Genomic DNA, 57,671 nt, shown 5'->3' on the forward strand with positions numbered 1-57,671 from the left:
CGCTTTCCAGGTTCCCGCTCTCGCGGTTTCCTTTCCGGCGAATCCGACTTTATCAGAAGTTCTGAGTCGGATTTCCCGCCCGGTCCGGGACACCTGTGTCCGATGCGTGAAGCACCGGGGTTCCCAACTGGGCGGAGCCGTAAACGTACTGGAGCGGGGCGCCCCGATGCAAATCGAGGCGCCCCGCTCCAGGGCAGGCACCGACGAGGTGTCAGACCTCCACGACGACCGGGAGGATCATCGGCCTGCGGCGATACGTGTCCGAGACCCACTTGCCGAGGGTGCGGCGGATGAGCTGCTGCAGCTGGTGGGGCTCCACGACGCCGTCCTGGGCGGACCGCTCCAGTGTCTCCGTGATCTTCGGGAGGACGGCGGCGAAGGCCGAGTCCTCGATGCCGGAGCCACGGGCCTGGACGTGCGGGCCACCGGTGATCTTGCCGGTGGAGGCGTCGACGACCACGAAGACCGAGATGATGCCCTCGTCGCCGAGGATCTTGCGGTCCTTCAGGGCCGGCTCACCGACGTCGCCGACGGAGAGGCCGTCGACGTAGACGTAACCGGCCTGGACCTTGCCGGAGATCTTGGCCTTGCCTTCGATCAGGTCCACTGCCACGCCGTCCTCGGCGATGACGATCCGGTCGTGCGGGACGCCCGTAAGCGCTCCCAGTTCGGCGTTGGCCCGCAGGTGGCGCCACTCGCCGTGCACCGGCATCAGGTTCTTCGGACGGCAGATGTTGTAGAAGTACAGCAGCTCGCCCGCGGACGCGTGGCCGGATACATGCACCTTGGCGTTGCCCTTGTGGACGACGTTGGCGCCCCAACGGGTCAGGCCGTTGATCACGCGGTAGACCGCGTTCTCGTTTCCGGGGATGAGGGACGAGGCCAGGATGACCGTGTCGCCCTCGACGATGCGGATCTGGTGGTCGCGGTTGGCCATCCTGGACAGCGCAGCCATCGGCTCGCCCTGGGAACCCGTGCAGACCAGGACCACCTCGTCGTCCGGAAGGTCGTCGAGCGTCCTGACGTCCACGACCAGTCCCGCCGGGACCTTCAGATAGCCCAGGTCACGAGCGATGCCCATGTTGCGGACCATGGATCGGCCGACGAAGGCGACCTTGCGGCCGTACTCGTGCGCAGCGTCCAGAATCTGCTGGATGCGGTGGACATGGCTGGCGAAACTCGCCACGATGATCCGCCTGCGGGCGCCGGCGAAGACCTGGCGCAACACATTGGAGATGTCGCGCTCGTGCGGCGTGAAGCCCGGGACCTCGGCGTTCGTGGAGTCGGTGAGGAGGAGGTCGATGCCCTCCTCGCTCAGCCGGGCGAACGCGTGCAGGTCGGTGAGACGGTTGTCCAGCGGGAGCTGGTCCATCTTGAAGTCGCCCGTGTGGACGACCATGCCGGCGGGCGTGCGGATGGCGACGGCCAGGGCGTCCGGGATGGAGTGGTTGACCGCGATGAACTCGCAGTCGAAGGGGCCGACGCGCTCGCGGTGCCCCTCCGCGACCTCCAGGGTGTACGGGCGGATCCGGTGCTCCTGGAGCTTGGCCTCGATGAGGGCGAGGGTCAGCTTGGAGCCGATCAGCGGGATGTCCGGCTTCTCGCGGAGCAGGAAGGGCACGCCGCCGATGTGGTCCTCGTGGCCGTGCGTGAGGACGATGCCCTCGATGTCGTCGAGGCGGTCCCTGATGGACGAGAAGTCCGGCAGGATCAGGTCGATTCCGGGCTGCTCCTCCTCGGGGAAGAGCACTCCGCAGTCGACGATCAGCAGGCGACCGCCGTACTCGAAGACCGTCATGTTTCGGCCGATCTCACCGAGGCCGCCGAGCGGGGTGACTCGCAGGCCGCCCTCGGGGAGCGGAGGGGGCGGGCCGAGTTCGGGATGCGGATGACTCAAAAGACTCTCCTCACCACACACGCCACGTACCGGTCGGGCACGTGGCGCGCATGACGTTCGTGCAGAAGCAGTTGTCGTTGTGGGGCGCGGGCACCGGTGGCCCGCTTGGGGATTGCTCTTCAGTTGTCGTCTTCGGTTGTCGTCTTCAGTTGTGAAGCTCGGGTGGTGCCCAGAGTGGTGCCAAGTCTGTTGTCAGAGCTGTACCCCGCCGGCAGCAAGATCGATCTTGAGCTGGGCGATCTCCTCGGGCGAGCATTCGATCATGGGGGCGCGCAGGGGGCCGGCGGGCAGTCCCTGGAGGGCGAGTGCGGCCTTGGTGGTCATGACGCCCTGGGTGCGGAACATACCGGTGTAGACCGGGAGCAGCTTCTGGTGGATCTCGGTGGCCTTGACGACGTCGCCCGAGGTGTACGCGTCGACGAGAGCGCGCAGGTCGGGGGTGACCAGGTGGCCGACGACCGAGACGAAGCCGACCGCGCCCACGGAGAGCAGGGGCAGGTTCAGCATGTCGTCGCCGGAGTACCAGGCGAGGCCGGAGCGGGCGATGGCCCAGCTGGCGCGGCCGAGGTCGCCCTTGGCGTCCTTGTTGGCGACGATCCGGGGGTGCTCGGCGAGGCGGACGAGCGTGTCCGTGTTGATCGGGACACCGCTGCGGCCGGGGATGTCGTAGAGCATCACGGGCAGGCCGGTGGCGTCGGCGACGGCCGTGAAGTGCCGGTACAGAGCCTCCTGCGGGGGCTTGTTGTAGTACGGGGTGACGACCAGAAGGCCATGTGCGCCCACCCGCTCGGCCTCGCGGGCCAGCTCCATGCTGTGGTGGGTGTCGTTGGTGCCGACGCCGGCGACGACGTGTGCGCGGTCGCCGACCGCCTCCAGTACCGCTCGTACGAGGTCCGATTTCTCCGCGTCGCTGGTGGTGGGGGACTCGCCGGTGGTGCCGTTGATGATCAGGCCGTCGTTGCCTGCGTCCACCAGGTGGGCGGCGAGCCGCTGCGCGCCGTCGAGGTCGAGTGCGCCATCCGCCGTGAAGGGCGTGACCATGGCGGTGAGAACCCGCCCGAAGGGGGTCTGCGGAGTGGAGGTCGGAGCCATGGGTAACACGCTACTCGGTGCTCAGTACGTGGTCTGCCCTTGGGGTGCCGGAAAAGTCAGGACAAATGCGGATCCCGGCACTGCCTGCTCGGGGGTTCAAGCAGTGCCGGGTCCGTTTGATCAGGCTAGATGAACTTCACCAAACGCCGCAATACGGACACTTCGCGAGGCTGATCCGTACGTCTGTACCTGGTGTGGGAACAGGGCTTCGTTACGGGGCGACCCGCCCGTTCGCGTTGAAGGCGGCGTAGGTGAGCGGCATGAGCCTGGCCCACTCGGCCTCCATCTTCTCGCCGACCATCTCGATCTCCCGCTGCGGGAAGGACGGAACCTTGGCCAGCTCGTGCTGGGTGCGCAGGCCGAGGAAGTGCATCAGGGAGCGGGCGTTGCAGGTGGCGTACATCGAAGAGAAGAGGCCGACGGGGAGGGCCGAACGGGCGACTTCGCGGGCCACCCCCTCGGCGAGCAGCTTCTGGTAGGCGGCGTAGGCGTGCTCGTACGACTCCTCGAGGGTGCTGCGCACGGTCTCGTGCTGGGCCGGCGTCCCCTCGACGAAGACGTACTTGCCGGGACGGCCTTCCTGCACGAGCTTGCGGGAGGCGTCGGGCACGTAGAAGACCGGCTGGAGCTCCCTGTAGCGACCCGACTCCTCGTTGTACGACCAGCCGACCCGGTGCCGCATGAACTCGCGGAAGACGAAGATCGGGGCACTGATGAAGAACGTCATCGAGTTGTGCTCGAACGGGCTGCCATGCCGGTCGCGCATGAGGTAGTTGATCAGGCCCTTGGAGCGCTCGGGGTCCTTCTTGAGCTCGTCCAGCGACTGCTCACCGAGAGTCGAGACGCGCGCGGCGAACAGCACGTCGGCGTCCGAAGCGCTGGCCTTCACCAGCTCGACGGTGACGTCACTACGGAGGGTGAGCGGCTCGGGGGTGGTCACGAGGGTCCTTCCCATCACTTCTTCAGGTTCGGGCCCACTGTACGGGGGACCACTGACAGAGCCGAGCCGGCCGTCCCACCGAGGACTTTTTCCGACATGGGCACTTTTTGCGATACTCGCTCGTCTGCATCAATGAGCCCCAATCGTTCGATCTTCGGTTCGACCGCCGAAAGGAGCGCAACCCGCGATGTTCCTCAGCGATGTCACTCCCCCGCCCCCGCAGCGGGCTTCCGCCGGCCAGCGGGCCGGGCACTGGCTGCTGGGCCTCGCCGTCGTCGCGGGACTCATAGGTGCCGTGGTCATCGGCAGGCCGGCCCTGGCCACCCCCTCCAGCACGCCGGTCCAGCAGTCCCAGGCGTCCCAGTCGGCTCAGGGTCACTGACCCTTCCGGCCGCCCAAGGGTGGTGAGCGGGTACGGGGGCGGATAGCCTCACCGGGCACAGCCACGCGAGGTTTTGAGTGAGGACCAGCCGTGCCCCTGCCTTTCCTGACGGCCGACCGTACCTTCGAGGCGGGATCCGAAGTTCCGCTGCCGTACGACGACCGGGACCGCTGGCGGCGCCCCTACCGTCCCGGGCCCTGGCGGGTCGGCGGAGCGGCCCTGGGGCTGCTGCTCTCCTCGTTCGTGCTGTTCGCCGCGGTCGCCATCGCCCTGACGGGCTCGGTGTCCGCCGCCGGCGTGGTCCTCGCCGTAGCGCTGGTGGTCATCGCGGCTGCGCTGCGGCTGCTGCGCATGGGCGTGTGGGTGAGCGCGCTCGGGCTGCGCCAGGTGGGCTTCCTGGCGACGCGCACGGTGCGCTGGTCGCGGGTGGTCTCGGTGCGCACGGTGCAGCAGCCGGTGCGCTGGGTGGGGCTGCCGCGCACCGTGCAGGGGCAGGCCTTGGTGGCGGTCCGCAAGGACCGGGCCCCCGAGGACACGCCACCGCTGCTGACCACGCACGGCCTTGATTTCCTGAGCCGCCCCGCGGCCTTCGACCGAGCGGCGGACGCAGTGGAGGCGTGGGCCGCGGAGTTCGTGCGCCGCTGACCGCCGCAGACATGCGGAAGGGGTCGGTCCGCGGTGTTGCGGACCGACCCCTTTCCGTCGGGTACGGCTCAGGCCCGGACGGGTTTTCCGTCGTGCAGGGCGATGGCTCGCTGCATCGCCTTGCGGGCGCGCGGGGTGTCCCGGGCGTCGTGGTAAGCGACGGCGAGGCGGAACCAGCAGCGCCAGTCGTCCGGGGCCGACTCCGTCTCGGCCTTGCGCCGGGCGAAGACCTCGTCGGCCGAGTCGCGGTCGATCCGGCCGTCGGGGGTACGCCTGAGTTCGTCCACGGGCAGGCCGCCCTCGGCGTCGAGTTCGGCGGCGAGCTGGTTGGCCCTGCGGACGAACTCGGTGTTCTTCCACAGGAACCACAGGCCGATCACGGGCAGGATGAGCACCGCGACCCCGAAGGTGACGGTGACGGGTGTGCCGGACTGGATGAGCATGACGCCGCGGCTGCCGACCAGGACGAAGTAGAAGACCAGGGCGGCGGCCGTGACGAGGTAAGTGATCTTCGCGCGCATGTTCCGCAAGGCCCCTGCTCAGCCCAGGTCCAGGAAGTGCTCCAGGCCGAAGGTCAGGCCCGGGGCGGACACCACACGGCGGACGCCGAGCAGGATGCCCGGCATGAAGCTGCTGTGGTGCAGGGAGTCATGGCGGATCGTCAGGGTCTCGCCCTCACCACCGAGCAGGACCTCCTGGTGGGCGAGGAGACCGCGCAGCCGGACCGCGTGGACCGGGACGCCGTCGACGTTCGCCCCGCGGGCGCCGTCCAGCGCGGTCACGGTGGCGTCCGGCGCCGCAGCAGTGCCGGCGGCCCGGCGGGCCTCGGCGATGAGCTGGGCCGTGCGCATGGCCGTGCCGCTCGGGGCGTCCACCTTGTTCGGGTGGTGCAGCTCCACCACTTCGACCGACTCGAAGTACGGCGCGGCGATCTGCGCGAACTTCATGGTGAGCACGGCCCCGATGGAGAAGTTCGGCGCGATGAGCACCCCGGTCTCCGGGGACTGGGCGAGCCAGCCCCGCAGCTGCGCGAGGCGCTCCTCGGTCCAGCCCGTGGTACCGACGACGGCGTGGATGCCGTGGCGCACGCAGAAGTCGAGGTTGCCCATGACCGAGGCAGGGGTGGTCAGCTCGACGGCGACCTGGGCACCGGTCTCCGCCAGCGTCTCCAGCTTGTCACCCCGGCCGAGAGCGGCGACCAGCTCCATGTCCCCCGCGGCCTCGACCGCCTTGACCGCCTCGGACCCGATCCGGCCCTTGGCGCCGAGGATCGCCACGCGCAGCTTGCTCATCTCTTGCTTCCTTACCGAAGACAGGTGTTACCGAAGACGGGTGTCAGGCGACAGCGTCGTGCAGCCGTGCAGCCTGCTTGTCCTTCAGCGGGCCGATGACCGACAGCGACGGGCGCTGTCCCAGGATGTCGCGGGCGACCGCCCGGACCTCGTCCGGGGTGACCGCGGCGATCCGGGCCAGCATGTCGTCGACGGACATCTGCTCGCCCCAGCACAGCTCGCTCTTGCCGATACGGTTCATCAGCGCGCCGGTGTCCTCCAGGCCCAGGACCGTGGAGCCCTGGAGCTGGCCGATGGCGCGGCCTATCTCCTCGTCGGACAGGCCGTTGCGGGCGACGTGGTCCAGTTCGTCCCGGCAGATCCTGAGCACGTCGTGCACCTGGCTCGGGCGGCAACCGGCGTACACACCGAACAGGCCGCAGTCGGCGAAGCCCGAGGTGTACGAGTACACGCTGTAGGCGAGGCCGCGCTTCTCCCGGACCTCCTGGAAGAGCCGGGAGGACATGCCACCGCCGAGGGCGGTGTTGAGCACGCCCATGGCCCAGCGGCGCTCGTCGGTACGGGCGAGGCCGGGCATGCCGAGGACGACATGCGCCTGCTCGGTCTTGCGGCCGAGGAGTTCGACCTTGCCGGCCGTGCGGATCGTACGGCTGCCCTCGCGGGGGCCGACGGGTACCGCGTCCGGGCTCCGGAATGCCTCCGCCTTCTCGAAGGCCGCACGGACCTGGCGTACGACCTTGTTGTGGTCGATGTTGCCGGCACAGGCGACCACGAGGTGGGTCGGGTCGTAGTGCTTGCGGTAGAAGCGGCGGATGCGGTCCGCGGTCAGGGCGTTGACCGTGTCGACCGTGCCGAGGACCGGGCGGCCGAGGGGGCTGTCACCGAACATGGTGTACGCGAACAGGTCGTGCACGCAGTCGCCCGGATCGTCCTCGGTCATGGCGATCTCTTCGAGGATCGCGCCGCGCTCGACGTCGACGTCCTCCTCGAGGATCAGTGAGCCGGTCAGCATGTCGCAGACGACGTCGATGGCGAGCGGCAGGTCGGTGTCGAGCACGCGCGCGTAGTAGCACGTGTACTCCTTCGCCGTGAACGCGTTCATCTCGCCGCCGACGGCGTCGAGCGCGGCGGAGATGTCCAGCGCGGAGCGACGGGAGGTGCCCTTGAAGAGGAGGTGTTCCAGGTAGTGCGTGGCGCCGTTGAGCGCGGGGGTCTCGTCGCGGGATCCTACGTGCGCCCAGATACCGAAGGTGGCGGACCGCACGGAGGGCAGGGTCTCGGTGACGACGCGCAGGCCACCCGGGAGGGTGGTCCTGCGGACGGTACCGATGCCGCCGGTGCCCTTGATGAGCGTTTGGGTACGGGCGACGGCCCGCGCCTCCGAAGAGGTGCGGGCCGTCGCCTTGGAGCTACGGGACGTCACTGCTCGGCGTCGTCCTTCTGGTTCTCGTCGGAGCCTTCCTCGCCCTCGATCACCGGAACGAGGGAGAGCTTGCCGCGGGAGTCGATCTCGGCGATCTCGACCTGGACCTTCTGGCCCACACCGAGGACGTCCTCGACGTTCTCCACGCGCTTGCCGCCGGCCAGCTTGCGGATCTGCGAGATGTGCAGCAGACCGTCCTTGCCGGGCAGCAGGGAGACGAACGCACCGAAGGTGGTCGTCTTCACGACCGTACCGAGGTAGCGCTCGCCGACCTCGGGCATCGTCGGGTTGGCGATGCCGTTGATCGTGGTGCGGGCGGCCTCGGCGGACGGGCCGTCGGCGGCACCGATGTAGATCGTGCCGTCGTCCTCGATCGTGATCTCGGCGCCCGTGTCCTCCTGGATCTGGTTGATCATCTTGCCCTTGGGGCCGATGACCTCACCGATCTTGTCGACCGGGATCTTGACGGTGATGATCCGCGGGGCGTGCGGGCTCATCTCGTCGGGCCGGTCGATGGCCTCCATCATCACTTCGAGGATGTGCAGGCGGGCGTCGCGGGCCTGCTTGAGGGCCGCGGCCAGGACGGAGGCCGGGATGCCGTCCAGCTTGGTGTCGAGCTGGAGGGCGGTCACGAATTCCTTCGTGCCGGCGACCTTGAAGTCCATGTCGCCGAAGGCGTCCTCCGCACCGAGGATGTCGGTGAGGGTGACGTAGTGCGTCTCGCCGTCGATCTCCTGGGAGATCAGGCCCATGGCGATACCGGCGACCGGGGCCTTCAGGGGCACACCGGCGTTCAGCAGCGACATGGTGGAGGCGCAGACCGAGCCCATGGACGTCGAGCCGTTGGAGCCGAGGGCCTCGGACACCTGGCGGATCGCGTAGGGGAACTCCTCGCGCGTGGGCAGCACCGGCACGAGCGCGCGCTCGGCGAGTGCGCCGTGGCCGATCTCGCGGCGCTTCGGGGAGCCGACGCGGCCGGTCTCACCGGTGGAGTACGGCGGGAAGTTGTAGTTGTGCATGTAGCGCTTGCGGGTCACCGGGGAGAGGGTGTCCAGCTGCTGCTCCATGCGGAGCATGTTGAGGGTGGTGACGCCCAGGATCTGGGTCTCGCCACGCTCGAACAGCGCGGAACCGTGCACCCGCGGGATGGCCTCGACCTCGGCGGCCAGCGTGCGGATGTCGGTGACACCGCGGCCGTCGATGCGCTTCTTCTCCTTGATCACGCGCTCGCGGACCAGCTGCTTGGTGAGCGAGCGGTACGCGGCGGAGATCTCCTTCTCGCGGCCCTCGAACTCCGGCAGGAGCTTCTCGGCGGCCAGGCCCTTGACGCGGTCCAGCTCGGCCTCGCGCTCCTGCTTGCCGGCGATGGTGAGCGCCTGGGCCAGCTCGGGCTTGACGGCGGCCGTCAGGGCCTCCAGGACGTCGTCCTGGTAGTCCAGGAAGATCGGGAACTCGCCGACCGGCTTGGCGGCCTTGGCGGCGAGGTCCGACTGCGCCTTGCACAGGACCTTGATGAACGGCTTTGCGGCGTCCAGACCGGCGGCGACGACCTCCTCGGTCGGAGCCTCGGCGCCGCCCTCGACCAGCTTGATGGTCTTCTCGGTGGCCTCCGCCTCGACCATCATGATCGCGATGTCGCCGTCCTCGAGGACACGGCCGGCGACGACCATGTCGAAGACGGCGTCCTCGAGCTCGGTGTGCGTCGGGAACGCCACCCACTGGCCGCGGATCAGCGCGACGCGGACGCCGCCGATCGGGCCGGAGAAGGGAAGACCGGCCAGCTGCGTGGACGCGGAGGCGGCGTTGATCGCGACGACGTCGTACAGGTGGTCGGGGTTGAGCGCCATGACCGTGGCGACGACCTGGATCTCGTTGCGCAGGCCCTTCTTGAAGGAGGGGCGCAGCGGGCGGTCGATGAGGCGGCAGGTGAGGATCGCGTCCTCGCTCGGCCGGCCCTCACGGCGGAAGAAGCTGCCGGGGATCTTGCCGGCGGCGTACATCCGCTCCTCGACGTCCACCGTGAGCGGGAAGAAGTCGAGCTGGTCCTTGGGGTTCTTGGAGGCGGTGGTGGCCGACAGCACCATGGTGTCGTCGTCCAGGTACGCCACGGCGGAACCGGCGGCCTGCTTGGCCAGGCGGCCCGTCTCGAAGCGGATGGTACGGGTGCCGAAGGCGCCGTTGTCGATGACGGCCTCGGCGTAGTGGGTCTCGTTCTCCACTAGCGTTTTCTCCTCGTCTTCGTCCCCTGGCTGCCCGTGTGGCAGGGGGACGGTCATGGAGAGGCGCGCCGTTGTGCGGGCCGGTCTTCGATCGAAGCACCCGGGGCTCGCTTCCCCCCGGGGGCCACTACCGAGGACCGGCGGCGGCGAGGTGCGCATCTCCTCGTTCTGTGTCGTGCGTATTGCGTTGTGCTACCACACTACAAAGCAGGTGTGATACTCCGCACGTCCCCGCACGTACGGCAAAGGGAGCGGCCCCCGATCTTCTCGGGAACCGCTCCCTTCACGGCGTCTTACTTGGCGCCCGCGGCACCGCGGCGGATGCCGAGGCGGTCGACCAGCGTACGGAAGCGCTGGATGTCCTTCTTCGCCAGGTACTGCAGCAGGCGACGGCGCTGACCGACCAGGATCAGCAGACCGCGGCGGGAGTGGTGGTCGTGCTTGTGGGTCTTGAGGTGCTCCGTCAGGTCGGAGATCCGACGGGAGAGCAGAGCGACCTGGACCTCGGGGGAGCCGGTGTCACCCTCCTTGGTACCGAACTCGGAGATGATCTGCTTCTTCGTGGCGGCGTCGAGCGACACGCGTACTCCTCAATAGTCTGTGAGTGCCACCGAGTGCCCCCGGTCTACTTCTCGGGGGTGCTTCCGTGACTCGGGAGGCGGGGATCCGCTGGGCGCGGTTTCCAGGGGGTCCTCGAGACCTGTCCGAAAACGCGTACACAAACGGCCGTCACCCAGGGTACCAGGCCCTTGCGGGCGCCTTTGCCCGGTCTTCGGATCCGCACGGCGGCGGCGGTAGGGGCCACTAGGGTGGGCGCTTCGGACGGTTCGTACGTCGGGAATTCGTACGTCGGGAAGGGGTCGCTGCGCGATGGCGGAGACGGCGGAGGAGATCAGGGCACGCAAGGACCGCGAGCGCGACGAGCTGTACGCGCTCGACATCTCGGACGTCGAGTGGCACTGCGCGCCGGGCACGGAGGAGCACGAGGAGCGGGTCGAGATCGCCTATCTCCCGGAAGGCGCGGTGGCGATGCGCTCCTCCCTGGACCCGGACACCGTGCTGCGGTACACGGAGGCGGAGTGGCGGGCGTTCGTGCTGGGTGCGCGGGACGGGGAGTTCGACCTGAAGCCGATGGCCCACAACGGGGGCCTCGACCCGCAGTGAGCTGTGACCGGGCCCCGGCTCCGTGTGTGCGGAGCCGGGGCCCGGTCGTATCCGGCGGTCAGCTGGTCATCGACCGTGCCGTCGCGTACACGTCGAAGACGGCAAGGGTCAGCGGGATCAGTGTCAGCAGCACGAAGCCCTCGCAGATCTCCAGGAAGCGGCCCCAGAAGGGGGTCAGGCCGCCGCGCGGCAGGATCAGGCCGAGCGCGGTGACGAGGGCGCCGGCCACGGCGATGACGGCGATCAGCCAGATGGTCCGGATGTCCAGGTCGGTACGGTCGCCGGCCCGCGCCGCGTGCATCACGCCGTGCGGCGGGTTGAGGGCGAGACCGAGACCCAGCAGGACCAGGGAGGCAAGGCCCGCGGCCAGGACCGGGGCGACCTGGGCGGTGTAGCGGAAGAGGTGGGCGCGCATCAGCATCGCGATGCCGGTCGCGAGTGCGAGGAGCTGGGCCCAGATGCCGTCGGAGAAGCCCAGCACCGCCGAGGCGCCGATGGCGAGGAGCGCGCAGCCGCCGACCAGGCCGACGAGGAGTTCGTGGCCGCGCCGGGCCTGGGCCTCGACGCGTTCGGTGTCCACGGGTTCCTGCACGGTGGTCTCGGTGCCGTAGGCGGAGCGGGTGGGGGTGCCGCTGCTGGGGTTCTCGAAGCCGATCGGCAGCCGGGCGAAGCGCATCGACATGCCGGGCAGGAAGGCGAGGGCGCCGACCACGATCGGGGCGCACACACTGGCCATCTCTGTCGGGGCCCAGTCGGTGAGGGTCCCGACGAAGACCACGACCAGGGCGACGGCCGAGGCGAGGACGAAGGCCACGAAGGGGCCGTCGCCGTGCGGCGAGCACAGGGCGAGGATCAGGGCGGCGACGAGCACGGCCGCGCAGGCCAGCAGGAACTGCAGCCTGCCGATGCCCTCCCCGCCGTGCAACGGCAGCAGTCCGCTGCCCGCGACGCCCACGTTGGGCAGGGCGCCGAGGCCGAGGGCTACGGCCGAGCCACGGTCGTCGTAGACACGGGCGCGGACCGCGGAGAGCACGACCAGCAGCACGCCGGTGACGGCGGCGAGGATGCCGGCCAGGCCGTGCATGTCGTGGCGCGGATCGGCGGTCCAGGCGACGAACGCGAGCAGCGCGGGCAGCACGCCGCCGCCGACGAGACCCGCGGCCCTGGTCAGTTCGCCGCTCCACAGCTTGTGCTGCTTGGTGACGGCGGCGGCGACCGCCTCGGCGACGTCGTCGAAGACGGCCGGCGGCAGGGACTGCGCGAAGGGGCGCAGGGTGAGGAGTTCACCGTCGAGAATGCGCTGGGCGGCGAAGGAGCGGGCACTGTCCAGCACGGTGCCGTCGGTACGGACGAGGTGGTAGCCGACCGGGGCGCCCGCCTCGGGGCTCTGCTGGGACAGCCGGAGGATCTCCGGGTAGAGGTCGGCGACCGGAACGTCGTCGGGCAGTGCCACGTCGATACGGCTGTCCGGCGCGACGATGGTCACCCGGCAGAAACCCAGTCCCGTAACGGCTCCCGAAGGGGCTCCCGTCCCGGGTCCGCCGGTGGCGGCGGCCGTCATGCTCACCTGCTGCTCCCCCTCAGTGTTGGTGGTGCGTCTGTCTCGGTGGTTGTGCGTCTGTCTCGGTGGTGGTGCGTGCGTCTTGTCGATGCGTGCGTCTTGTCGGTGGGTGCGACCTGTTGGCGATGGTGCGTCCGTGCGGTGAAGGTTCCGTGCCGTTTCGCCCCGCACCCTGCGCAACGGCGCTGACACGGCCGCCGTACGGCCGGATTCCGGGGCGTTCCGACCCCGGCGTCGGGTGAATTGCCCTGGTATTTCCGGCCTGTTCGGCGTGTGCTCACGCGAACATTCGGCACCCTACCCCTCACCCGGGTGTCGTGGACTCAGTAGGATCACGCGGCGGCCTGCGCTCGCCGGACACGGGGCGGTGGGCGGAAAGCCTGGGTCGGGCAAGGGAATTGGTGAGCAGTGAGCCAGATTGTCGTCAAGCGGCCCCCTCGGGCGCTGCCGTCCGAAGTGCCCACGGAAGAGGTCGTCGTGCAGCCGCCGCCCGAGCTGCCGCGGGGGCACCAGGAGAGCGTGCTGATGCAGCTCCTGCCCACGCTGGGCATGGGCGGCTCGGTGGTCTTCTTCTTCACGAACGGGCAGCCGTTCATGAAGATCATGGGCATGATCATGATCGCATCGACGGTGGCGATGTCCATCGCGATGGTGGTCCGCTTCCGCCGCGGCTCGCAGGGCCAGCTCGCGGACATGCGCCGCGACTACCTCAGCTACCTGTCGCAGACCCGCAAGTCCGCCGTACGGACGGCGAAGGCGCAGCGTGACGCGCAGTACTACCTGCACCCCTCACCCGAACAGCTGTGGGCGCTCGTCGCCGAGGGCAGCCGGGTGTGGGAACGACGGCCCGGCGACGAGGACTTCGCGCACGTACGGATCGGCCTGGGCCCGCAGCCGCTGGCGACTCCGCTGATCGCCCCCGAGACGGGTCCGGTCGAGCAGTTGGAGCCGCTGACGGCGGGCGCGATGCAGCGTTTCCTCGCCGCGCACGGCACGATCGGCGATCTGCCCATGGCCGTGTCGCTGCGCGCCTTCTACCACGTCACCCTCAGCGGTGAACCGCAGTCCGTACGCGCCTCGGCCCGTGCCCTGGTCGGCTCCCTCGCCTCGCTGCACTCCCCCCAGGACCTGGTCGTCGCCGTGGCCGCCGGCCGGGAGGCGCTGCCGCACTGGGACTGGGCGAAGTGGCTGCCGCACGTGCAGGCGCCCGGTGCGCTGGACGGGGCCGGCACCCGCCGGCTGATCGGCGCCGACACCCGCGAGCTGGAGGACCTGCTGGCCTCCCGGCTGGTCGGCCGCCCGCGCTTCCACCCCGGCGCGGCCCCGCTGCTGGACGAGCCGCACATCGTGATCGTCCTCGACCAGTTGTCTCTGCTGCCCGAGTCGGTGCTCGCCAACCCGGAGGGACTGCAGGGCGTGACGATCGTCGAGGTCGTGCCGGGCGAACTCACCGGCGCCGGCGGCGACCTGTCCGTCGTCGTCCAGCCGGGCGCGCTGCGCCTGGACTCCGGGGACGGCATGGTCTACGAGGGCACTCCGGACGCCCTGTCCTACGAGTCGGCGGAGGCGCTGGCGCGGCAACTGGCGCCGCTGCGCATGGCCTCGGGCGGTGACGACGACGAACCGCTGCTCGCCAACCTGGAGTTCACGGACCTGCTGGGTCTGGGCGACGCGGCATCCGTCGACACCAAGCGCACCTGGCGCCCGCGTGCGCTCGCGGAACGGCTGCGGGTGCCGATCGGTGTCGGCGAGGACGGCCGTCCCGTGATGCTGGACCTGAAGGAGGCCGCCCAGGAGGGCATGGGCCCGCACGGCCTGTGCGTCGGCGCGACCGGTTCCGGCAAGTCGGAGCTGCTGCGCACCCTGGTGCTGGGCCTGGCGGTCACGCACTCCTCCGAGACCCTGAACTTCGTCCTCGCCGACTTCAAGGGCGGCGCGACCTTCGCGGGCATGGCGCAGATGCCGCACGTGGCGGCGGTCATCACCAACCTCGCGGACGACCTGACCCTGGTCGACCGCATGGGCGACTCGATCCGCGGCGAACTCAACCGCCGCCAGGAGCTGCTGCGCGACGCGGGCAACTACGCGAACATCCACGACTACGAGAAGGCGCGCGCGGCCGGCGCCCCCCTGCAGCCGATCCCCTCCCTGGTGCTGGTGATCGACGAGTTCAGCGAACTGCTGACGGCGAAGCCGGACTTCATCGAGATGTTCGTGCAGATCGGCCGTATCGGCCGTTCGCTGGGCGTGCATCTGCTGCTGGCCTCGCAGCGCCTGGAGGAGGGCCGGCTGCGCGGCCTGGAGACGTACCTCTCGTACCGCATCGGTCTGCGCACCTTCTCCGCGGCGGAGTCCCGCGCCGCCCTCGGCGTCCCCGACGCCTACGAACTGCCGAACGTCCCCGGTTCCGGCTTCCTGAAGTTCGGCACGGACGAAATGGTCCGCTTCAAGGCCGCGTACGTCTCCGGCGTGTACCGCTCGGGAGCGCAGCGCGCCGCCCTGGACGGCGGCCCGCTGCCGGTGGACCGGCGCCCGGTGCTCTTCACGGCGACGGAGGTGCCGGTGCAGTACGCCGCCGTGCCGCGCCAGCGCACGGCGGCCGCACCGGAGGTGGACGACGCCCTGGCCGACACGGTCCTCGACGTGATCGTGCGCCGGCTGGAGGCCCAGGGCCCGGCGGCGCACCAGGTATGGCTGCCGCCGCTGGAGAGCCCCCCGTCGCTGGACGCCCTGCTGCCCGGCCTCACGGCGGTGCAGGGCCGCGGCCTCACCCAGCCGGGCTACGAGGGCGCCGGCCGCCTGGTGATCCCCGCGGGCCTGGTCGACAAGCCGTACGAGCAGCGCCGCGATCGCCTGATGCTCGACTTCTCCGGTGCGGCCGGCCACATGCAGATCATCGGCGGCCCCCAGTCCGGCAAGTCGACGCTGCTGCGCTCGATCATCTCCTCCTTCGCCCTCACCCACACCCCGTACGAGGTGCAGTTCTACGGCCTCGACTTCGGTGGCGGCGGCATGGCCGCGGTGGCCGACCTGCCGCACGTCGGCGGCATCGCCTCCCGCCTGGACCCCGAACGCGTGCGCCGCACGGTCTCCGAGGTGTACGGCGTGATGACCCGCCGCGAGGAGTACTTCCGCACGGCCGGCATCGCCTCGATCGCCGACTACCGCGCCCGCCGCGCCCGCGGCGACATCTCCGTGACCGAGCAGCCCTTCGGCGACGTCTTCCTGGTCGTCGACGGCTGGGGCAACTTCCGCACGGACTACGAGGGCCTGGAGTCGGCGGTCCTGGACATCGCCGCCCGCGGCCTCGGCTACGGCATCCACGTGATCATCACGGCGTCCCGCTCGATGGAGGTGCGGGCGAACCTGAAGGACCACCTCATGAACCGCCTGGAGCTGCGCCTGGGCGACGTCATGGACTCCGAGATCGACCGCAAGGTGGCGGTGAACGTCCCCGCCGGCGTCCCCGGCCGCGGTCTGTCCCCGCAGAAGCTGCACTTCATGGCGGCGGTGCCGCGCATCGACGGCCTCACCTCGGACACCGACCTGGCGGAGGCCACGGCCGCCCTGACCACCGAGGTCGTACGGCACTGGCAGGCTCCCGGCGCGCCCACGGTCCGCCTGCTGCCGCGCCAGCTGGAGGCCGTCCAGCTGCCGCCGGGCGACCGCTTCCCGAAGCGGGGCGTGGCCTTCGCGCTGGACGAGGACAACCTGGAGCCGGTGTTCGTCGACTTCGAGCAGGACCCGTTCTTCCTGATCTTCGGCGAGAGCGAGTCCGGCAAGTCCAACCTGCTGCGGCTGCTGATCAAGCAGCTGACCCTGCGGTACGCGGGCGACCAGGCGAAGTTCTTCGTGGTCGACAACCGCCGTTCCCTGCTGGACATCACACCGCCCTCGCACCTGGCCGAATACATCCCGATGTCCAGCCAGATGGACCACCACATGACAGCGCTGGCCGACCTGATGCAGCGCCGCACGCCGACCGCCGACGTCACCGCACAGCAGCTGCGGGAGCGGAGCTGGTGGCGGGGCCCGGAGGTGTTCGTGGTCATCGACGACTACGACCTCGTCTCCACGTCCAGCGGCAACCCGCTCAGCGGCCTGACCGAACTCCTCCCCTTCGCCCGCGACGTCGGCGTCCGCTTCATCATCGCCCGCTCCTCCGCGGGCGCGGGCCGCGCAGCGTACGAGCCGTTCGTCCAGCGCATGAAGGAACTCGGCGCCCAGGGCATCGTCCTGGCCGGCGACCCTGCGGAGGGCGACGTCCTGGGCGGGGTCCGACCACGGGCGATGCCCGCGGGGCGGGGCGTCTTCGTGTCGCGGAAGCGGGGGAAGCCGTTGGTCCAGACGGGGTTGGTGGATGTGGAGTACTGACGGACATCACGCGGCTGACGGCCTGACACGCTCCCGCCCTCCGGGCGGGTGACAGGACACGGGGAGGACTCGCACATGGCATGGGACGAGTGGGAACAACTGAAGGCCGACGCTGCGAAGAACCGGTCGACGCACATGCAGCTGAATCATGTGGTCCCGGACGGCGGGGGTGGAGGCGGCGAAGGCTCGCGCGGTGACCTCACCGTGCACCAGAAGGATCTCGCCGCCATCGGCTCCGCGGCACACGAGCTGTTCGTGGACTTCGGCCACTACGGCGACCACGCCCGCATCTCCTCCATGAAGGCGGCCGGAGGGCTCAGCAGCGAGGGCTTCGCGCTCGGCGCCGCCCTCGATCACGTCGCCGAGCACTGGGTCGACCAGGTGCAGACCCTTCTGGACGCCTGCGCCCACATCTCCAACCACCTGCGGTACACCAAGAACCAGCACGCTGCCGACGAGTCCTACATCGCGGGCACGCTCAGCAGCATCTCCCAGCTGGACAAGGGCTTCGACGAGCGGACGGACAGCTGACGGCCATGGATCTCGACGCACTGCGCCACGGCAACTTCTCGCAGCTCGGTGAGGCCGTCACCGACTGGGAGGAGATGACCAAGAAGCTCGCCACGCTGAAAGAGGATGCCGAACGCAATCTCAAGGCCCGCGCCGATACGGCGAACTGGGCTGGCGTCAACGCACAGGTGAGTCGCGAATTCATCAGCAAGACCGCACAGGAGTTCGCGGACGCCCATACGCAGGCGGATTCGATCACGAAGATCCTCATGGACACCCGGGGCGAACTCATCGACTACCGCACCCAGCTGAACGAAGCCATCGCACGGGGCGAGAAGAAGAACCTCACCGTCGTCGACACCGGCCATGGAACGTTCACCGTCACCATGAACGTTCATCCTGACCGTGCCGCGAAGGGCACCACCGTCTCCGAGCACAGCCAGCAGGACGCGAACGACCTCCGCGACGAGATCCAGCGCATCCTCACCAAGGCCACGGAGAGCGACGACAGCGCCGCAAAGGTCCTCAAGCTCCTGGTCGATCAGACCAAGTACGGCTTCTCCGACGCCCACTACAAGGACCGGGACTCCGCCGCCGATGCCGTCGAGGCAGCCGACAAGCTGGCAAAGATGGCCAAGCATCCGGACCAGATGTCCCTTGACGACATCGCCGAGTTCAACCGGTACCTGGAGAAGTACCACGACGACCCCCTGTTCGCGGAACGCTTCGCAAGGGGTCTGGGCGCCAAAGGCACGCTCCAGTTCTGGACCGACATGGTGAATTCCCATGCTGGCGCCAGGGGTACGGAACTGGAACGTATGAAGGAGCTCCAGACGAACCTGAGTCTGACACTGGCCACGGCATCCTTCTCCGACTCGGACGCTATGGAAGCCTGGAAGACGGATCTTCTCAAGGAGATGAACACGCGCTTCCTGTCGGACTCCAAAGAGCTGTTCCAGAATCCAGTCGGCGCGCTTGGCTCCCAGGTACTGAGCAGCCTCATGCGACAGGGGGAATTCGACACCGAGTTCCTGGACGACTACCGGGCCAAGCTGTTTAAGCAGGACAAGGGCGCGGGCGACGTCAACACCGACGCGCTCTGGGTTAAGGGATACGACCACGTCGACATGATCTTCGGCGAGGGGAATGGTCGCGACCCGTTGGAGGGGCTCTTCGACGCCCTTTCCCACAATCCGGAGGCGGCGACTCACGCCTTCGAGTCCAAGTCGGACTTGAACCATATGCTGGGCACCACCGTATACACGAACCGGGGAGAGTCTCTCGGACGTGCCCTGGAAAGCGCCGTCACCGGCATCGCCGACGGTGACACCACCTCCATGGCCCCGCCGCACAGTGCGGCCCAGGTCAAGATCATGGCCAACATCATGAACGCGGTGGCGCAACCTGACGGAGGCGCGCACCTGGTGTCCGAGGGGCTGGGCGAGAGCTTCGGGGACATGGCGGCGGCCTACATGCCGGAGATCAGCCAGGCCCTGGCCGGTCCTCACTCGAAGGCTATTTTCCTTACGCACAGTGAGGCGCCTGACGCATTCCAGGGCAAGCATGTCCCCGATGTAGTGAGATTTCTTTCCGCGACATCAGCAGATCCTGCGGGCAGAGCCGGGATCGTCTACGGGGAAAGTATTTACACCGGAAGCCTCCTCGAATCACACATTTCCGACCCGTCCTTGTTCCATGGTCCCCGCAACCAAGTCCTTGCGGATATCGGGAGGAATGCAGGCATCATCGAGGGCATCGTCGGGCACTCCATAGCGGACGGCGAAGTGCAGTCCTCCGTCGCTGGAGAGACGGACTACAACGACTCCCTCAAGGAAAAGGGGGATGCCGCTAAGACCTGGGTGTCAATCGCCTTCACCGGCCTCAGCCTTCCCGAGCATCTGGGCGGCAGTGCCATGGGATCCATAGTCGGGGGAGCAGCCGGAGCCGTTGCGGGTGGGGCCGTCGACCGTCTGATCGAAGGCCAGCAGTTGCATGGCGCCAAGGATGAGGGGCTGTATGAGAGCGCCAAGAACCTGTACGCGATGCGAGACTCCGTCAATCAACAAACACAATGGTCGACCGAAGACGCCCTCGCCCGGCACCATGTGAACTTGCCTGAGGACGGCACCGACGATCTCGTCGGCAACGCCGTCAATGCAGGTTGGGACGCCAGCAGTGAGTACCTGAGCAACACAGAGGAGCGCCCTTGATGGAGACGCCACAGAGGAGCCGAACGCAACTCGCTTCTTGGGAGAACGGGAGAGTCGTCCTTCTGTTCCTGGTAGTTCTCGGACTCCTCTGTGGAGCTGGATGGATGTTCCTGAACAAAGGCCTCTATCTACTACCGGACAAGATGTGTGAAGGTACTCTCCAGCGGGATATGGTCAAACAGGTCCTGCCGAATGCGCGATCTGCCGACAGCGGATCCTACAGCCAGGGGGCCGGGAGTGACCTTTCTTTCGGGTGTCACGTCTCCACCACCAATCATTCATGGCTCTCCGGGAAAGCACGGGTTCAGCCTGCCTCCCCTAAAGAATGGCTCGAATATTATCGAAATCCCGGCGACCAGAATAGGATCGTCCGTGTCTCCGTGGGCAAGATAGAAGCTCTGACTCAGATCGATTCCAGCGGGGACACTGCATCGGTGTACATGCCTTGTACCCCGCCCAGTGTTCCCGAGTACAACGCCTCCGAGTCTTACGCGGTGGTCGGTGAGGCATGGATCAAGGGACCCGCCAGGGTCAAAGGCGTGCCGCTGGGACAGACGCTGACCGACTTCGCCTATCAGCTCACCCAGCACGCCTACAAGCTGGCTGAGTGCAAGGGTGCCCGCGACTTTCCCGAGGAACTGCCCCGGTACGCGGCCCCCTGACCTCGATTCGTCAGTGAGGGACGGTCTCCAGCGGTCAGAGCATCGTGAGGTCGTGATCATTTCCGCTGATCGGGAAGTTGGAACGCGAGCCGGGGACGGTCATCTCGCGCCAGGTGCCCGCAACGGCGGGCGCGACGTGTACTCGGCGCAGGCGGACCAGGACCGCTCGGACGCCGCGCGGCGACGGGCGCGCCGGCCCTCTCTGGAGGTCGCGGTGGTTGCACGACGCGGTGGCCGAGGGCCAGGCCCAAGAGCGGTCGCCACAGCAGATCGCTGGACGGCTAGCCGAGGACCATCCCGACGACGAGGCGATGCACGTGTCCCACGTGCCATTGAAGTCCGAGTTGAAGCTCGCGCTGCGGCAGAGCCGCCCCTAGCGCCGCCCGGCCGGGATGGCGGCTATTTCGGCCGGAACTTGGAAACGGCACTGGACGACGGCTACACAAAGGGTAGCAATGGAGCGAGCCAGCGCGGCGCGCCACCTAATGCCTAAACGAACTGGACTGCGGGTGAAGAGTGCGCGCATAGTTCCGGCTCTGCTCGCGGTGGCACTAGTGGCTACCGGCTGCCAGAGCGAGGACGCGAAGTCCGGGAGCCCCTCAACTCAAGGTGCTGCAAGTACCTCCTGCGTCAGGGCCCTGAGTGCTCAGGCAAAAAAAGCCATGCTGCGGGTCTCGGGAATTCCGGCAGCCTCACAGGTTGATTTCATGGGAGACCCTCAGCGGACTGCTGATGAACTGGTCAGCCAATACCTCGAGGCAAGGCGACAGAAAGATCTTTGCTTTCTGTGGTGCATACGAAGGATTATCGGGACTCGATTCTGTAGGGGTAGATTTTTCACTGGCGCAAGAGCTCCCCGAGAAGGGCGAAGCTGCCTCGATCTTCACGAAGTACATCATGGGGAAGACTGCACTCGCCAGCACCAAGGTGGCTGTTCTCTATTTCAATTGCTCCAGCGGGAAGTTCGACGGGGCAACGGTACTGATACGAGGAGAGGTGCGCAGCAGGTATGACGTGACCGAACCCCCAGCCGCAGCCCGGGAGGACAACCTTCGTATCCTGCATGACTCCAGCCAGACTCTGTCCGCTCTGCTCAAGTGCAAGGCAGGAACTGGGCCAGAAAAGTCGGCAGGCCGTTGCGTCAGGCCGTGACGGATTTTGCCTACCACTCACGAAGCACGCCTACAGGTTGGGCAGCTGCCAGACGGGACGAGAATTCCCAGGACGATTCCCCGTTATGCGTCGCGGTGAGATATGAGTCGGAGCACCGGCAGCGCCCTCGCATGACATCGACTCCAACAGCCTGTGGAGTGTCCGGCGGTCGCATCGGCCGCCCGATTCGGTATTTTCGCGGGGTGTGTGATCAGAAAACCGGGAACGCCAACAGGGAACCATTGGCCGTGGCGAAGGCTCGGTTGCCGCCGACCGCGAGGTCGACCTTGACTTTTAGACCGAAGAGCGAAGGAAAGTCGTAGGTCCAGATCTCCGAGCCGTCCTTGATGCTCAGGGTGCGTACCGTGGTGCCGTTGTACGGCTCGTCGATCACCCACGCGCCGCTGCCCTGAATCAGAACCGGTCCCTGCCCACCCTCCAACGACGACCACTGATCTCGGCCTCCGCGGATGGGGAACCGCCTGACGTTACCGCCGATGGTCGAGTACACGGAGTTGCCTGAGATGGCGGCAGGGCCCCATTCCGGCGGGCTCGCGTATGCGTCCGTCTCCTGCCAGAGTTCCTTGCCGTCCGAGGTTCTCCGTGCGGAGAGCGACTTGCCATTGAGGTACACAACACCGTTCCGTGCCACCGGAACGAGTTGTTCCTTCCTCGCCTGGTTGTACATCGTCCACAGAGGGTGACCGGTCTTCGTGCTGACTGCGAAGGCGTGTCCGCCCGTGGTCGAGACGACCAGTGTTCCGCTGTCGGCCGCGCCTTGGGGGCAGACGCTCGTCCGGAACTTGTCCGGTATCGGAACGGTCCAGCGGATCCTCGCGTCGGTGCGGCTCAGCGAGCGCAGCCGGTGGTCTTCGGTCACCACGTACACGGCCTCCTCATCGGCGGCCAGCAGCGCCTTGGCGTCGGCCTTCGCCGTCCACTTGGGCTCCCCCGTGGACGGGACGAAGGTATGCAGCGTTCCCTCTTTGTCGGCAGCCACGAGCAGACGGTCGGAGAGTGAGAGGTAGCGGCTCGCCATTTCCATGTCCGGGGCCTGCCAGCGGCGCTTGCCGTCGACGACGTTGAATGCCGCGATGCCACTGGACGCGCCACCGGCGATGATGACGTCGCGGATCGGCAGCGGAGCCGGCGAATGGGTTCCCACCGCCGCATCGTGTCCCCAGAGCGGCTTCACCTGGTCACCGACGATGTAGTCGCCGTCGTCGGCGGAAAGGATGCGTGCCGCTGGTGTCTTCACCGCAGGCGGGATGGTGAACAGGTCCTTCTTGCTCGAGCCGTTGTGTCGCAGCAGCCACCACCCCGTGCCACCGGTGGCCGCGAGCAGCGCTCCACCGGCTGCGAACCCGGTGAGCAGGCTTCGCCTGCTCGGCCCTGTCCCGGTCTGCGTCGTCAGCAGCGGCGCGGTCAGTTCCCGCACCTCACGCTCCCGCTCCCTGATCGCGTCAGCCACCGGCCCGCGCTTCCACACCGTGTCGGACTTCTTGGGCAGCGAAATGGCCCGTGCGATCTGCTCGGGCGTGGGCCGTCCCGACGCCTCCTTGGCAAGGCATGGGGCGATCAGGGCGTAATGCTCAGGTGAGAGGCCGTGCCAACGTGGTTCGCCGTGGACGACCTCGTACTGGACAGCGGCCACATGCGTGCCCTCGAACGCCCGGTGTCCGGTGGCCGCGTAGACGAGGACGGCGCCGAGGGAGAAGACGTCAGCGGCCGGGGTGACACGCCGGCCGAGCACCTGTTCAGGGGCGCCGTATCCCGGAGTGACCGGGATCTGCCCGGTGGTGGTGAGGGTGAGACCGTGCTCCGGGCGGGCGATGCCGAAGTCGATGACCCGAGGGCCGCCGGAGGTGAGCACGATGTTCGGCGGCTTGAGGTCGCGGTGGACGAAGCCGGCGGCATGGATGTCGCGCAGAGTGTCGGCGACGGAGGCGGCCAGGGCACGCAATTTCGCGTCGTCCAGCGGGCCGTGCTGATCCACGACCTGGTCCAGGGTCGGTCCGGCGAGGAACTCGGTGGCGATCCACGGCCGCCCGCCCTCGGTCTGCGCACCCAGCACCGCCGCCACACCGGGGCTCCGCACGGCCTGGGCCGTCAGCGCCTCGCGCACGAACCGTTGGGCGAGCCCGGTGTCATGAGCAAGTTCGGGCCGGAGCACCTTGACGGCGGCGACGGTGCCCGCCTGGTCCTGCCCCACGTACACCTTGCCCATGCCGCCCTCGCCCAGCACACCCAGCAGCCGGTACGGGCCGAGCCGAATCGGGTCACCGGTCCCCAGGGGTCTCATAGCTTGTCGCTTTCTCTTCTCTGTACCGAATCAGCTCACCGCAGCGGGAAGGCTGCGAGGAAGTGGCCGCCCAGCGCGATGATCTCCCCCGCCTTCTCATGGATCATGAAGCGGTCGCCAGTGGTCCTGTAGGAGTGGGCCGGGGCACGGGAGGACAGATCGACCGCCCACAGCCGCGATCCTCGCTTGCTGTACGCGTAGTCGGAGCCGATCACGGGCGCGGCCGTCAGGTCCGCCTTCGTCCCCTGCCCGCCCTTCTCCTGCCATTTGGCGCGCCCGTCAGCGGGGTCGAAGGCGACGAGTCCAAGGCCCTTCTCGACGGCGTACAGGGTGCCGTCCTTGAGTGCAGGAAGGCCGTAGGTACGGCCCGGCCGCTCGGCCTTGGAGTCCCATGCCACGCCGCCGTCGCTGAGCCGCAGAGCCCTGAGCCGGCCGGCACCCACGTACAGGTGCTGCGCGTCGGTGACCAGAGGCTGCTGCCGTACCTGGTCCGGAGCAACCCCGTCGAGCTTGCGGTCCCAGCGGACGGTGCCCGTCCGGGTGTCGCGCATGACGGCATGCACACTGCCGTCGTTCGCCACCTGGAGCGCGACGAGACCGTTCCCCACGACGCCGGCAGCGAGGACGTACAACTGTGAGGAACCGTTGCGCCGCCCGGGCAGCGGTGTCATCCACAACCGCCTGCCCGTGTTGATGTCTACCGCGAGCACGTACCAGGACTGGGAGGCGAGGAAGCTGAGGGAATACTTGCCCCGCCCCGCAACCGCGTAGGCCACGCCGTCCGCGCTGCACAGTGCCTGGTTCACCGGGAGGCCATTGAGGTCGGAGAAGTGCGCGAAAGGCTCTTCCGCCTTGCCGGTGAGGATGTCGAGCGAGGCCAGGGCCAGCGGTTTCGCATGCGACACGTCGTCTTCGAGGTCGGATCCGATGTAGCCGTCGTCCACGTCTGTCGTCAGGATGATGCGATCGCCGTCGCAGGCAGCCTGCCAGGTCCTCTCCGTGTCGTCCGACTTCCAGTCGATCTCTCCGGTTCGCGCGATGACACCGTTCAGGTCGCTCCCGGCCATCAGCACCACCAGGTTTGCGACGGCGTGCACCTGCGACGGATAAGAGGCCAGAGATGACCCTGCGAAAAACCTGTTGTCCGGGTCGGCGACCTGGATCTGCCAGAGGGAGTCAAGTTGCTTCTTCGGCAGCATGCTGTTGCTGGGCCCAGGCACAGGCTGCGTCTTCGGGCCGCCGGTCCACTCGTTCCAGGTCAACGCTCCCGCAGTCCCGGCCGCGACAGCCAGCGCCGCACCTCCACCGGTGAGCAGCAGCCGCCGACGGGACCACCGTACGGGGACCACCGTCGACACCGGCTCCGGCTCCTCGGTGGGAGCCGGCAGCCGCTCCGGCGAGACCTGCCAGACCTCGGTCGCCCTCCGCCCGATGTCGGCCAGGAGCGCATCCGGCAGGTGATCTGCGAACTCGCCGGTGCCATCATGCAGTTGAGAAGCAAGCCAATTGGTCGTCGGCCGTCGGAACGGGTTCTTTTCCAGGCACTGCGCGAGCACCGGCACCAGGCTGTCGGGCACACCGCTCAAGTCCGCCTCGGCGTACTGCACCCGATACAGCAGATCGGCAGCCCGCCCATGCCCGAAGGGCGAACGTCCGGTGGCGGCGAAGACGAGCAGGCCCGCGAGCGCGAACGTGTCGCCCGCGGCCGTGTGTTCCTGCCCGCTCGCCTGCTCCGGCGACATGAAGGCAGGGGTTCCGACGGCGACTCCTACACGGGTGAGACGGTCGTCGCCGGCCGCACGCGCGATGCCGAAGTCGATGACCTTGGGACCGTACGCCGTGATGAGTATGTTGGACGGCTTGAGGTCGCGATGGACGACGTCGGAGGCGTGCAACTGCCCCAGCGCCCCGCACAGCGCCGCGCCGAGCGCCCGCACGGACGCCTCCGGCAGCGGACCACACAACTCGACGGCTTCGTCGAGGGGCGGCCCCAGCACGTACTCGGTGGCGAACCACGGCGTCTCGGCCCGTGGGTCCGCGTCCACGACACCGGCGCCGTAACGCTCTCCTACAACCCGGGCCGCATCGATCTCCAGCCGGAACCGGGTACGGAACGCCGGGTCGGAGGCGATGCGGGCGTGCATGGTCTTCAAGGCGACGATACGTCCGCCTTCGGTGCAGGCCAGATAGACGGTGCCCATGCCTCCACTGCCGAGGCGGGCGATGGGCCGGTAGACACCGACCTTTTGCGGGTCATCGTGGGTAAGCGGGAAAGGCATGGGCCGTTGTCAGTCGAGGTCGGGGCGGGCTGCCGTGGACGGGGGTGTCGGCTCGATGGAGACCTCTGCTGCGAGAACGGCCGCCGATTGATGGACGAGGGCCGCAATCACGCGGCCTGGGAGCCAGCCCGGGGTGAGGAGTGCGCTGGGAGCGGTCAGCGAGTGGATGAATTCGACGAGTTGAGGCCGAGCGCCAGGGTCGCGAGACAGGCACCGGGTGATGATCGCACGGAGGGCCGGTGGGAGTTCGTCACGTTCCGGCGTCGTATGACCCGTGGCCGCATAGGCGAGCGTGGCGCCGAGGGCGTACACGTCACCGAGGGGACGAGGGCGTCCACCGGCGGCCTGTTCGGGAGGCAGGCTGCCAGGCTCCAGCCCCGGCAGACCGGAACGCGACGTACCGTCAGGTGCGGCTGCACGTACGGCTCCGAAGCATGTGAGACGCGGCCCGTCGGCAGCGAGCAACACAGCCGCCGGGGATACCCCGGCGAAGGTCAGCCCCTGCCCGTGCAGGATCGCCAGGGTCTCGGCGAGGGCGACACCGAGCGCGCGTACGGTCCGCTCAGGCAGCGGGCCGCCGTGCACGGCGAGGGCGGTCGGCAGCGGCAGGACGGGCACGTACGGGTGGGCGTACCAGGCGGGTCCCGCTGGGGAGGCAATCACGGTGGCGGGGGCCGCGCAGGGGCCGAGGAGATAGCGCGAGGTTTCGGCTTCCACGAGGAAGCGCTGGGGATCGGATCCGGGGTACGGGACGGAGAGCACGACGGTGTGAGCGTCGTCAATGCTGCGGGCGATGTAGCGCCGCTCGGGGACGGGGATAGTGCCGTGCGGATCGTCCAGCGCGGCGATGAGGGTGTACGGGCCTACGCGCCGTGGCTTGGCGGCTCTGCCGCCCGGGACATCACCAGCGTTCGTGTTTGAGGTGCCCGTGGCGTGCGCGTGCACGATTCCCTGTCCTGATTCGTCGCTGTTCGTGTGCCGGTCAGACAGACTGGGGGTGGGCACCTCCCGTGCGTGCCCACCCCCGTACGGCGTTCCGCCGATCCGTCTTACATGTAGTAGCTGGCGGCCTTCTTGTCGCCACCGAGGTAGTCACCGCCGGCCGCGTGCACGACCTTGCCGATGGCCATGAGTGCCTCGTGGATGCCCTTGGCCTCGCGGTCCCAGGCGGCCTGCTGCTCGGTGTACGCGTTGTGGGCCTCGCCCTCCCACATACCGGCCACGCTGGCAACCTTCTGCTTGATGGCCTCGAGGCTCTCCTCGAGCCGCTTGGCGTGGTTGGCGAGCTGCGTGGCGGTCTCGTCGAGACCCTGGTACGAGACTTCCAGCTCACCGCTGTTGTTGACGCCCATGATTACTCCGATGCTGAGAAGTGGTGGCCTGGGTGGGATCAGTAGCCGGACAGCGCCGAGTGCGCGCCGCCGAGGTCCACGTCGATGGACTGGACCTGGGCGCGGACCTCGTCCTCCGTGCCGTCCTTGATCTTGCGAGTCGTGGTCATCGCCTCGATGAACTTGGCGAGGATGTTGCCGATGCGGACCATGCGCTCGTTGATCTCGGTCTGCTTGGCGTTGAACGCGCCGGCACCGATGCCCTTCCAGTGGCCCTCGAGGCTGTCGATGATGCCCTGGAGTTCCTTCAGCTGGCCCTTGATGCCCTCGAAACGGTGCAGAAGCTCCTTTTCGAGGAGGATAATGTCCTTGTCACTTACCTTCTGGCGCCCTGTTGCCATTTCGATGCCTTTCTTCTGTGGACTGACCTTGCCGGGCGCTGAGTCAGGCGTCAGCGCTGACGGCAAGCGGACCCTGCTCACTCGGTGATTGAGCAGGCATTAGGGAAGCGTTCAGGCGTTGCGACGCGCCCGCAGCACGGCGAAACCGGCTCCCCCGACGACCAGTACGGCTGCTGCGGCGCCGACGATCACCCAGGTTTGGGTGCTGCTGCCGGATCCGGATTCCTTCGCGGCGGCGGATGTGGGGCCACTTGAGGATCCGGCGCCCTTCGTCGACCCGCCCTCGGACGGCGCGACCGACAGGCTCGGGGTGGCCGTGACGTCTTCGTCCGCGTCCGTTCCGTTCTCGGCGTACAGGGGATCCCTGTTGGCCGGGCCCGGATCGATGTTCTTGTTGATCAGCACGCGGCGCGGGCGGATGATGCCGTAGCCGAGGTACGTGCTGGGCTTGTCCTTCGGCCAGGAACGACCCGCGGTGTCGAGGAGCGTCCGGAGGACCTGGTTGGCGGTCCAGTCGGGGTGGACGGACCAGACCAGGGCGGCGGAGGCGGAGGCGATGGCGGAGGCGGGGCTGGTTCCCCCCGTGTCGCAGTACCGGGTGAATGTGCCGTCGCACCAGCCAGGAATGTGAAGGCCCGGCGCCGCGAAGTCGACGTAGTCGCTGCGCGTGGAGAACTTGCCCACCGTTCCGGACTTGTCGATGGCAGACACACCGACAACGTACGGATCGACGGCCGGATATTCCGTCTTCCCCTTCTCTCCGCCGTTACCGATGGCAGCGAACATCAACTTGCCCTTGGAGGCGGCATACTTGATGGCATCCTCCTCTTCAGGGTCGGTGTACGGGCTACCGAAAGACATATTGATGATCTTCGCGTCACTGTCCGCGACAGCCCTTATCGCTTCGGCGGAAGAGGCGGCCTTCGCGTCCCCTTCTTTGCCCTTCGGCCCAATCATTTGGATGTGATATGGAACGATCTTCGCCCCCGGCGCCAGCCCCTTGACGCCGCCACCCGCCCCTGTACCGGCAATGATCTCAGCCATGGCAGTGCCATGACCGTCGTAGTCCTTCGTAGCAAGGTACGCGACGGATTTCGGCACTTCATCGACCAGCACCTGACCTTTGAGCGATGAGGTCGCCGGATTCACCCCCGAGTCAATAACAGCGATCTTCACCCCTTTACCGGTGCTGTACTTCCATATCTCGTCGGCACCCATGGCATCCAAATACCACTGCTTCGACTGAATGTCGGAGGCCGCCGCACCGGGAGCCAGTCCGGTCGACACGATGACCAATGTGCCCAGCGCCGAACACACTGCCGCCAGACGTCTCACATTGCACCTCGTCAGGAGGGCAATTCTGCTGCCGCGTCGGCCGGTCCCTGGCTTCATGCCTGCGTACGTCCTCGCTCGTTTTCAGTCGCTTGCTGTGGCACATCACGCCGCTGCTTCTGGGGCGGCCGGTGCTGTTCCTTCTCGGCAGACCCACTGGTGCCACTGGCTTCACCATTCGGACTCTGGCGGCTGGCGACCGCACCTCGGCCGAGTGCCGAGCCCCCGGTACTGGTCTCGGAGTCTTTGAGCGTCGAGCCGGCATTGTTCCGGCGCGCGCCGATCACGCCGTCGGGACTGCTTGCCGAGCGCAGCGCCGCTTGGCCCGCACCAGGTTCCGTCCTGGCCGTGGATGCCCCGACAACCCCTCGCTGCCCGAGAGCGCCCTTCGGCGGCGTGGTGGAGACTGATTCCTCGGAACCGACGACCATGCCGCGTGGCACACGGGGATTGGACGCCGCTCCAGGCGTACGACCGGGGACTGGCTTGCCGCCTACGACACCGCTGCGTGTCGCGCCGACGGGTCCGGTTGTTCCGGTCCGCCCGGTTGGTGTGTTGGTCACCTTGGGCGTTCCGCCGGTGACACCGCGCCCGATAGGCGATCGTCCGGGCTGCTGAGTGACCCCTCTGGTGGCCGCCTGACCGGCCGGAGTCGCACGTCCAGTGGCACGAGCAGCTTGCCCCAGGGGCTCCTGGGGCACTCGCCCACTGGCGGTGGCACGCCCCACGGGACCTTGTGGCGTGCGCCCGCCTCCAGTGCCTGTAGGGCCGGTCCGGCCCTGCGTTGACAGGGGCAGGCGAGTGCTCGGGCCATAGCCAGGAGAACGTCCGGCAGTCGGCGCAATCGGAGGCGCCATTGGCCCGGGGGGCGGCGGAGGCGTCTGACCTCCACCGCCGGCAGTCGGAAGGGTGGGGGCAGGGGGGTGAGGCTGTGTGGGGTGTGCCGGGGGAGGCAAGGTGTTCACGGTGTTGATTTCCGTGCCGACATCATGGCCCGGATGCCCACTGGGCTCGTGAACTTCCTTGAGGGGCGGCACCACACCGCCTGCCGTTGTTCGGTGGGGTTCAGTCACCGTTCCGTGGAGCTCGGTCGCCGGTCCGTGGGGGGCAGTCGTCGTTCCGTGGGAGGCAGTCGTCGTGCCGTGACCGCCTGTCACGCCTTCTCGAACCGTTTCCCGTGGTGTCGACGCCCCGGAGCCATATGGGTTACGCCAATCGTCACGCTCGATTGTCGGCCGGGGCACCCCCACATCAGGAATCGCTTCGATCGCCTTCGGCTCAGGGTTCGTCCTCAACCCCCCTGCGGCCACCGAATAGAACGACCCCAAGCGGACCATCTGATTGATGGCGTCCTGGCGATCCTTCTCGACCTTCTTGGCGAGCACGTAGTCCGCGTTGCTCTCGACCTGCTTGGCCTTGGGCAAGGTCCAGGGCCGCTTCTGCTCGTCGGCCGGCCGGGTGTCCCGGGGTGGCATGGACTTGCGCACGGAGGCCAGGCCTGAGGCGGCGGTGGTGATCTCGGTGCCGGCCCCGTGGGCGTAGGTCTCGAGGTCCTTGGCGAAATCGAGGAGGCCTTTGGTCCACTTCTGGAACTGTGTGGCGCCCTCGCCCTCCCACTCGGCCAGGACCTTACGGATGTTCCCGTGCAGGTCCGACGCGGCAGTGCTGATGGCGTCGCGGGCGTCCCACAAGGCCTTGCCGGCGAGCTCCAGATGTTCGGGGTTGGCGTGCTCGACCAGATCGATCATGTCGTTGAGATCGGCGTCATCGAACTGGGTCGAGCCGAGCGGTGTGCCCCTGAGCAAGTTCTCGACGCCGCCTACCGCGTTGGCCGCGACGGCTTCCGCGTTCGCCTGCTCCAGGCCGGTCTTGTACTGGGGCTTCTGCCGCCAGTCGCCGCTCACTTGGTACTCACCCCCGCGGACCTCTGGTCAGTGTGCTGCCTCGTGTCCTTCCGAGGCTGCTCGTGCTTGTGCGTCGCCTTCTGGTACTCCTCGTCGAGCTGCGACTTGATCTCCCAGAACCGTCGCCTCACTTCGTCCTCAGAGAGGTCGTATGTGGCGTCGGTCGCGTGCGAGGCGAGTGTCAGAGCCTCGATATGCAGCCCCAGGGTCTTCGACAGGTACACGAGGCGCTCGTGGACGTGCTCGTACTGCGCGTGCAGGTCGTGCGCTTCGCCGAACGGAATCTGGGTACCACTGAACGAGGTACGGCTGAGAGCGTGATGCGCGATCTTGGACGCGCTGCCCGGAGACTCCTCGAACTTGGTCAGGGCCTTGTCCACGTCCTCCTTGAACTTGGACAGCGCTTCGACGCCGCGCCTCAGATCCGAGCGGCCACCGTCACCCACCGCAACCCCTTCCCCCGTGTCCCCGTTTGCACAGCTCTTGACAGACCAGGGAGTCGCGTCCGTGCTCCCCGCGTCCTTCGTCGACCACTGTAGTCATTGTGTAAATCGCGGCCAACTGAACTCTGCGACGGTTCAGTTGCAATGCTGTCCTGAACCGATGGCCTCGGGGCCGTCCGAGATCGGCAACGGGGTCGATCGAGACAGAAGCCTGCAGACATCTGCGCAGAAGCTTCACGACCACCCGGCCGACCTGCATCTCTCGCCCGGCATCCCGGGAACTTTGCAACCACGAAACCGCCCCCTGGGGGAGTGGTTGCCTCCTTGCCGAACAGTTCGACCGGCAGACCGACCGGCATCCGACCCGGAGCCTCGGAGGAAGCCCTCCTCCGAACCTTCACAGGAGTCGATGTGGCGCATATCAGACATGGGACAAACTTTTCTCAATCCAGGTTGCTAATTTGACCGGACGGCGCGACATCCACAGGGGGAAGGGGCCCGTTCATGGCGTGGGACGAGTGGGAGCAGCTCAAGGCACAGGCGGCTGAGGGGCAGTCGGCACACATGCGGTTGAACCACGTCGATGGCGGTGGCGGCCCGTACGGCCCCTACGTCGTTCCTGGCAAGACAGGTGACCTCAAGGTGGGTCATGAGGACCTGGTCAAGATCGGCAGCGCTGCGCACCACCTCTACGACCAGCTCTGGGACAAGGCTCGTGTCGCCACACCCAGCAGCGATTCCGCGGCCGGTGATCTCTCCAAGCAGGGGTTCGCGCTCGGTACCGGACTGCAGCACGTGTCGAGCCGCTGGGAAGCGCAGCTGAAGAGCCTGATGGACGCGTGCGCCCAGATCTCGAACCACATGCAGGTCACCAAGACAGTCCACGCGAACGACGACAACTACATCCAGCGGCTGATGAGCAGCATCGACGTGCTGGACGCCGGGTTCGACGAACGGGCCGGCGCGCCGGGCGAGGCGAACAACTACGGGAAGAAGGACAAGGGCGACAAGGAGGGATAGCGGCGGCCGGACAGCGACGACGACACCACCCGCCACAACCGGCAGACCCAGCTACCCCAAAGGACAACGGTCGACAATGGACTTCAACGCTCTGTTCCACGCCAACTTCAAACTGCTCGACGACGCTGTCACCGACTGGTCGACACTCGTGAAGCATCTGGCAGACCTGAAGAAGGACGCCGAGGACGGCCTTCACAAGGCAGCGAACGCGGCCGACTGGGCCGGTGTGAACGCGCAGGTGTCCAAGGAGTTCATCGGCAAGACCGCCGGCGAGTTCTCCGACGCCCACACCGAGGCCACCACGATCCATAACATCCTCATGGACAGCCGCAACGAACTGAAGGAATACCACCAACAGTTGAAGGACGCCGTCTCTCGTGGGCAGGACAAGAAGCTCACCGTGGTCGACACCGGTGACGGCGGCTTCACCGTCATGGGCAGCACCCGCCCCGACTGGGGTTCCGACCCGGGCAGCGAGACGAGTGCGACCACTCAGAAGGACGTCGACGCCCTCCGAGACGAGATCCAGGGCATCCTCACCAAGGCCACCGAGAGTGACAACTCGGCCAAGACGGTTCTCATGGCGATCGTGGATCAGAGCACGCTGGGCTTCTCCGACGCCAGTTACAAGGACCGGGACACCGCTGCGGATGCCGTCAAGCAGGCTGACGAACTGGCGAAGCTTGCGAAGCAGGACCCCGACGATCTGTCGCTGGCGGAGTTCGACCGGCTCAACGCAGGCCTGAAGAAGTACCACGACGACCCGTTGTTCTCCGAGCGCTTCGCGACGGACCTCGGCCCGGAGAAGACGCTGTCGTTCTGGGCCGACGTGAGCGACTCAGCCGTCTCCCCCGACCTCGCCCGGGAGCGCCGCAAGCAGCTGGGCGAGCTGCAGAAGAACCTCAGCCTCACCCTCGCCACCGCAAGCCAGAGCGACACCGCCGGCATGTCCGAGTGGAAGCGGCACATGATCGACCTGGGTGGCCAGCCGCTCCACGGCGCGCACGGCGGCATTCTCGGTGTCCAGGTCATGAGCAACCTGATGAGGGCCGGAGACTACGACGACGACTTCCTGAAGCAGTACGGCAAGACCCTCATGGAGACCGAGCGGAGGTTCACGGACGACGGCAGGCACACGGCCTGGCAGCGGATGGGATTCAGCCCGTACCTCAACCATATGGGCGGCGACTCCGGCTTCGACCCCATGTCGGGCTTCCTCAAGGGTCTCTCGAACAGTCCCGATGCGGCGACCGAGTTCTTCAATGACGACTTCCTCCCCAAGGACGGAGACAATGAGCACGCCGTCTCCAACTTCAAGTACCTCTTCGAGGACCGCCACTGGCCGCACGAGAGCAAGAGCGACTTGAGCCTCGGCGAAAGCCACGACGGCCGCGACAATCTGGGCGCAGCACTGGAAGCAGCCACGACTGGGCATCCCGCGGGTGAACTGCCGACTGATGACACACCCGCGCACACTCCGGGGCAGAGCAAGCTGTTCGAGAACATCGTTTCGTCGATCTCTGACGATAACGAGCGCCTCACGGATCACAGTTACATGTCGGACAGTATGGGGCAGATCGCGTCTGAGTACCTGCCGGACATCGACCGTGCGACCACGGATGTGGACTCGCACCCAGGCAAGCACGACCCGGATGGCCAGGCCGCTTGGGAACGCATTCAGAAACTCTATCCCGTCCAAGGCTCTGCAGCCCAACTGGACCACCGCGAAGTGGCCCGGTTCCTCTTTGCTGTTGGCCAGGACCCGGACGGGTATGCGGCAGTCGAAGTGGGCCAGCAGAAGTACATGGGCCGGCTCATGGAACACCACCTGAACCCAGATCTGTCGGAAAGTCAGCGACCGAATCACGACTTGGAACTCACCGTTCGGGACATTGCACGCCACTCTGGCCAAGTTTCAGGGACATTGGCTATGGGACGGAACGAAGCGGTCGCGGGCCCTGCCGACGTCAAGGACAAGGACTTCGACCATTCGGTGGCGCAATGGAAGAACGTCCTGTCCGGAGGCATCGGCACCGGCGTAGGGGTCGGTACGTCGTTCATTGCGTCCCCAGCAGTCGGGGCCGGCATCGGTGGCGCTGCCGGAACCGCGACCAGTGTGGTCCTTGAGGAGCTTTTCAAGGACGCCGAGGGAAGCGCCAAGGACGAGGCCGGCGGCAAGATGGGTGAGAACTGGCAGAACGGCGCCGAGAACAATATGAAATACACCCGAAAGGCTGCCTTCACTGCAGCCAGGACCTACCAGCTCGCGAACCCCGGCGATGTTTCCACCTGGGCGGAAACATCCTCGTCTCAAGGATTCCAGGAGGCCGGCGGATACATGGAGCGGGTCGGGGCCGAACTCGTCACGGACATCTGACGGCCCAGAGCAGCCTGGCGCAAGGAAGGTAGATACTCTGATGGTTCGACGAGCCTTGGCGACCACAGCGGTGCTTGGGATTTTCGGCATGCTCGTAAGTTGCTCCGGGGGCCATGAGAAGAAGGCCTACAAGGTACCCACGGCTCTGTGTGGTGTATCGGTAGATCCGGATCTGGTGTCACCCTTTCTCCCCCCGGGAGACCAGATCAAGGTGTTGGACACGCGTCCGGTACCCACCAGAAAGCTCTGCCGGGTGGATGTCGATGGAAAATGGGCGATGATGGCCAACCTGCAGTGGTGGTCAGAGGACGTTTCCATCACCATGGTGGCAGATGCCAATCCGCAACTGGGTCCGGCCGAAATCTCCACCAACGGTAACTTTTACTACAGCGGGACGGGCGCTGTGGTGCGCGTCAAGGACTGCAAGAACCCCAGCCACACCAGGCAGATCCTTTACACCTCGCTGCGGGTCCATGACTCCCATCTCGGCGATGCGTCCACCATGAAGAAGTTGGCCACCGCCTACACCAAAGCTGTTGCAGACACCGATGAATGCGCGTAAGGGGCTTGCAGCCTTCAACTCTTGTACGTCTCTCGACCTGCTCACCGAAGAACCTCGAACCAGCTCTAAGGTGACGTTGAGGCAGAAGGTGGCGTTCGCACCGAGGCCATGAGGGAGGCGGCGGGCCCGGCGGTCACGCCGTTCCAGGGGCCCAAGACTCTCCGTCTTCCTCGGCCTTGTCCCCCGATCGTCGGCGGGAATTCGTCAGCCCAGTCGGCCGTGTCATCACCGTAGGCATCACCCAGTTCCGTGCTTCCGCCTGAGAAGAGAACGATCGCGGCCAGGCAGAAGAAGAGGATGCGGGCCGCGACGAAGCCGCGTCCGGGGTTCGGGGGCGGATGGGTTGATCGGCTCGCGCCAGGACCGTGCGCGGGCCACCGGGACGCAGGCCGCCGACAGGTGTGCCACGACCACGACGAAGCTGGTCACGGCCACTTTCGTCATGCCCCGGCCCTCACCCTCAGCTTCCTGCGGCGCGCGTCCCGTACCGCCACCGCTCCCCCGCCGAGCCCCGCCACCAGGACCCCGGCGCCGATGGCGACGTACGTCGCGAGGCGGGCGTTGCGTTCCTGGGGGGTTTCGCCGAGGGTGAGTCTGGCTGCGGTGGGGGCCTCCGCGTGGGTGAGGCCGGCGTCGGGGTGGGGTGACTCGATCGGGTGATCGTCCTCTGTGAGGGCGCGGACCGGGTCCACCACGCCCCAGCCGACCCGGGGGTCATGGCCGGTGATGGAGCGCTCGGCGGTCTGCTCAATCTGGGCCACGACCTCGGAGGCCGTCCAGGTGGGGTGCTTGGACCTGATCAGCGCGGCGACGGCGGCCACGTACGGGGCGGAGAAGCTCGTGCCGTTGTCCGAGCAGTGGCCGCCCTTGGGGACCGTCGAGATCATGTCGACGCCGGGGGCGGCCACGCCCACGAAGCTGCCGGACTGGGAGAAGGCCGCGCGTTCGTTGTTGCGGTCGGAGGCGGCTACGGCCAGGACCCCCTTGTACGACGCCGGGTAGGTCTTCTTCATGTTGCCGCCCAGGCCGTCGTTGCCCGCCGAGGCGACGACGACGATGTTCTGCGCGAGCGCTTCGTTGATCGCGTTGTGCAGGTCGACGGCCGGAGCCACGGCGTTCGCGGTGTCCTGCGAGATGTTGATGACCTGGGCCTTGACCGTGATGGCGTGCCGGATGGCCCGGGCCAGGGTGATCGCGGTGCCGTGGCCTTCGGCGTCGTTCTGTTTGATCGGGATGATCCTGGCCTTGGGGGCAAGGCCGACGAAGCCGGTGCCCTTCATGGGGCGGGCGGCGATGATGCCGGCCACGCGGGTGCCGTGGCCCACGGTGTCGGTGGTGCCGTTGGACCTGCCGCGGTCGAGCTTGTTGCCCTTGCTGTCCTTGGGGGGCAGGTAGTTCGCGCCAAGGGTCGTCGATACGGCGTGCTTGAGCTGCCGGTTGGCCGTGTCGACACCGGTGTCGATCACGGCGACCTTCACGTTCTCGCCCTTCGACTGGCTCCACAGCTCGTCGAGGTTGACACGCTGGAGGGCCCAGGGCGTCCCGGCGTACTTGTGGTTCGTCCTGGAGAACGTGCACGTGTCGGACATCGGGTCGGCGGAGGCCGCCGGTGCCGACAGCAGGACGGCGGTCGTGGCCAGGGCCGCCGAGAGGGACGTACCGCGGCGGCGCCACGCGTGCGTGGATCGCGATGCCATCAGGGTCCCCCTCACGAGCCCTGCGGCTGCCGGGCCGCCGCCGTCGACAGGCGGGGGCCCGTCGGCAGGAACTCCGACCAGGCGGCGGGAATCGGGGCGGGGTCCACGCCGGCGTAGCCGAGGCGGGTCTGCGCCAGTTTGGCCTCCTGCTGGAGCTGCTTGCGCTGCTTGGTCGTGATGCCGATGCCGGCATCGTTGGTGGCGCTGTCGTCGTTGGACTGGAGGGCGTAGCGCAGGCCGGTGTCGGTGACCAGGAAGACCGGGCCCGCCTTGGTCTCCTTGCCCTGGAACTGGCGGTAGAGCTGGCCGGATCCCGCGGTGACGTACGCGCTGGAGGAACCGGTGGCCAAAACCGCGGGGAAGTCGGTGCCCGCCCAGGTGCTCAGGGTGGTGGCACCGTCCTTGGCGTCGACGTCGCGCAGGACGTTGCAGACGGTGTTGCGGCTGCCGTCGGCGGTGGAGGCCTCGTTGACCGCGCTGGGGGTTTCGGTGGGCCACTTGTGGTCGGTGGCGAAGGGCGCCTTCGGCTGGATGGCACCGGAGCTGACCTCCCGCGCGTGCCCGGCCTGGCCCAGCTTGACGAGGTCCTTGCTGGCCAGGAGCAACTGGGCGACGAAGTCGGAGACGTGTGCGACGCGGCCCTGCAGTACCACGTAGTGCTGCTCCTTGCCGTTGACCGGTGCTCGGAGCACCATGCCGACGCGGTTTGCGCTGCTGTCCAGCTGACCGGGGGCGTTCGCGGGGGCGCCGATGACGCCGGGGATCCGCGGGAAGCTGATCGGGGCGCCCGTGTGCAGGGTCGCCATCCACTCCTTGGTCACCTTCTGGGGCCGGCGGTCGTCGCCCACGAGGGTGCGCAGCATCAGGGGGTCCGTGGCGTCCACCTGGTACGCCCAGCCGCGGGCGTCCACGATGTACTGCTTCTGGTCCGACGGCGTGGTGACGTAGAGGAGTTCGCCGCCGTGCAGCTTCTGCTTGGCGCCCTCGGTCCGGCCGAGGTCGCGCTTGGCCAGGACGAACGCGGCCTTCTGGATGGAGCTGCCGCTGCCGCTGGGGCGTTCGCAGACGGCCCAGCGCTTCTCGGCGCCCGCCTCCTTGTCGGAGGGCAGCCGGTCGGGGGCGTACGGGATGCCGATGGTGACGCCGTGGGGGATCTTGCCGTTGTCGAGGATCGACTCGTCGACGGTGACGACGTCGACACCGCCGCTGCTCTGGGTGTCGAGGACGAGTTTGGCGGACGCCATGTTGAGGACGGGGTGGAGTTGGGTCTTGTGGTGCGTCGTCAGCACCACGTACCTGGTCGTGGACTTGCTGGCGATGATCACTTTCTGTCCGGGTTCGTCCCAGCCCTCGGGGGCGGTCGGTTTGAACATGCCCCAGGCGCCGAAGGCCGCGAGGACGATCGCACCGACGATCGCACCGGGCACGATCGCACGCAGCGGTCGCGGCGCTCCCTCGTCCGAGGCATCCGGAGACGACTGCACGAACGACGCGAGCATGCGGCGCTTCGCGAAGGTGTAGGCGTTGAGTTGGTCCCGCCGAGATGCCATCTGTGCCCGTTTCTCCCCGTGTCTCACGCGGAGCGCGCCCGGGGACCACGCTCCCCCGCCCTCCGTTGTCGGACCCGGCCCCTACTATGCCTGGTACGGAGCGAGTCCGATGGAGCGGGTAGGGTACCTGGGCCCTCAAGGGCCTTGTTCCGTGGGCTGGTTCCCATGAGTTGTGAGCAAATCGGGGGGATGGAGTGATGGCTTCCGGAACGCGGACGCGAGCGCGTGGCCGGTCGGCGGCACGCGGTCGTACGGCCGGGTCCGCGCCGGCGCCGGACGCGGCGTCCAGGCAGCGCGGCGCGGCGACGCAGTCCGTCACGCCCGCCCTCAGCTCCCGGCCCGGCCAGGCCGGCTCGTTCCGTTTGCAACGGCTGGTGCTGGTGGAGCTGGCGCTCGCCGTGCTCCTCGTCGGCTGGGTCATCGGGACCCTGGCGCTGGTCCCGGCCGCAATCGTCGCCCTGACGCTGGTGCTGCTGGCCTTCGTGCGGCGGCGTGGACGCTCGGTGCCGGAGTGGCTCGGCACCGCGCGTGGCCTGCGGGCGCGCCGCAAGCGGGCCGCCGACACACCGATACCCGCGGGCACGGAGCCGGGCCTGGTCCCGGCGGTGGAGTGCGAGCCCGCCCTGCGTACCTACTCCTACGGCGTACGTGACCGGCGGCCGGTCGGCATCGTCGGGGACGGGACGTTCGTCACCGCCGTGCTCCAGGTGGAGGCCGACGCGACCGCGCTGCGGGCCGAGCGGAGCCGGCAGCCGCTGCCGCTGGGCCTGGTGCGGGACGCGCTGGAGGTGGACGGCATCCGGCTGGAGTCGGCGCAGATCGTGCTCCACACGCAGCCGGCGCCCGCGCTGCATCTGCCCCAGCAGTCCGTGGCCGTCTCCAACTACCTGCCGCTGCAGGAGCAGACGGGCGCCCCGGCGGTGCGCATCACCTGGATCGCACTGAAGCTCGACCCCGAGCTGTGCGCGGAGGCGGTGGCCGCACGCGGGGGCGGCCTGCTCGGCGCCCAGAAGTGCGTCGTGCGGACCGCGGACCATCTCGCGAGCCGTCTGACCGGCGCGGGCTTCCGCGCGCGCGTGCTGGACGAGGAGGAGCTGGTCGCCGCGCTCGCCACCTCCGCCTGTGCCAATCCGCTGGTCACCGCGGAGGCGGGCCGCAGCGAGACACGGGAGCGGCGGACGGAGGAGTCCGGGCGGAGCTGGCGCTGCGACAACCGGCGGCACACGACGTACTGGGTCAGGCGATGGCCGCAACTGGGCGGCGGCCGGGGCGAGTCGCTGCCGCAGTTCGTCGCCCGGGTCACGGCGATACCGGCCCTGGCCACCACCTTCAGCCTCACCCTGGCGCAGGAGGAGCGGCAGGACGTCTCGCTGTGCGGGCATCTGCGGGTGACCGGACGCAGCGACGACGAGCTCGTCGCCGCACGCCGGGCGTTGGAGGCGGCGGCGCGCCAGGCCGGTGCCGGGCTCGCGCGGCTCGACCGTGAGCAACTGCCCGGCATGCTGGCCACGCTGCCCCTCGGAGGTGCGCGGTGACGACGATCCCGACCGTCCCTACGACGAACGCCCACTCCGCCGATGCCCATTCCCCTGGTCTGCGGGGAGCGGTGGAACGGGTGCGGCGCGGCCTGGGGCTGATGGGCCCCCGGCACGGACGCCATTCGCTTCCCGCGCAGCAACTGGAGTCGCTCGCCCTGCCCATCGGGGACGACGGCGTGGTGGCGGGCGTCGACGCCGAGGGCCAGCCGGCCGTCCTGGGCATCAACCGGCCCACGCCGTACGACGTCGTACTGATCGGCGGTCTGTGGACCGCGCAGGTGCTGGCGCTGCGTACGGCGGCCACGGGCGCCCGGGTCGCCGTGGAGACGGGCCGGCCGCAGGCCTGGATGCAGATGGTGCACGCCATGGGCGGCGGGCAGAACGGCCTGTCGGTGTACGAGGTGGGCCGGGTGCCGCCGCAGGGCGCCTCGGCCGGAACGCCCGTGCTGGTGGTGCGGGACTGCGGTATGCGTCCGCCGCGCGGCCGGGTGGTGTCGGGACCGTGGCAGTCGGTGCTGACCCTGCTGCCGTATCTGAGTCCGGTCGCGCCCCGGCTGCTGCGGCAGGCGCGGCTCGCCGGTATCCAGCGGGTCTCACCGGACGAGTCCGCGGAACTCGGGCGCACGATGGGGCTGTCCCGGACCGAGGTGGAGTCGCTGCCGGCGCTGCCCGACGGGGTCACGCTGTGGTGCACGGACCGAGACCGGCAGTACGTGCTGACCCAACCCACGGATGCCGAGATCGGATTGCTGGGCACGCCTCGCCGGATGGACTGAACTGTCCTTCTCCGTTGCCTTTGTTCTCCGGTCGGGCGGGTTCGGTTTTTTTCCGCTTGTCTCTCATTGCTCCCTGGTTCTGCCGGTGAACCCGTCGGCAACGCGGTAGGACTGCGGGGCAGTTCGACGTGCACTGTGACCGGTGGGTGCGTACGGGGAGGCGGGCGGACCTGCCGGGGTACGGCTCCGGATGATTAGGCTGGGATCGGGAGCGATGCCAGAACCCGTGAGCGGGCGTCGGTGTCCCTGGAGGAAGGCCGGTGAATCCGGGCTGCCTCCGAACGACTACGGACGACTCGGAACGACACGACATGGTCGCCCCGGCACGGCATGAGGGTGCTCGACCACACCAGGAGGAACTGTGAGCAGCGATCGGGACGGGCTGCGCGGGGGCTGGGCCACACCCGGCGATGACCAGCCCGACGCGGAGGCCGTCGAGACCACCGGCGAGTTCACCATCGACTACGCTCCTCCGGCCTGGTACACGCAGAACGCGTCCGGCGCCTCCGACGCGTCGGGTGCGTCCGCGTCCACGCAGGGCGCGGGTACGGGCGCCTCGAGCGGTGCGGGCGGCGACTCGAACGGCTCCGGCCTGCCGTCCTTCCCCGGCGCGCCCGCTCCCTCGCCGACCGGCACTCCGGCCTCCGGGACTCCGTTCACGCCGCCCTCCGGGACTCCGTACGCCCCGCCCCCGGCACCGGTCGCGCCTCCCGCGCCGCCCGTCGGCGATCCGGTCCCGATGCCGAGGCTCCCCGAGGGCTTCGAGCCGCAGCAGCCCGGGCCCCAGTCAGCGGCGCCGGCTGGGGCGTCGGCGCCCTCAGCGCCTTCCGTTCCGGCCGAGCCCGAGCCCGGCAACGGGGATCTGGAGAGCGGCGCGACCATGCGGTTCTCCGCCGTCGCGCTGAAGCGTGAGTTCGCCGAGATCGCGAAGCGCGCCGACGCCGCCGCGAAGCAGGCCGCGGAGGGCGAGGGTACGGCGCAGAGCGAGGCTTCCGCCGACGCAGGCGCGGATGCGGCCCCAGATGCGGCCCCGAATGCGGTCCCGGATGCAGACGCGGGTGCGGACACGGATGCGGACACCGGGAGTGGCGATGGCGACGAGGAGGCCGCCGCAGCGGCCGACGGCACCGCCGAGGACGCCGAGAACGCCGAGGACCCCGGGCAGGACAGCGGCGACCACGTGAGCGAGGAGCAGGGCGCCGACGAGGACGGCAGCGGCGCCGTGTCCGAGGCCACGGAGGCGTCGGCCTCGCAGGACGACTCCGCCGGAGGCGCCGAGTCCCCGGACCACTCCGGCGGGGGCGCCGAATCCCCGGACTCAGCAGCACAGACCGGCACGCCCGAGGACAGCACGCCCCCGAACGGCATCCCCGGCGCTGCCGGCGCCCCGCAGGACAGTGCCCCGCAGGCCGCCGCCGTACCGCCCGCTGCGCCCGCGCCGCAGGACGCGGTGCCCGCGTGGACTCCCCCGCCCACGCCGCAGGACGCGGTGCCCGCGTGGACTCCCCCGCCCGCACCCCAGACCGGTGTGCCCCCGCTGCCGCCCTCCTACCAGCCCGCCGCCCCCGCCACGGGGGACCGGTGGCCCGCGCCGCAGCAGCCGTACCCGGTGCCCGGTCAGCCGCAGCCGCCGGCCGCGCAGGGGCCCGGCGGCGCGCCCGGCCAGCAGCAGCCGTTCCAGCCGCAGGCACCGCAGCCCGCGCCCGCAGCGTGGAATCAGCAGGGCCAGCCCGGACAGCCTGGCCACACCGGACAGCCCGGCCACCCCGGTCAGCCGTACGCTCCCGGCGCTCCCGTCCCAGGTACCCCCACGCCCGCGCCCGCCCCCGTGGCACCCGCGCCGCCGGGACCGCAGCAGCCCCCCGTCGGCCCTGGCCCGCAGGGCGGTTACGGTTTCCCCCAACCCCCGGTACCGCAGCCGAACCCGAACGGCCCCACCCCGCAGGGCGGTTACGGCTTCCCACAGCCCGGCCTCCCCAGCCCGCAGGTTCCCCCCGGCGGTTACGGCTTCCCGCACCCCCGGGCACCACAGAACCCGCAGGGCGCTGACGCCGCCGTGCCGCAGGCCCCGCAGGCTCCCCAGGCCCCGCAGCCGCCCGTCGACCCCCGTGCCGGCTCGGCCTGGCCGCAGCCCATCCAGCACGACCATCGACAGCCGACCAACCCCGGTGCCGCGCCGCTGGGTTACACCGCAGCCGTGGAGCTGTCCTCGGACCGGCTGCTCAACAACAAGAAGCAGAAGGCGAAGAGCGGTCGGCCCGGTGCCGCCCCGTCCCGGTTCAAGCTGGGCGGGAGGAAGGAAGAGGCCGAGCGGCAGCGGAAGCTGGAGCTGATCCGCACGCCGGTGCTCTCCTGCTACCGGATCGCCGTCATCAGCCTCAAGGGCGGCGTCGGCAAGACGACCACGACGACCGCGCTGGGCTCCACGCTGGCCTCGGAGCGGCAGGACAAGATCCTCGCCATCGACGCGAACCCGGACGCCGGCACGCTGGGGCGGCGCGTGCGCCGGGAGACCGGGGCCACCATCCGCGACCTGGTGCAGGCGATCCCGTACCTCAACTCGTACATGGACATCCGCCGGTTCACCTCGCAGGCGCCCTCCGGTCTGGAGATCATCGCCAACGACGTGGACCCGGCCGTGTCGACCACGTTCAACGACGAGGACTACCGGCGCGCCATCGACGTGCTCGGCCGGCAGTACCCGGTCATCCTCACCGACTCGGGCACGGGTCTTCTGTACAGCGCCATGCGCGGGGTGCTCGATCTCGCCGACCAGCTCATCATCATCTCGACACCGTCGGTGGACGGTGCGAGCAGCGCCAGTACGACGCTGGACTGGCTGTCCGCGCACGGCTACGCCGACCTGGTGTCCCGGTCCATCACCGTCATCTCCGGGGTCCGCGAGACCGGGAAGATGATCAAGGTCGAGGACATCGTGGCGCACTTCGAGACGCGGACCCGCGGAGTCATCGTCGTACCGTTCGACGAGCATCTGGCGGCCGGTGCCGAGGTGGACCTCGACATGATGCGGCCGAGGACACGCGAGGCGTACTTCAACCTCGCCGCCATGGTCGCCGAGGACTTCACCCGCCACCAGCAGTCGCAGGGCCTGTGGACCAGCGACGGCAACCCGCCGCCGGTGGCCGCCCCGCCGATGCCGGGACAGCCGTACGCTCCCGGTCAGCCGATGCCGGGACAGCCGTACGCCCCTGGTCAGCCGTACCCGGCCGCCGGCCAGCAGCCCTACCCGGCACAGCAGCCGGCACCGGGTCAGCCGTACCCGCAGGCACCGGGCCAGCCGTACCCGCAGGCGCCGGGCCAGCCGTACCCGCAGGCGCCGGGCCAGCCGTACCCGCCGCAGCAGGCCCAGCAGCAGCCCGAGCTGTACGGTCATCCGCAGCCCGGCGAGCTGTACGGCCAACCGCAGCCCCCGCAGGGCGGGCAGCAGCCCACGCAGCCTCCGCAGGCTGGACCGCCCCAGCAGTAGGGCGGAACGACGAAGGGCGGCCGGTGCGGTGAGCACCGGCCGCCCTTTCGCGTCATGAGCCGTCCTGAGCCGCGGAACGGTGGGCGGCGGACTACTCTTCCGCCGCCACGATCTCCCGGCAGCGCTGGACGTCAACGGCCATCTGCTCCAGCAGGGCGTCCAGGGTCTCGAACTTCGCCTGGCCGCGTACGTAGGCGAGGAAGTCGACGGCGACGTGCAGGCCGTACAGGTCGAGGCCGACGCGGTCGATGGCGTACGCCTCCACCGTGCGCTCGGTGCCGTCGAACTGCGGGTTCGTGCCGACGGAGATAGCGGCCGGCATGGCCTCGCCCTGGGCGTGCAGCAGGCCCGCGTAGACGCCGTCGGCGGGGATCGCGGTGTGCGGGAGGGTCTCGACGTTGGCCGTGGGGAAGCCCAGTTCACGGCCGCGCTGGGCACCGCGCACGACGATGCCCTCCACTCGGTGCGGGCGGCCCAGGATCTCGCGGGCACCCTCGACGTCACCCTCGGCGACCAGGTTCCGGGTCAGGGTCGAGGAGAAGGGACGGCCACCGCCCGCCTCCCCGGTGACGTACAGGTCGACGATCTCGACCTCGAAGTCGTAGGTCTTGCCCTGCTCGGCGAGGAACGCGACGTCGCCGGCCGCCTTGTGTCCGAAGCGGAAGTTCGGGCCCTCCACGACCGCCTTGGCGTGCAGCTTGTCGACCAGCACCTTGACGACGAACTCGGCGGGCGACAGCTTCGAGAACTCGGTGGTGAAAGGCAGGACCAGCACGGCGTCCACGCCCAGCTCCGCCATCAGCTCGGCGCGCCGGTGGTGCGGGGCGAGCAGCGGCGGGTGGCTGCCGGGGCGGACGACCTCGCTGGGGTGCGGGTCGAAGGTGACCACGACGGCGGGGACGCCCAGCTCGCGGGCGCGGTCGACCGCGTGATTGATGATCAGCTGGTGGCCTCGGTGGACGCCGTCGTAGGAACCGATGGTGACGACGCTGCGCCCCCAGTCCTCGGGGATGTCCTCCAAGCCACGCCAGCGCTGCACTGTGACCGCTCCTCGAACCCGTGCTCGTGCCTACCTTGACCTCTTGTGCAGGTCTAAGGGTGCCATGCCGGGTGCCCGGCGTCGGCATCGGCATCGACGCTGTGACGGGTGGCACTCCGCCGTACCGGCTCAGGCTGGTACGCACACCCCCGCCAGGCTCTCGATCATGCGGCGGCTGCTGGGGCCCACCACGGCGGCCCAGTCGTCCGGGGTGTCTGCCAGCCAGCGGGCCATGAGCGCGGCGAAGCCGGGCACCTGGCGGCCCAGGTCGACCAGGCCGCGGTCGAAGCGGGTGGCGCCGTCGGGGGTGCGGACGAGGAGCAGGCCGATGCGGTGGACCAGGTCCCGGACCTCCTCGACGCGGCCCTGCCCGTACCCGGTCGCCATGCGGGGGACCGCCGTGTGCAGGACGGCGGCCAGGACGGCCGGTTCCTGTTCGTGGGCGAGCAGTGCCTCCAGGAGTTCGCGGCGCAGCGGGCAGGAGGCGGGTGTGCCGGTGGGGCCGAGGACGCCGGCGAGGGCCGCCCGGACCGCTTCCGGGCCGCCGTCCAGGAGCCCGGTGATCAGCGGCAGCAGCACGGGACGGGCGGCGGGGCCCGCATCGAGGCGGCGGTCGACGTGGGCGGCGATGTCCCCGGCGGTCGCCGGGCTCGACTCCACCGCCTCCCGCACGATGGCGGCGACCCGGTGGGCGAGGTCCGGGGTGGTGACGTCGGCGAGGGCGCGCAGTGCCGCGGCGGCGTCCGGCCCGTGCAGCCGGGCACGGAAGGCCTCCAGGACCGGTTCGGGGTGGGTGGCCAGGGCCGGGGCCAGGGCGCCGGGCGGGAACCGGGGGTCGCCGTCGGCGAAGTGCCGCAGGGCTTCGGGGAGATACCGGTCGCGGGTGCCCGGGTCGTGTACCAGGAGGGCGAGGGCGCCGCCGTGCAGGGTGCGGTCGGCGGGGCCGGCGAGCACGGCGAGCGCGGCGTGTCGCAGCAGCTCGCGGTCGGCCGCCGAGCGGACGTGGGCGGCGGCGCGGAGCCCGAACGCGACCGCGGCGGCCCGGCGGGCGGGACGCTCGTCGTGCGCCCAGCGGTCGACGGCCCGGCAGAGGGCCGAGGGCTCGTCCTCGGCGAGGCCCTCGAGCAGTTCGTCGGCCCGCTGGTGGGCGCTGTCGACGAGCGCCTCGGTGAGGTCGTCCAGGGCCCCGTGCCGGTGGGTGTGCAGCAGCGCCTGCGCGGCGGTCGCCACGGTGGCATGCGGGGTGGCGGGCAGCGGACGCTCGTCCTCGAACCAGCGTGTCAGCAGCGGCTGTACGGCGGCGGGGGCGCCGGCGAGGAGGCGGGCGGCGGCGTCGAGGTAGCGCTCGGCCCGGTGTGCAGGGCCGCCGTCGTGGGCCCGGGCGGGGAGCTCAGCGGGCGCCTGGTCGGCCGGCACGAGCCGGCGCAGAAGGTCGAGGCGCTCGGTGTCGGAGACGGGCAGCGCGGTCCAGAAGGCGGGCGCGAACTCGGCCGGTACGGTCCGCCGCCCCCGGCTCCAGGCGACGACACGGTCGGCGAGCAGGCGCAGCACTTCGGTGTACGGGGTCGCGTCCGGCACGTCGAGCAGGGTCCGGGCGAGCAGCCGTGCCGCCCACCAGGAGGCCGTGTCCTGGTCCAGGGCTTCCACCAGATCGCGGAGTCGGAAGGAGAGCCTGCGGGGGCTGTGCTGGCGGCCGAGGAGGAGCAAGGCCTGTACGACAGGGCCGACGCGGTGGTGCGGTACGGGGACCGGGTGGGTGCTCCGGGGGCCGCGGGGGCGGTGGACCAGGGCCTGCAGAGCCTCGTCCAGGTCCAGATGCATGCCCTGGATCCAGTCGGCCAGTTCCTCGTGGGCGAAGCGGTAGCCGCGGCCGGCCGGGACGAGGAGGCCCTCGGTGAGAACGGCCGAGGCCCAGCCGGTCCCGCCACCGAGCCGCGCCGGGGCCGGCCCCCACGGGAACACGGCCTCGAACGACTCGCGGTCCAGTTCTCCCTGCCCGGGGCCGAGGCTGCGCCGGGCGGCCTCGTGGACCTGGCCGGCCACCCGCGCCGCGAGCCGCCGTACGGCCGTGCCACGCAGGCCGCTCTCGGCGGCGAGGCGGACCGCGATACGCAGGCACATCAGGTCGAGATAGGCAGCGAACACCTCGTGCCGGTCGACGGGCCGGGCGGGCGGGGCGTCCGGGAGGGCGGAACGGACCTCGGAGTACAGCCGAAGGGTGAGCGGATGCCGGGCTTCACGCGAGGTGAGGGCCCCGTCGGGAACACCGTGCCGGAAGCGGGCCCGGCGGGCCTCGTCGGGGGTGAGATCGGTGAGCCGCACACAGGGCGGGAGCGGGCTGTGCCGGTCAGCGGGGGTGGACATCAGATCGACGGGGCTGGGCAGCAGCTCCCCGGGGGCGCGCGGAAGGTCGGCGGGGAGGGACGGAAGGCCGACTGGAGCAGGCGGCACATCAGCCGCGACACGCGGCGCATCAGCCCATGTATTAGGCCCGTCGACCGAAGCACGCGGCCCACCCGCCGACGCATACGGAAGGTCGCCCGAAGCACGCGGCGACTCGACGGCGACGTGCGAAACGTCGGCCCCAGCACGCGGCGGCTCCGCCGGGAGACGCAGAACATCCGCCGAAGCACGCGACAGGCCGGCCGAGCCATGTGCCGAACCAGCCGGGCCATCCGGCCCGTCGACCGAAGCACGCGGCCCACCCGCCGACGCATACGGAAGGTCGCCCGAAGCACGCGGCGACTCGACGGCGACGTGCGAAACGTCGGCCCCAGCACGCGGCGGCTCCGCCGGGAGACGCAGAACATCCGCCGAAGCACGCGACAGGCCGGCCGAGCCATGTGCCGAACCAGCCGGGCCATCCGGCCCGTCGACCGAAGCACGCGGCCCACCCGCCGACGCATACGGAAGGTCGGCCGGAGCATGCGGAAGGCCGGGCGGAGGCGGCACGTCAGCCGAGACACACGACGCAGCGACCCAAGCGCGCGACACGCCCACTGGGACATACGGCAGGCCCCCCGACGCACACGGCACGTCAACCGCGACACGCGGCACGTCCGCCGGGTCGTGCAGAAGGCCGACCGGGAACTCGGCGCCTGCATGCTCCCAGTACTCCTCCCGGCAGGCCACGACCAGCCGGGCGCCGGTCTCCCGCAGCCAGTCGGCGGTGCCCCTGGTCCAGTGGGGCAGCCGGTGGGCGAGGACGGGCGGCATCTCCTCGGGGCCGTCGAGGAGCAGCAGCAGGGGCCGGCCTGCCCGCGCGGCGAGCCGGGCCAGTCGTTCGGGGGCGAGGTTGCCGAGGTCGGCCGGGAGGGCGGAGCGGGAGGCGGCGACGATCCTGGCGGCGCGTTCCAGCGTGCGGCGGACGGCGTCGGCCACGGAGTCGTCGGCGTCTCGCAGGTCGGCGCCGCGCAGCCACAGCATGGGGGCGGGCTGCTCGGCCCGGTCGCGGCGGGCGGCGAGGGCGGCGAGTTCCGTCGTGCGACCGCTGCCCGGGGCGCCGACGAGGCCCAGTACGGCCCGTTCGCCGGCTCCGCCGTCACTGGAGGCGAAGGTGGAGGCGAAGGCGAAGGCGTCCAACTGCCTTGCCACATCGGCTCGTTCCACGGAGTGCAGGAGGTCGGGGGCCGCGTGTGCGAGGGCGCCGGGTGGGCCGTCCTGGCCGATGGAGGTGGCGGTCAGTTCCAGGACCCCGGCCAGGTTGAGGTCGGCGCCGTAGGCGGGCACGGTGGCCGCGTTGCGGGCGAGCAGCTCGGCGAGGGGCCCGTCGGCGGCGTGGGGCAGCGGGGCCGCGAATCCCACGTCGCTCTGAGCGGAGTGCAGAGCGGTGCCGAGGATGCCGAGCACCGCGCCGGTGTCTGCGTCGAGCACCGGTCCCCCGGCCGCGCCACCGCCCAGCCGCAGCGCGTCCCGGCCGGCCGTGCCGATCGCCAGTTCCAGGGCGTCGTCCACGAGGTGGAAGCGGTCGGTGCCGGTGTACGTCACCTGGGTGGCGGCCAGTACCCGCGCCTCGCGCCAGCAGCCCGCAGCGATCCGCACGTACGTGCCGGCCTCGACCCGCTCCCGCACGGTCAGCGGCAGCGGCTCCACGCCCAGGCCCTCGGTGCGGACCAGGGCCAGGGCGAGGGCGGGCAACGGGGTGACGGCGTCGGCGTCGACCACGCAGGTGCGGTTCCCCGCGGCGTGCAGGACGAGCCGGGACTGGGTGTCGACGGCCTCATGGCTGGTGAGGAGGGTGCCCTGGTGGTCGGCGAGGAAGCCGACACCGCGGGGGCGCCCGGCGAGGTCGCGGATGCGGACGAGGACGGAGTCACCGGTGGGGCCGACACCGGGCTCTCCCCGGGAAGCGCGGCCTGTCCGAACGGCGTCACCCGTGCCGGCAGTGCCGCCCGTGCGGGCAGCGCCGTCCTCACCGGAGGTGCCCGCCGGGCCGCGCACGTCACCGGCCGCCCTCGGCCCGGCCGACCGGGGCCGACCGGGGTCGTTCGCCTGCTCCCGCGGCCCCTGCGTCGCCGACCGGCCACCGTCTCCGGTCCGCGGGCCCCGTCCCGCCATCGCCGTACCTCCACGCCTGTGCACCCGCACACCGGTGCTCTGGCACCCGTACACCGGTTCCCTGTCTTCCGAGTCTTCCGACCGTAGGCGCGTGGTGATCAGCGGGACAGATCGAGCAGCGAAAGCGCCCCCTTCCGCTCCCCCGGTTCACTCCGAGCGCCCGCCCAGACGGGTGAACAGGGGAGGGCGGCTGGATAGACCCTAGGTGGGGGAACCAAGGGGGGACCGTGGAGCGGCGGCAGGGCCCGGCCCCGTGGCCGGCCGCCACTCCACGGGCGGAAGCGTGTACGGCTGGTCGTCAGCCGAAGACGGCCAGGCTCTTGGCCTTGCCCCGGTGCTCCTCGACGAGCGCGAGGAAGCGCCCCTCGGGGCCGAACACGGCTACGGGTCCGGCGCCCGCGTACTCCTCGGGCATCTCCAGACGGACGCCGTTGACGAGCAGCCGGGAACGCCTGGCGTCCACGTCCCAGCGCGGGAACGCGGCCGAGGCGGCCTCGGCGATCGGCATCACGTTCAGCTTCTCCTGGAGCTGGTCCAGCGTCTTGGCCGAGTCGAGCTTGTACGGCCCGACGCGGGTCCGGCGCAGCGCGGTGAGGTGACCGCCGACGCCCAGGTCGGCTCCGAGGTCGCGGGCCAGGGCCCGGATGTAGGTGCCGGAGGAGCAGACCACCGATACGACCAGGTCGAGCACGGGGGTGCCGTCCGCGGCGACGGCGTCGCGGATGTCGTACACGGTGAAGGAGGAGACGCTCACCGGCCGGGCGGGGATGTCGAATTCCTCGCCCTCGCGGGCCCGCTTGTACGAACGCACGCCGTCGATCTTGATGGCGCTGACCTTGGACGGCACCTGCATGATGTCGCCGGTCAGCTTGGCGACGCCCGCGTCGATGGCGGCCCGGTTCAGCCCGGACGCGTCGGTGGAGGAGGTGATCTCCCCTTCGGCGTCGTCGGTGAGGGTGTTCTGGCCCAGGCGGATGGTGCCCAGGTACTCCTTCTCCGTGAGGGCGAGGTGCCCGAGGAGCTTGGTGGCGCGCTCGACGCCGAGGACGAGGACGCCGGTCGCCATCGGGTCGAGGGTGCCGGCGTGGCCGACGCGTCGCGTGCGCGCGATCCCGCGCATCTTGGCGACGACGTCGTGAGAGGTGAAGCCCGACGGCTTGTCGACGATGACGAGGCCGTCGGGGGTGGTGTGCTTCTGGGTCATTCCGCGGCGTCGCCGTCCGTCTCGGTCGTGTCGTCCTCGGACGGCTTGCGGTACGGGTCCGCCTCTCCGGCGTAGGCGGCGCCGGTGGCCGCCTCCCGCACCTTCTGGTCGGACTGCCGGGCCTTGTCGAGGAGGTCCTCGATCGTCCGGGCGGTGTCCGGCAGGGCGTCCGCGACGAAGGTGAGGGTGGGCGTGAACTTCACGCCTGCCGCACGGCCGACCTCGGAGCGCAGGATGCCCTTGGCGCTCTCCAGTCCGGCCGCCGCGGCCTTCCGCTCCTCTTCGTCCCCGTAGACCGTGTAGAAGACGGTCGCCTCCCGCAGGTCACCCGTGACCCGGGTGTCCGTGATGGTGACGTGCGAGCCGAGCCGCGGGTCCTTGATCCCGCGCTGCAGCTTCTGGGCCACCACCTGTCGGATGAGGTCCGCCAGCCTTTTCGCCCGCGCGTTGTCGGCCACTGGTCCGTCTCCCGTTCTTTCCTGTCTGTGTTCTGTGGTCAGTCGTCGTCGCCGTGGATCCGCCGTCGTACGGACAGCAGCTCCACTTCGGGGCGGCCGGCGACCAGCCGTTCGCACCGGTCGAGTACGTCGATGAGGTGCGCCGCGTCACCGGAGACCATGGCGACGCCGATGAGGGCCCGCCGGTGAAGATTCATGTGGTCCACCTCCGCCGCGCTCACGGAGTACTTCCGCTGGAGTTCGGCGACGATCGGGCGGACGACGGAGCGCTTCCCCTTCAGCGAGTGGACGTCGCCGAGGAGGAGATCGAAGGACAAAGTCCCCACGTACATGTGTGTAACCGGTTCACCCGCCGGTACGGGATCGATGGCCCCGGGTCCGTGTGGCCGGGGACATCAAGAACCGTACCGCGTCCCTGCCAGTGGCTCGACAGGGTTTCCGTCCACGCCGTCCAGGCGCAAACGAGGCACTGGCCGGCGGGACCGAAGTCCTGCCGGCCAGCTTCAGGCACCGTGGGCCGTTACGCCCGCGGCTTCTCCCGCATCTCGTACGTCGCGATGATGTCGTCGACCTTGATGTCGTTGAAGTTGCCGAGGTTGATACCGCCCTCGAAGCCTTCGCGGATCTCGGTGACGTCGTCCTTGAAGCGACGCAGGCCCTCGATGTTGAGGTTCTCCGCGACCACCTTGCCGTCGCGGATGAGGCGCGCCTTGGTGTTGCGCCTGACCTCGCCGGACCGGATGATCACACCGGCGATGTTGCCCAGCTTGGACGACTTGAAGACCTCGCGGATCTCCGCCGTACCCAGCTCGACCTCTTCGAACTCCGGCTTGAGCATGCCCTTGAGGGCCGCCTCGATCTCCTCGATCGCCTGGTAGATGACCGAGTAGTAGCGGACGTCCACACCCTCGCGCTCGGCCATCTGCGCCGCGCGGCCGGCCGCGCGGACGTTGAAGCCGATCACGATGGCGTCGGAGCCCATCGCCAGGTCGATGTCGGACTCCGTGACCGCACCGACGCCGCGGTGCAGGACGCGGATGTCGACCTCTTCGCCGACGTCCAGCTGGAGCAGGGAGGATTCCAGAGCCTCGACCGATCCGGACGCGTCGCCCTTGATGATCAGGTTCAGCTGCTGGACCTCGCCGGCCTTCAGCACCTTGTCCAGGTCCTCCAGCGACACGCGGCGCGTGCGCTTGGCGAAGGCCGCGTTGCGCTCGCGAGCGGCACGCTTCTCCGCGATCTGGCGGGCCGTACGGTCCTCGTCGACCACGATGAAGTTGTCACCGGCACCCGGGACATTGGTCAGACCCAGGACCTGGACCGGCGTCGACGGGCCGGCCTCGGCCACGTTGTTGCCGTTGTCGTCGAGCATGGCCCGGACGCGGCCGTACGCGTCGCCGACCACCATCGTGTCGCCGACCCGCAGCGTGCCTCGCTGGACCAGGACCGTCGCCACGGCACCCCGGCCGCGGTCGAGGCGGGACTCGATCGAGATGCCCTGCGCGTCCTGGTTCGGGTTGGCCCGGAGGTCCAGGGTGGCGTCGGCCGTCAGGACGACCGCCTCGAGGAGGCTGTCGATGTTCAGACCCTGCTTGGCGGAGATGTCGACGAACATGGTGTCGCCGCCGTACTCCTCGGCCACCAGGCCGTACTCGGTCAGCTGACCGCGCACCTTGGTCGGGTCCGCGCCCTCGACGTCGATCTTGTTGACCGCGACCACGATCGGCACGTCGGCCGCCTTGGCGTGGTTCAGGGCCTCGACGGTCTGCGGCATCACACCGTCGTTGGCCGCGACCACGAGGATCGCGATGTCCGTCGACTTCGCACCACGGGCACGCATGGCGGTGAACGCCTCGTGACCCGGGGTGTCGATGAAGGTGATGGCGCGGTCCTCGCCGTTGACCTCGGTCGCGACCTGGTAGGCACCGATGTGCTGGGTGATGCCACCGGCCTCGCCCGCGATGACGTTCGTCTTGCGGATGGCGTCGAGCAGGCGGGTCTTACCGTGGTCGACGTGACCCATGACGGTCACGACCGGCGGACGGACGACCAGGTCCTCCTCGTCGCCCTCGTCCTCGCCGAACTCCAGGTCGAAGGACTCGAGCAGCTCGCGGTCCTCCTCCTCGGGGCTGACGACCTGAACCGTGTAGTTCATCTCGCCGGCGAGGAGGTGCAGGGTCTCGTCGGAGACGGACTGCGTCGCGGTGACCATCTCGCCGAGGTTCATCATGACCGCGACGAGGGACGCCGGGTTGGCGTTGATCTTCTCCGCGAAGTCGGTGAGCGACGCGCCGCGGGAGAGACGGATGGTCTCGCCGTTGCCGCGCGGCAGCATCACGCCGCCGACGCTCGGGGCCTGCATGGCCTCGTACTCCTGGCGACGCTGACGCTTCGACTTGCGACCGCGACGCGCGGGACCGCCGGGACGGCCGAAGGCGCCCTGCGTGCCACCGCGGCCACCGGGACCGCCGGGACGACCACCGAAGCCGGGACGGCCACCGCCGCCACCGCCCGCGGGACCGCCGCCGAAGCCGCCGCCACCGCCACCGGGGCCGCCGGGACGACCGGCGAAGCCGGGACGGCCACCGCCGCCACCGCCACCGGGACGACCGGCGAAGCCGCCGCCGCCGGGACGACCGGCACCGCCGGGTCGGCCGGCACCGGCCGGGCCGCGACCGCCGCCGGGGCCGGGACGCGGGCCGGCAGCGGGACGCTGCGGCATCATGCCGGGGTTGGGACGCGGACCGGCCGGGCCGGGACGCGGGCCGCCCTGCTGCGGGCGGGGCATGCCGGCCGGGGTCGGCCGGGGACCACCCGGAGCCTGCGGACGCGGACCGCCGCCCTGGGCGCCGGGCGCCTGCGGACGGGGACCGGCGCCGGGGGCACCGGGGCCGCCGGGACGCGGGCCGCCCTGCGGGCGCGGGGCCTGCGGGCGGGCCATACCGGTGGAGCCACCGGAGGTGAAGGGGTTGTTACCCGGACGCGGACCGGCCGGGCGGGCACCCGGACGCGGGGCCTGGCCGCCGGCGCGGGGAGCGCCCTGGCCGCGGGCCGCCGGGCCCTGGCCGGGACCACCCGGACGGGCGCCGGGCTTCGGCGCGCCGGGACGGGCACCGGGACGCGGGCCCTGGGCGGCCGGAGCCTGCGGGCCCTGGGCGGCCGGAGCCTGCGGAGCCGGCGCGGCCGGCGGAGCGGTGAACTCCGGGGCGGCCGGGGCCGGACGCGGCGCGGGCTTCGGACCCGGCACCGGGCGCGGGCCCGGCGTCGGCGCGGAAGCCGCGGGGGTCGACGGGGCAGCGGGCTGCTGGGCCGTCGGGGGCTTGGGGGCCGCCGGCCTCGGGGCACCCGGACGAGCCGCCTGCACCGGAGAGGGCGCGGCGGGCTTGGGGGCGGCCTTGCGCGGGGCGGGCTTGCCGGCGGACTTGCCGGAGCCGCCCTGGAAGGCGTCGGTCAGCTTGCGTACAACAGGCGCTTCGATCGTCGAAGACGCCGAACGGACGAATTCACCGAGTTCCTGGAGCTTGGCCATGACGACCTTGCTCTCGACACCGAACTCCTTGGCGAGTTCGTAGACCCGGACCTTAGCCACTTCGCTCCTTTGAGGTCCGGGTTGAAAGCCGGACCGTCGCTAGTTCATGGGCGTACTCATCGCGTACTCATCGAGTGCTCATCGCAATCTCGACCTGCTTTCGACTCGCGAGGTACCAGGCCGTACGGGAACTTCCGTACGGCACTCTCTCCTTACGTGATGCCTGCTCGGCATCGTGTTGCCTGCTCAGCAACTGTCCGTCTGCCCGACGTACCGGCGCAACGCCTTTATGTCGAGCGGCCCGGGGACGCGCAGCGCCCTCGGAAACGCCCGGCGGCGTACCGCCTGGTCGAGACAGACCGGGTCGGGGTGTACGTACACACCCCGGCCGGGCAGCGTACCGCGTGGATCGGGAACACACTGTTCTCCATCCGCCACGGCCCGCAGCAGCTCGTGCTTGGCCGCTCGCTGCCTGCACCCCACACAGGTGCGCTCAGGGCATGCGCGGGCATACGTCCGGCCAGACACTCCTCAGTCTACCTCCCCGTACCGACCTCACCCCTTTGAGGGAGAAGTCGAACAGTTACATGATGCAGGCTTGTCCGATCTCAGCGCATCGCGGCCGAGATCTATTCCCCGGCTACTGCCCGGCGTGCGCCGCGGTCTGCTCGGTGTCCGGGCGGATGTCGATCCGCCAGCCGGTGAGCCGGGCCGCGAGCCGGGCGTTCTGGCCCTCCTTGCCGATGGCCAGCGACAGCTGGTAGTCCGGCACGGTGACCCGGGCGGACCGGGAGGCCATGTCCACGACCTCCACCTTGGACACCCGAGCGGGTGACAGCGCGTTCGCCACCATCTCCGCCGGGTCGTCCGACCAGTCCACGATGTCGATCTTCTCGCCGTTCAGCTCGGCCATCACGTTGCGCACCCGGCCGCCCATGGGGCCGATGCAGGCACCCTTGGCGTTCAGGCCCGTACGGGTGGACCGTACGGCGATCTTCGTGCGGTGACCGGCCTCGCGGGCGATCGCGGCGATCTCCACGGAGCCGTCGGCAATCTCCGGCACTTCCAGGGCGAAGAGCTTCTTCACCAGATTGGGGTGCGTGCGCGAGAGGGTGACGGACGGTCCGCGCACGCCCTTCGCCACCCGGACGACGTACGAGCGCAGCCGCGTGCCGTGCGCGTACTCCTCGCCGGGCACCTGCTCCTGCACCGGCAGGATGGCCTCCAGCTTGCCGATGTCGACCAGCACGTTCTTCGGGTCGCGGCCCTGCTGGACCACACCGGTGACGATGTCGCCCTCGCGGCCTGCGTACTCGCCGAGCGTCGCGTCGTCCTCGGCGTCCCGCAGCCGCTGCAGGATCACCTGCTTGGCGGTGGTGGCGGCGATCCGGCCGAAGCCGGAGGGGGTGTCGTCGAACTCGCGGGGCGCCTGGCCCTCTTCGAGGTCCTCGGGGTCCTCCTTCGCCCACACGGTCACATGGCCGGTCTCCCGGTTCAGCTCCACGCGTGCGTGGCGGCGGCTTCCCTCGGTGCGGTGGTAGGCGATGAGGAGGGCCGACTCGATCGCCTCGACCAGCAGGTCGAAGGAGATCTCCTTCTCCCGAACCAAGCCCCGCAGGGCGCTCATGTCGATGTCCACGGCTACGCCTCCTCCTCTTCCTTCATGTCCTTCATGTCCTTGCGGTTGAACTCGACCTGCACGCGCGCCTTGGCGATCTCCGGGAAGCCGAGCCGACGGGTCGTGGCCTTGCGCCCCTTGACCCCGGGAACCTCCAGCTCCAGCCCCTCGTCGTCCACGGTCAGGATCCGCGCGACCAGGTCGCCGCCCTCGGACAGCTGGAACTTCACGAGCCGGCCCGTGGCGCGCACGAAGTGCCGGTGCTCGGTGAGGAGGCGCTCCGCGCCGGGGGTGCCGACCTCGAGGTAGTACTCGCCCTCGCCCATTGCGTCGGTCTCGTCGAGCTTCGCCGAGAGCGCGCGGCTCACATCGGCGATCTGGTCCATGTCCGGCCCGGAGTCGGAGTCGACGACCACGCTCAGCACCCGCTTGCGTCCGACCGAGTCCACGGCGATCTCCTCGAGATCCAGTCCCTGGGAGGTGACGAGCGGTTCCAGCAGCTCTCGCAGCCTCTCGCTCTGGGTGGTGCTCATCCGGGTGACTCCTCGGCCGCGTGTGCTGTTGTGGGATGGGGCGCGTGTCTGGTCAAAGGGTATCCGGTCGCAGGGGGTGTTGCCGTCCACCCGGGTACGCACGGTGCCGGTGAGTGGTGTCCACGGGGCGCGCGGGTACGGTGATCACGGGCGTGCCGCCCGTCACTGGTCTTCTTGCCGGTCTTCCCTTCGTACGAGTTCCCCGAGGACG

42 protein-coding genes are annotated in these 57,671 nt (G+C 69.5%); 14 read left to right on the forward strand and 28 right to left on the reverse strand.

Annotated features, from left to right (window positions below; translation table 11 throughout):
* Positions 1-211: 211 nt before the first annotated feature.
* The 3 genes from K7G59_RS31240 to thyX form a co-directional block, all read right to left on the reverse strand.
* The gene (locus K7G59_RS31240; protein WP_225840058.1) at positions 212-1,897 is read right to left on the reverse strand and encodes a ribonuclease J; all 1,686 of its coding nucleotides are present in this window, start codon (positions 1,895-1,897) and stop codon (positions 212-214) included.
* Between the two features lie 192 nt (positions 1,898-2,089).
* On the reverse strand, positions 2,090-2,989 hold the full coding sequence (dapA, locus tag K7G59_RS31245; RefSeq protein WP_225840059.1) for a 4-hydroxy-tetrahydrodipicolinate synthase: 900 nt from the start codon (positions 2,987-2,989) through the stop codon (positions 2,090-2,092).
* Between the two features lie 211 nt (positions 2,990-3,200).
* Positions 3,201-3,944, reverse strand: a complete 744-nt coding sequence (thyX, locus tag K7G59_RS31250) for an FAD-dependent thymidylate synthase (protein ID WP_374114313.1) — start codon at positions 3,942-3,944, stop codon at positions 3,201-3,203.
* A 172-nt stretch (positions 3,945-4,116) separates the two neighbouring features.
* Here thyX and K7G59_RS31255 point away from each other — a divergent pair, with 172 nt between their 5' ends.
* Both K7G59_RS31255 and K7G59_RS31260 read left to right on the forward strand, forming a co-directional pair.
* Positions 4,117-4,311 (forward strand): hypothetical protein, encoded by a 195-nt coding sequence (locus K7G59_RS31255; RefSeq protein WP_225840061.1) that lies wholly within the window; start codon positions 4,117-4,119, stop codon positions 4,309-4,311.
* A 90-nt stretch (positions 4,312-4,401) separates the two neighbouring features.
* Positions 4,402-4,956: a hypothetical protein gene (locus tag K7G59_RS31260; protein WP_225840062.1), complete on the forward strand. Its 555-nt coding sequence runs from the start codon at positions 4,402-4,404 to the stop codon at positions 4,954-4,956.
* Between the two features lie 68 nt (positions 4,957-5,024).
* Here K7G59_RS31260 and K7G59_RS31265 read toward each other — a convergent pair whose 3' ends face one another.
* The 5 genes from K7G59_RS31265 to rpsO all read right to left on the reverse strand — a co-directional run bounded on the left by K7G59_RS31265 (position 5,025) and on the right by rpsO (position 10,471).
* Positions 5,025-5,477, reverse strand: a complete 453-nt coding sequence (locus K7G59_RS31265; protein ID WP_225840063.1) for a tetratricopeptide repeat protein — start codon at positions 5,475-5,477, stop codon at positions 5,025-5,027.
* Positions 5,478-5,495: 18 nt separating this feature from the next.
* The gene (gene dapB, locus K7G59_RS31270; protein WP_225840064.1) at positions 5,496-6,248 is read right to left on the reverse strand and encodes a 4-hydroxy-tetrahydrodipicolinate reductase; all 753 of its coding nucleotides are present in this window, start codon (positions 6,246-6,248) and stop codon (positions 5,496-5,498) included.
* A 43-nt stretch (positions 6,249-6,291) separates the two neighbouring features.
* On the reverse strand, positions 6,292-7,671 hold the full coding sequence (locus K7G59_RS31275) for a pitrilysin family protein (RefSeq protein ID WP_225840065.1): 1,380 nt from the start codon (positions 7,669-7,671) through the stop codon (positions 6,292-6,294).
* On the reverse strand, positions 7,668-9,890 hold the full coding sequence (locus K7G59_RS31280) for a polyribonucleotide nucleotidyltransferase (RefSeq protein ID WP_225840066.1): 2,223 nt from the start codon (positions 9,888-9,890) through the stop codon (positions 7,668-7,670). Before K7G59_RS31280 ends, K7G59_RS31275 begins: the two co-directional genes overlap by 4 nt.
* A gap of 293 nt (positions 9,891-10,183) precedes the next feature.
* Positions 10,184-10,471, reverse strand: coding sequence for a 30S ribosomal protein S15 (gene rpsO, locus K7G59_RS31285; RefSeq protein WP_023546329.1), 288 nt, complete (start codon positions 10,469-10,471; stop codon positions 10,184-10,186).
* 289 nt (positions 10,472-10,760) lie between these two features.
* Here rpsO and K7G59_RS31290 point away from each other — a divergent pair, with 289 nt between their 5' ends.
* Positions 10,761-11,054: a DUF397 domain-containing protein gene (locus K7G59_RS31290; protein WP_225840067.1), complete on the forward strand. Its 294-nt coding sequence runs from the start codon at positions 10,761-10,763 to the stop codon at positions 11,052-11,054.
* Between the two features lie 58 nt (positions 11,055-11,112).
* Here K7G59_RS31290 and eccD read toward each other — a convergent pair whose 3' ends face one another.
* Positions 11,113-12,615: a type VII secretion integral membrane protein EccD gene (eccD, locus tag K7G59_RS31295; RefSeq protein WP_225840102.1), complete on the reverse strand. Its 1,503-nt coding sequence runs from the start codon at positions 12,613-12,615 to the stop codon at positions 11,113-11,115.
* Positions 12,616-13,023: 408 nt separating this feature from the next.
* Here eccD and eccCa point away from each other — a divergent pair, with 408 nt between their 5' ends.
* The 5 genes from eccCa (at position 13,024) to K7G59_RS31320 (ending at position 21,523) form a co-directional block, all read left to right on the forward strand.
* Positions 13,024-16,989: a type VII secretion protein EccCa gene (gene eccCa, locus K7G59_RS31300; RefSeq protein ID WP_225840068.1), complete on the forward strand. Its 3,966-nt coding sequence runs from the start codon at positions 13,024-13,026 to the stop codon at positions 16,987-16,989.
* A 75-nt stretch (positions 16,990-17,064) separates the two neighbouring features.
* Positions 17,065-17,520 carry a hypothetical protein gene (locus K7G59_RS31305; RefSeq protein ID WP_225840069.1) on the forward strand — a complete coding sequence of 152 codons (456 nt, stop codon included), beginning with the start codon at positions 17,065-17,067 and terminating at the stop codon, positions 17,518-17,520.
* Between the two features lie 5 nt (positions 17,521-17,525).
* Complete coding sequence (locus K7G59_RS31310; protein ID WP_225840070.1) at positions 17,526-19,709, forward strand: hypothetical protein; 2,184 nt, start codon at positions 17,526-17,528, stop codon at positions 19,707-19,709.
* A 104-nt stretch (positions 19,710-19,813) separates the two neighbouring features.
* On the forward strand, positions 19,814-20,371 hold the full coding sequence (locus K7G59_RS31315) for a hypothetical protein (RefSeq protein ID WP_225840071.1): 558 nt from the start codon (positions 19,814-19,816) through the stop codon (positions 20,369-20,371).
* Positions 20,372-21,070: 699 nt separating this feature from the next.
* On the forward strand, positions 21,071-21,523 hold the full coding sequence (locus K7G59_RS31320; protein WP_225840072.1) for a hypothetical protein: 453 nt from the start codon (positions 21,071-21,073) through the stop codon (positions 21,521-21,523).
* A 211-nt stretch (positions 21,524-21,734) separates the two neighbouring features.
* Here K7G59_RS31320 and K7G59_RS31325 read toward each other — a convergent pair whose 3' ends face one another.
* From K7G59_RS31325 to K7G59_RS31360, 8 genes are all read right to left on the reverse strand, one after another.
* A complete protein-coding gene (locus K7G59_RS31325; protein WP_225840073.1) occupies positions 21,735-23,825 on the reverse strand; it encodes a protein kinase in 2,091 nt (696 codons plus the stop codon).
* A 35-nt stretch (positions 23,826-23,860) separates the two neighbouring features.
* Complete coding sequence (locus tag K7G59_RS31330; RefSeq protein WP_225840074.1) at positions 23,861-26,104, reverse strand: serine/threonine-protein kinase; 2,244 nt, start codon at positions 26,102-26,104, stop codon at positions 23,861-23,863.
* 9 nt (positions 26,105-26,113) lie between these two features.
* Complete coding sequence (locus K7G59_RS31335; protein WP_374114314.1) at positions 26,114-27,049, reverse strand: serine/threonine protein kinase; 936 nt, start codon at positions 27,047-27,049, stop codon at positions 26,114-26,116.
* A gap of 104 nt (positions 27,050-27,153) precedes the next feature.
* Positions 27,154-27,456 carry a WXG100 family type VII secretion target gene (locus K7G59_RS31340; RefSeq protein ID WP_225840075.1) on the reverse strand — a complete coding sequence of 101 codons (303 nt, stop codon included), beginning with the start codon at positions 27,454-27,456 and terminating at the stop codon, positions 27,154-27,156.
* A gap of 38 nt (positions 27,457-27,494) precedes the next feature.
* Positions 27,495-27,836 (reverse strand): WXG100 family type VII secretion target, encoded by a 342-nt coding sequence (locus tag K7G59_RS31345; RefSeq protein ID WP_225840076.1) that lies wholly within the window; start codon positions 27,834-27,836, stop codon positions 27,495-27,497.
* Positions 27,837-27,947: 111 nt separating this feature from the next.
* Positions 27,948-29,054: a S8 family serine peptidase gene (locus K7G59_RS31350; protein WP_225840104.1), complete on the reverse strand. Its 1,107-nt coding sequence runs from the start codon at positions 29,052-29,054 to the stop codon at positions 27,948-27,950.
* A 170-nt stretch (positions 29,055-29,224) separates the two neighbouring features.
* Positions 29,225-31,072, reverse strand: coding sequence for a WXG100 family type VII secretion target (locus tag K7G59_RS31355; RefSeq protein WP_225840077.1), 1,848 nt, complete (start codon positions 31,070-31,072; stop codon positions 29,225-29,227).
* Complete coding sequence (locus K7G59_RS31360; RefSeq protein WP_225840078.1) at positions 31,069-31,518, reverse strand: hypothetical protein; 450 nt, start codon at positions 31,516-31,518, stop codon at positions 31,069-31,071. The genes K7G59_RS31355 and K7G59_RS31360 overlap by 4 nt, the downstream gene beginning before the upstream one ends.
* Before the next feature lie 501 nt (positions 31,519-32,019).
* Here K7G59_RS31360 and K7G59_RS31365 point away from each other — a divergent pair.
* The 3 genes from K7G59_RS31365 to K7G59_RS31375 all read left to right on the forward strand — a co-directional run bounded on the left by K7G59_RS31365 (position 32,020) and on the right by K7G59_RS31375 (position 35,474).
* On the forward strand, positions 32,020-32,535 hold the full coding sequence (locus K7G59_RS31365) for a hypothetical protein (RefSeq protein WP_225840079.1): 516 nt from the start codon (positions 32,020-32,022) through the stop codon (positions 32,533-32,535).
* A gap of 76 nt (positions 32,536-32,611) precedes the next feature.
* On the forward strand, positions 32,612-34,912 hold the full coding sequence (locus tag K7G59_RS31370; protein WP_225840080.1) for a hypothetical protein: 2,301 nt from the start codon (positions 32,612-32,614) through the stop codon (positions 34,910-34,912).
* Between the two features lie 55 nt (positions 34,913-34,967).
* Positions 34,968-35,474: a hypothetical protein gene (locus K7G59_RS31375; protein ID WP_225840081.1), complete on the forward strand. Its 507-nt coding sequence runs from the start codon at positions 34,968-34,970 to the stop codon at positions 35,472-35,474.
* Between the two features lie 440 nt (positions 35,475-35,914).
* Here K7G59_RS31375 and mycP read toward each other — a convergent pair whose 3' ends face one another.
* Complete coding sequence (gene mycP / locus K7G59_RS31380; protein ID WP_225840082.1) at positions 35,915-37,171, reverse strand: type VII secretion-associated serine protease mycosin; 1,257 nt, start codon at positions 37,169-37,171, stop codon at positions 35,915-35,917.
* Between the two features lie 11 nt (positions 37,172-37,182).
* A complete protein-coding gene (gene eccB, locus K7G59_RS31385; protein WP_225840083.1) occupies positions 37,183-38,721 on the reverse strand; it encodes a type VII secretion protein EccB in 1,539 nt (512 codons plus the stop codon).
* Between the two features lie 197 nt (positions 38,722-38,918).
* On the opposite strand from eccB, the gene eccE reads away from it, so the two are divergent.
* From eccE to K7G59_RS31400, 3 genes are all read left to right on the forward strand, one after another.
* Positions 38,919-40,256 (forward strand): type VII secretion protein EccE, encoded by a 1,338-nt coding sequence (eccE, locus tag K7G59_RS31390; protein WP_225840084.1) that lies wholly within the window; start codon positions 38,919-38,921, stop codon positions 40,254-40,256.
* Positions 40,257-40,261: 5 nt separating this feature from the next.
* Positions 40,262-41,035, forward strand: coding sequence for a hypothetical protein (locus tag K7G59_RS31395; RefSeq protein ID WP_374114315.1), 774 nt, complete (start codon positions 40,262-40,264; stop codon positions 41,033-41,035).
* Positions 41,036-41,396: 361 nt separating this feature from the next.
* Positions 41,397-44,522: an SCO5717 family growth-regulating ATPase gene (locus tag K7G59_RS31400; RefSeq protein WP_225840085.1), complete on the forward strand. Its 3,126-nt coding sequence runs from the start codon at positions 41,397-41,399 to the stop codon at positions 44,520-44,522.
* Between the two features lie 91 nt (positions 44,523-44,613).
* Here the strand turns inward: K7G59_RS31400 and K7G59_RS31405 are convergent, their stop codons facing one another.
* The 9 genes from K7G59_RS31405 to rimP form a co-directional block, all read right to left on the reverse strand.
* On the reverse strand, positions 44,614-45,561 hold the full coding sequence (locus tag K7G59_RS31405) for a bifunctional riboflavin kinase/FAD synthetase (RefSeq protein ID WP_225840086.1): 948 nt from the start codon (positions 45,559-45,561) through the stop codon (positions 44,614-44,616).
* 129 nt (positions 45,562-45,690) lie between these two features.
* Positions 45,691-50,118: a trypsin-like peptidase domain-containing protein gene (locus K7G59_RS31410; protein ID WP_225840087.1), complete on the reverse strand. Its 4,428-nt coding sequence runs from the start codon at positions 50,116-50,118 to the stop codon at positions 45,691-45,693.
* Positions 50,119-50,416: 298 nt separating this feature from the next.
* Positions 50,417-51,322, reverse strand: coding sequence for a tRNA pseudouridine(55) synthase TruB (gene truB, locus K7G59_RS31415; RefSeq protein ID WP_225840088.1), 906 nt, complete (start codon positions 51,320-51,322; stop codon positions 50,417-50,419).
* Positions 51,319-51,780, reverse strand: a complete 462-nt coding sequence (gene rbfA / locus K7G59_RS31420) for a 30S ribosome-binding factor RbfA (protein ID WP_225840089.1) — start codon at positions 51,778-51,780, stop codon at positions 51,319-51,321. The genes truB and rbfA overlap by 4 nt, the downstream gene beginning before the upstream one ends.
* 38 nt (positions 51,781-51,818) lie before the next feature.
* Positions 51,819-52,112 (reverse strand): DUF503 domain-containing protein, encoded by a 294-nt coding sequence (locus K7G59_RS31425; RefSeq protein ID WP_225840090.1) that lies wholly within the window; start codon positions 52,110-52,112, stop codon positions 51,819-51,821.
* Between the two features lie 188 nt (positions 52,113-52,300).
* On the reverse strand, positions 52,301-55,369 hold the full coding sequence (gene infB, locus K7G59_RS31430) for a translation initiation factor IF-2 (RefSeq protein ID WP_225840091.1): 3,069 nt from the start codon (positions 55,367-55,369) through the stop codon (positions 52,301-52,303).
* Positions 55,370-55,555: 186 nt separating this feature from the next.
* The gene (locus K7G59_RS31435) at positions 55,556-55,837 is read right to left on the reverse strand and encodes a YlxR family protein (RefSeq protein ID WP_225840092.1); all 282 of its coding nucleotides are present in this window, start codon (positions 55,835-55,837) and stop codon (positions 55,556-55,558) included.
* 112 nt (positions 55,838-55,949) lie between these two features.
* The gene (gene nusA, locus K7G59_RS31440) at positions 55,950-56,948 is read right to left on the reverse strand and encodes a transcription termination factor NusA (RefSeq protein WP_225840093.1); all 999 of its coding nucleotides are present in this window, start codon (positions 56,946-56,948) and stop codon (positions 55,950-55,952) included.
* A gap of 2 nt (positions 56,949-56,950) precedes the next feature.
* A complete protein-coding gene (gene rimP, locus K7G59_RS31445) occupies positions 56,951-57,460 on the reverse strand; it encodes a ribosome maturation factor RimP (RefSeq protein ID WP_225840094.1) in 510 nt (169 codons plus the stop codon).
* Positions 57,461-57,671 lie beyond the last annotated feature (211 nt).

This window comes from Streptomyces sp. NK08204, from assembly GCF_020400585.1.
In the GTDB taxonomy this organism is placed as follows: domain Bacteria; phylum Actinomycetota; class Actinomycetes; order Streptomycetales; family Streptomycetaceae; genus Streptomyces.

Bases quoted from the DNA above. Each gene is read 5' to 3' on its own strand.
- dapA (WP_225840059.1), bottom strand. From the start codon at position 2,989: ATGGCTCCGACCTCCACTCCGCAGACCCCCTTCGGGCGGGTTCTCACC.
- thyX (WP_374114313.1), bottom strand. From the start codon at position 3,944: ATGGGAAGGACCCTCGTGACCACCCCCGAGCCGCTCACCCTCCGTAGT.
- K7G59_RS31255 (WP_225840061.1), top strand. From the start codon at position 4,117: ATGTTCCTCAGCGATGTCACTCCCCCGCCCCCGCAGCGGGCTTCCGCC.
- K7G59_RS31265 (WP_225840063.1), bottom strand. From the start codon at position 5,477: ATGCGCGCGAAGATCACTTACCTCGTCACGGCCGCCGCCCTGGTCTTC.
- dapB (WP_225840064.1), bottom strand. From the start codon at position 6,248: ATGAGCAAGCTGCGCGTGGCGATCCTCGGCGCCAAGGGCCGGATCGGG.
- K7G59_RS31290 (WP_225840067.1), top strand. From the start codon at position 10,761: ATGGCGGAGACGGCGGAGGAGATCAGGGCACGCAAGGACCGCGAGCGC.
- eccD (WP_225840102.1), bottom strand. From the start codon at position 12,615: ATGACGGCCGCCGCCACCGGCGGACCCGGGACGGGAGCCCCTTCGGGA.
- K7G59_RS31305 (WP_225840069.1), top strand. From the start codon at position 17,065: ATGGCATGGGACGAGTGGGAACAACTGAAGGCCGACGCTGCGAAGAAC.
- K7G59_RS31310 (WP_225840070.1), top strand. From the start codon at position 17,526: ATGGATCTCGACGCACTGCGCCACGGCAACTTCTCGCAGCTCGGTGAG.
- K7G59_RS31315 (WP_225840071.1), top strand. From the start codon at position 19,814: ATGTTCCTGAACAAAGGCCTCTATCTACTACCGGACAAGATGTGTGAA.
- K7G59_RS31325 (WP_225840073.1), bottom strand. From the start codon at position 23,825: ATGAGACCCCTGGGGACCGGTGACCCGATTCGGCTCGGCCCGTACCGG.
- K7G59_RS31330 (WP_225840074.1), bottom strand. From the start codon at position 26,104: ATGCCTTTCCCGCTTACCCACGATGACCCGCAAAAGGTCGGTGTCTAC.
- K7G59_RS31340 (WP_225840075.1), bottom strand. From the start codon at position 27,456: ATGGGCGTCAACAACAGCGGTGAGCTGGAAGTCTCGTACCAGGGTCTC.
- K7G59_RS31345 (WP_225840076.1), bottom strand. From the start codon at position 27,836: ATGGCAACAGGGCGCCAGAAGGTAAGTGACAAGGACATTATCCTCCTC.
- K7G59_RS31350 (WP_225840104.1), bottom strand. From the start codon at position 29,054: ATGGGTGCCGACGAGATATGGAAGTACAGCACCGGTAAAGGGGTGAAG.
- K7G59_RS31365 (WP_225840079.1), top strand. From the start codon at position 32,020: ATGGCGTGGGACGAGTGGGAGCAGCTCAAGGCACAGGCGGCTGAGGGG.
- K7G59_RS31370 (WP_225840080.1), top strand. From the start codon at position 32,612: ATGGACTTCAACGCTCTGTTCCACGCCAACTTCAAACTGCTCGACGAC.
- mycP (WP_225840082.1), bottom strand. From the start codon at position 37,171: ATGGCATCGCGATCCACGCACGCGTGGCGCCGCCGCGGTACGTCCCTC.
- eccB (WP_225840083.1), bottom strand. From the start codon at position 38,721: ATGGCATCTCGGCGGGACCAACTCAACGCCTACACCTTCGCGAAGCGC.
- eccE (WP_225840084.1), top strand. From the start codon at position 38,919: ATGGCTTCCGGAACGCGGACGCGAGCGCGTGGCCGGTCGGCGGCACGC.
- K7G59_RS31410 (WP_225840087.1), bottom strand. From the start codon at position 50,118: ATGGCGGGACGGGGCCCGCGGACCGGAGACGGTGGCCGGTCGGCGACG.
- truB (WP_225840088.1), bottom strand. From the start codon at position 51,322: ATGACCCAGAAGCACACCACCCCCGACGGCCTCGTCATCGTCGACAAG.
- K7G59_RS31425 (WP_225840090.1), bottom strand. From the start codon at position 52,112: ATGTACGTGGGGACTTTGTCCTTCGATCTCCTCCTCGGCGACGTCCAC.
- rimP (WP_225840094.1), bottom strand. From the start codon at position 57,460: ATGAGCACCACCCAGAGCGAGAGGCTGCGAGAGCTGCTGGAACCGCTC.